Source organism: Microbispora catharanthi, assembly GCF_006334915.2.
In the GTDB taxonomy this organism is placed as follows: Bacteria; Actinomycetota; Actinomycetes; order Streptosporangiales; family Streptosporangiaceae; genus Microbispora; species Microbispora catharanthi.
This window is the reverse complement of sequence record NZ_VDMA02000040.1, coordinates 1-42,377: the sequence shown is the minus strand read 5'-3', so window position 1 is coordinate 42,377 and position 42,377 is coordinate 1. Positions and strand designations below refer to the sequence as shown.

38 protein-coding genes are annotated in these 42,377 nt (G+C 70.4%); 19 read left to right on the top strand and 19 right to left on the bottom strand.

The window, feature by feature from the left end:
• From FH610_RS43160 to FH610_RS41040, 3 genes are all read left to right on the top strand, one after another.
• On the top strand, positions 1 to 266 hold a 266-nt coding region (locus tag FH610_RS43160; RefSeq protein ID WP_205826418.1), incomplete at its 5' end, for a hypothetical protein.
• 172 nt (positions 267 to 438) lie between these two features.
• Entirely contained in the window at positions 439 to 732 is a 294-nt protein-coding gene (locus FH610_RS41045) for a hypothetical protein (RefSeq protein ID WP_139580645.1), read from the top strand.
• A gap of 125 nt (positions 733 to 857) precedes the next feature.
• Positions 858 to 2,561, top strand: a complete 1,704-nt coding sequence (locus FH610_RS41040) for an immunoglobulin-like domain-containing protein (RefSeq protein WP_139580644.1) — start codon at positions 858 to 860, stop codon at positions 2,559 to 2,561.
• Positions 2,562 to 2,642: 81 nt separating this feature from the next.
• Here FH610_RS41040 and FH610_RS41035 read toward each other — a convergent pair whose 3' ends face one another.
• The gene (locus FH610_RS41035) at positions 2,643 to 4,109 is read right to left on the bottom strand and encodes an arabinofuranosidase catalytic domain-containing protein (protein ID WP_139580643.1); all 1,467 of its coding nucleotides are present in this window, start codon (positions 4,107 to 4,109) and stop codon (positions 2,643 to 2,645) included.
• A 718-nt stretch (positions 4,110 to 4,827) separates the two neighbouring features.
• Between FH610_RS41035 and FH610_RS41030 the strand changes: the two genes are divergently transcribed.
• From FH610_RS41030 to FH610_RS41020, 3 genes are all read left to right on the top strand, one after another.
• Positions 4,828 to 5,649, top strand: coding sequence for a pectate lyase (locus tag FH610_RS41030; RefSeq protein ID WP_139580642.1), 822 nt, complete (start codon positions 4,828 to 4,830; stop codon positions 5,647 to 5,649).
• Positions 5,650 to 5,782: 133 nt separating this feature from the next.
• Positions 5,783 to 7,387, top strand: coding sequence for a cellulose binding domain-containing protein (locus FH610_RS41025; protein WP_205826417.1), 1,605 nt, complete (start codon positions 5,783 to 5,785; stop codon positions 7,385 to 7,387).
• Between the two features lie 55 nt (positions 7,388 to 7,442).
• Positions 7,443 to 8,906 carry an arabinofuranosidase catalytic domain-containing protein gene (locus FH610_RS41020; RefSeq protein WP_139580641.1) on the top strand — a complete coding sequence of 488 codons (1,464 nt, stop codon included), beginning with the start codon at positions 7,443 to 7,445 and terminating at the stop codon, positions 8,904 to 8,906.
• Positions 8,907 to 8,985: 79 nt separating this feature from the next.
• Here FH610_RS41020 and FH610_RS41015 read toward each other — a convergent pair whose 3' ends face one another.
• Together FH610_RS41015 and FH610_RS41010 are read right to left on the bottom strand one after the other, a co-directional pair.
• Positions 8,986 to 9,459, bottom strand: coding sequence for a hypothetical protein (locus FH610_RS41015; RefSeq protein WP_139580640.1), 474 nt, complete (start codon positions 9,457 to 9,459; stop codon positions 8,986 to 8,988).
• A 65-nt stretch (positions 9,460 to 9,524) separates the two neighbouring features.
• Complete coding sequence (locus FH610_RS41010) at positions 9,525 to 10,196, bottom strand: M48 family metalloprotease (protein ID WP_139580639.1); 672 nt, start codon at positions 10,194 to 10,196, stop codon at positions 9,525 to 9,527.
• A gap of 145 nt (positions 10,197 to 10,341) precedes the next feature.
• On the opposite strand from FH610_RS41010, the gene FH610_RS41005 reads away from it, so the two are divergent.
• Positions 10,342 to 10,920 carry an NADAR family protein gene (locus FH610_RS41005; protein WP_139580638.1) on the top strand — a complete coding sequence of 193 codons (579 nt, stop codon included), beginning with the start codon at positions 10,342 to 10,344 and terminating at the stop codon, positions 10,918 to 10,920.
• A 56-nt stretch (positions 10,921 to 10,976) separates the two neighbouring features.
• A complete protein-coding gene (locus tag FH610_RS41000; protein WP_139580637.1) occupies positions 10,977 to 11,417 on the top strand; it encodes a GNAT family N-acetyltransferase in 441 nt (146 codons plus the stop codon).
• Positions 11,418 to 11,436: 19 nt separating this feature from the next.
• Here the strand turns inward: FH610_RS41000 and FH610_RS40995 are convergent, their stop codons facing one another.
• The gene (locus FH610_RS40995; RefSeq protein ID WP_139580636.1) at positions 11,437 to 14,181 is read right to left on the bottom strand and encodes a beta-L-arabinofuranosidase domain-containing protein; all 2,745 of its coding nucleotides are present in this window, start codon (positions 14,179 to 14,181) and stop codon (positions 11,437 to 11,439) included.
• Between the two features lie 567 nt (positions 14,182 to 14,748).
• Between FH610_RS40995 and FH610_RS40990 the strand changes: the two genes are divergently transcribed.
• From FH610_RS40990 to FH610_RS40980, 4 genes are all read left to right on the top strand, one after another.
• Positions 14,749 to 16,347: a lectin gene (locus tag FH610_RS40990; RefSeq protein ID WP_139580635.1), complete on the top strand. Its 1,599-nt coding sequence runs from the start codon at positions 14,749 to 14,751 to the stop codon at positions 16,345 to 16,347.
• A 229-nt stretch (positions 16,348 to 16,576) separates the two neighbouring features.
• On the top strand, positions 16,577 to 17,248 hold the full coding sequence (locus tag FH610_RS40985) for a FadR/GntR family transcriptional regulator (RefSeq protein WP_139580634.1): 672 nt from the start codon (positions 16,577 to 16,579) through the stop codon (positions 17,246 to 17,248).
• Positions 17,249 to 17,482: 234 nt separating this feature from the next.
• The gene (locus FH610_RS44945) at positions 17,483 to 18,109 is read left to right on the top strand and encodes a glycoside hydrolase N-terminal domain-containing protein (protein WP_240809501.1); all 627 of its coding nucleotides are present in this window, start codon (positions 17,483 to 17,485) and stop codon (positions 18,107 to 18,109) included.
• Entirely contained in the window at positions 18,043 to 19,092 is a 1,050-nt protein-coding gene (locus FH610_RS40980) for a glycosyl hydrolase family 95 catalytic domain-containing protein (RefSeq protein ID WP_240809500.1), read from the top strand. Before FH610_RS44945 ends, FH610_RS40980 begins: the two co-directional genes overlap by 67 nt.
• 3 nt (positions 19,093 to 19,095) lie before the next feature.
• Here FH610_RS40980 and FH610_RS40975 read toward each other — a convergent pair whose 3' ends face one another.
• Positions 19,096 to 19,296, bottom strand: a complete 201-nt coding sequence (locus FH610_RS40975) for a hypothetical protein (RefSeq protein ID WP_139580633.1) — start codon at positions 19,294 to 19,296, stop codon at positions 19,096 to 19,098.
• A gap of 107 nt (positions 19,297 to 19,403) precedes the next feature.
• Here FH610_RS40975 and FH610_RS40970 point away from each other — a divergent pair, with 107 nt between their 5' ends.
• The 3 genes from FH610_RS40970 to FH610_RS44940 all read left to right on the top strand — a co-directional run bounded on the left by FH610_RS40970 (position 19,404) and on the right by FH610_RS44940 (position 23,803).
• On the top strand, positions 19,404 to 19,706 hold the full coding sequence (locus FH610_RS40970; RefSeq protein ID WP_139580632.1) for a hypothetical protein: 303 nt from the start codon (positions 19,404 to 19,406) through the stop codon (positions 19,704 to 19,706).
• Positions 19,707 to 19,951: 245 nt separating this feature from the next.
• Positions 19,952 to 21,229, top strand: coding sequence for a vanadium-dependent haloperoxidase (locus FH610_RS40965; RefSeq protein ID WP_139580631.1), 1,278 nt, complete (start codon positions 19,952 to 19,954; stop codon positions 21,227 to 21,229).
• A gap of 441 nt (positions 21,230 to 21,670) precedes the next feature.
• Complete coding sequence (locus FH610_RS44940; RefSeq protein ID WP_240809499.1) at positions 21,671 to 23,803, top strand: glycoside hydrolase family 44 protein; 2,133 nt, start codon at positions 21,671 to 21,673, stop codon at positions 23,801 to 23,803.
• Between the two features lie 42 nt (positions 23,804 to 23,845).
• Here FH610_RS44940 and FH610_RS40955 read toward each other — a convergent pair whose 3' ends face one another.
• A complete protein-coding gene (locus FH610_RS40955) occupies positions 23,846 to 24,334 on the bottom strand; it encodes a hypothetical protein (protein ID WP_139580630.1) in 489 nt (162 codons plus the stop codon).
• Between the two features lie 221 nt (positions 24,335 to 24,555).
• Between FH610_RS40955 and FH610_RS40950 the strand changes: the two genes are divergently transcribed.
• Entirely contained in the window at positions 24,556 to 25,896 is a 1,341-nt protein-coding gene (locus tag FH610_RS40950) for a M1 family metallopeptidase (protein WP_139580629.1), read from the top strand.
• A gap of 133 nt (positions 25,897 to 26,029) precedes the next feature.
• Entirely contained in the window at positions 26,030 to 26,551 is a 522-nt protein-coding gene (locus FH610_RS40945) for a YbhB/YbcL family Raf kinase inhibitor-like protein (RefSeq protein ID WP_139580628.1), read from the top strand.
• A gap of 92 nt (positions 26,552 to 26,643) precedes the next feature.
• Here FH610_RS40945 and FH610_RS40940 read toward each other — a convergent pair whose 3' ends face one another.
• Entirely contained in the window at positions 26,644 to 27,033 is a 390-nt protein-coding gene (locus FH610_RS40940) for a VOC family protein (RefSeq protein WP_139580627.1), read from the bottom strand.
• A gap of 136 nt (positions 27,034 to 27,169) precedes the next feature.
• On the opposite strand from FH610_RS40940, the gene FH610_RS40935 reads away from it, so the two are divergent.
• Positions 27,170 to 28,042 carry a sigma-70 family RNA polymerase sigma factor gene (locus FH610_RS40935; RefSeq protein ID WP_139580626.1) on the top strand — a complete coding sequence of 291 codons (873 nt, stop codon included), beginning with the start codon at positions 27,170 to 27,172 and terminating at the stop codon, positions 28,040 to 28,042.
• 100 nt (positions 28,043 to 28,142) lie between these two features.
• Here the strand turns inward: FH610_RS40935 and FH610_RS40930 are convergent, their stop codons facing one another.
• The 5 genes from FH610_RS40930 to FH610_RS40910 are packed head-to-tail and all read right to left on the bottom strand — an operon-like array spanning position 28,143 to position 33,350.
• A complete protein-coding gene (locus tag FH610_RS40930; protein ID WP_139580625.1) occupies positions 28,143 to 29,114 on the bottom strand; it encodes a PDR/VanB family oxidoreductase in 972 nt (323 codons plus the stop codon).
• Between the two features lie 37 nt (positions 29,115 to 29,151).
• The gene (locus FH610_RS40925; RefSeq protein WP_139580624.1) at positions 29,152 to 29,373 is read right to left on the bottom strand and encodes a hypothetical protein; all 222 of its coding nucleotides are present in this window, start codon (positions 29,371 to 29,373) and stop codon (positions 29,152 to 29,154) included.
• Positions 29,370 to 30,446, bottom strand: a complete 1,077-nt coding sequence (locus tag FH610_RS40920) for an aromatic ring-hydroxylating oxygenase subunit alpha (RefSeq protein WP_205826416.1) — start codon at positions 30,444 to 30,446, stop codon at positions 29,370 to 29,372. The genes FH610_RS40925 and FH610_RS40920 overlap by 4 nt, the downstream gene beginning before the upstream one ends.
• 3 nt (positions 30,447 to 30,449) lie before the next feature.
• Complete coding sequence (locus tag FH610_RS40915) at positions 30,450 to 31,985, bottom strand: acyl-CoA synthetase (RefSeq protein ID WP_139580623.1); 1,536 nt, start codon at positions 31,983 to 31,985, stop codon at positions 30,450 to 30,452.
• A gap of 15 nt (positions 31,986 to 32,000) precedes the next feature.
• Complete coding sequence (locus tag FH610_RS40910; protein WP_139580622.1) at positions 32,001 to 33,350, bottom strand: MFS transporter; 1,350 nt, start codon at positions 33,348 to 33,350, stop codon at positions 32,001 to 32,003.
• A 304-nt stretch (positions 33,351 to 33,654) separates the two neighbouring features.
• Here FH610_RS40910 and FH610_RS40905 point away from each other — a divergent pair, with 304 nt between their 5' ends.
• On the top strand, positions 33,655 to 34,314 hold the full coding sequence (locus tag FH610_RS40905; RefSeq protein WP_240809498.1) for a sigma factor-like helix-turn-helix DNA-binding protein: 660 nt from the start codon (positions 33,655 to 33,657) through the stop codon (positions 34,312 to 34,314).
• A gap of 112 nt (positions 34,315 to 34,426) precedes the next feature.
• Here FH610_RS40905 and FH610_RS40900 read toward each other — a convergent pair whose 3' ends face one another.
• The 7 genes from FH610_RS40900 to FH610_RS40870 form a co-directional block, all read right to left on the bottom strand.
• Positions 34,427 to 36,967: a CehA/McbA family metallohydrolase gene (locus tag FH610_RS40900; protein ID WP_139580621.1), complete on the bottom strand. Its 2,541-nt coding sequence runs from the start codon at positions 36,965 to 36,967 to the stop codon at positions 34,427 to 34,429.
• Positions 36,960 to 38,450 (bottom strand): APC family permease, encoded by a 1,491-nt coding sequence (locus FH610_RS40895; RefSeq protein WP_139580620.1) that lies wholly within the window; start codon positions 38,448 to 38,450, stop codon positions 36,960 to 36,962. Before FH610_RS40895 ends, FH610_RS40900 begins: the two co-directional genes overlap by 8 nt.
• A 76-nt stretch (positions 38,451 to 38,526) precedes the next feature.
• Positions 38,527 to 38,907 (bottom strand): cupin domain-containing protein, encoded by a 381-nt coding sequence (locus FH610_RS40890; protein WP_161628212.1) that lies wholly within the window; start codon positions 38,905 to 38,907, stop codon positions 38,527 to 38,529.
• The gene (locus FH610_RS40885) at positions 38,904 to 40,553 is read right to left on the bottom strand and encodes a N,N-dimethylformamidase beta subunit family domain-containing protein (protein ID WP_139580618.1); all 1,650 of its coding nucleotides are present in this window, start codon (positions 40,551 to 40,553) and stop codon (positions 38,904 to 38,906) included. Before FH610_RS40885 ends, FH610_RS40890 begins: the two co-directional genes overlap by 4 nt.
• Positions 40,550 to 41,497 (bottom strand): agmatinase, encoded by a 948-nt coding sequence (gene speB / locus FH610_RS40880; protein WP_139580617.1) that lies wholly within the window; start codon positions 41,495 to 41,497, stop codon positions 40,550 to 40,552. Before speB ends, FH610_RS40885 begins: the two co-directional genes overlap by 4 nt.
• 213 nt (positions 41,498 to 41,710) lie before the next feature.
• On the bottom strand, positions 41,711 to 42,169 hold the full coding sequence (locus FH610_RS40875) for a MaoC family dehydratase (RefSeq protein ID WP_139580616.1): 459 nt from the start codon (positions 42,167 to 42,169) through the stop codon (positions 41,711 to 41,713).
• Positions 42,166 to 42,377: amidohydrolase family protein (locus FH610_RS40870; protein ID WP_152313710.1), on the bottom strand; the 212-nt coding region annotated here is incomplete at its 5' end. The genes FH610_RS40875 and FH610_RS40870, both read right to left, overlap by 4 nt.

Here is a 42,377-nt window from a genome sequence, read left to right as displayed (position 1 = left end):
ACCTGGGCTGGAAGCCGCGCCTGCTGAGCGACTCCTCCACCGGCGCGGTGGCGGCCGGTGAGCCGGTCTCCAGTGTCGTCTCCGACGGCACCGGCGCCCCCGAGGTGGGCCTGAAGGGCCAGGAACTGCTGGTGTCCACCGCCAACTCCGCCGACGAGATCGGCACCTCCAAGGTCAACGCCGACCTCGCCCTGCGCACCCCCGTCGACGTCGCCGCCGGGGAATACCACTCCACCCTCACACTGTCGCTGTTCAACCAGTCCTGACCCCGCAGGCGGGACGCCACCGCCGACTGTGGGCGTCCGGGATCTTGTGCCAGCCTGACACACGTCCCGGACGCCCACGATGAGACAGGAGCAACCGTTGCCGACCAGGAGCCGTCCGCGGGCCCCCCGCACCCCCCGCGCAGCCGTGCGCGCCGTCTTTCAGGCTGCCGGCGTGACCATCGTGGTCGCCATAGTCGCCGCAGTAGCGTTCGCCACCCCGGCCGGCGCCGACACCACCTGGTCGGTCGTCCCGGCCAACGCCAACGGCCCCGACGGCCGCAACGTCATCGACAAGAACGCCGGCAAGCTGCACAAGTCACTCGACGGCGTACGCAAGGCCGAAGGACAGGGCCGACAAGGGCAAGGACAGGGCGACAAGAAGGTCGTCACCGACACCCAGGTCAGGGCCACGCTCCTGCGTGACGCCGACGCGCTGATCGTCCATTATGGCGGCGTTCGCCGGTGAACGCGCGCTACGGCGCATCCTCGAAGGAGGCAGGCAATGGCGATGACAAATCGACGGCGACGGCATTCGGCTGCGTCAACGGCGGCGGCGCTCGCGGCCGTGAGCCTGTGACGGGAGGCGGTCAGATGGCACGCGCCGAGGGCACCGCGACGGCCAGGCGCGCGGAGCAGGCCCTGGCCGGGATCGCGATTCCCGACGCCGACGACGTGCGGGGGAACGTGACCCTGCCGACGACGGTGGCGGCCGCGCCGGGCGCGGTGGTGAAGTGGACCTCGTCGCATCCGGACGTCGTGTCCGACCAGGCGGACGGCGCGATCGCGGCGGGCGTGGTAAGGCGCCCGCCGGCCGGGGCCGACCCGGCCGAGGTGACCCTGACGGCGTGCGTCACCGTCGACGCCACCGAGGCGTGCCGTGAGTTCCTCCTGACGGTGCGGCCCGCGGTGAAGCTCGCCCCGTTCTCACGCTACGGAATGGTGAACTTCGCCAGGTCGAACAGCCAGGCGGGGCAGCAGATCTACATGGCCACGAGCGTCGGCAACGACCCGACTCGCTGGGTGGCGGTCAACAACGGACAGATGGTCCTCCAGTCCACAAAGGGCATGCACGCCGTGCGCGACCCGTCGATCGTCCGGTCGCCGGAGGGAGACAGGTTCTACCTCGTCGCCACGGACCTGAACGTCGACGGCACGGCGTACGGATGGAAGGGCTGGGACTGGGCGCAGAGCGGCGCCAGCCGCTACATCGAGGTCTGGGAGTCGCGTGACCTGCGGACCTGGTCGGAGCAGCGGCACGTCCGGGTGGCCCCGGACGAGGCGGGGATGGCGTTCGCCCCGGAGGCGATCTGGGACGAGGCGATCGGAGCCTACGTCGTCTACTGGACCTCGTCCATGTATCCACCCGGGACGTACTACACGGCCAACCGCAACGACCCGAACGGCCGCTATCCGCTGACCAGGAACCAGACCCTCTACACCACGACGCGCGACTTCGTGACCTTCACGCCGGCGGAGGTGATGAGCGGCAGGCCCGGTCATGGAACGCTCGACGCGGCCATCATCAAGGACGACGAGGACGGGTCCTACCACCGGTTCGTCACCGACCGCATCTCCACCGGCGTCGGGGTCACCACGTACGTCCCCGGCTGCGCGATAGACGACATCTATCAAGAGCGTTCGACGTCGGTGCTCGCGCCGCCCGAGGATTGGGAGCTCGTCAGGGGCTGCATCACCCACGACGCGATGAACACGACCTACGCCGAGGCGCCGATGGCGGTCAAGGCCAACCCCGGCGACGTACGCGGGAAGGGCTACTACCTGTGGGCGGACCAGAAGTGGGCCGACGCACCCGCGGGGGACCACATGGAGGAGCAGCTCAGCCCTTACTGGGGCAAGGACCTCTCGTCGGGCGAGTGGACGCCCATCACCTGGGAGACACCGGACTACAACCTCGCGAACGGGGTCATCCGCCACGGGCACGTCTTCGCGCTGACCCAGGCGGAGCACGCCGCCCTGCGCGGCGCCGACCTGTCGTCGGTCTCGGTGAGGACGCCCCCGGCCACGACCGTCTACGCCGTCGGTGACTCCCTCGACCTGACGGGCCTCACGGTGACCGCCGGCTACACGGACGGTGTGAAGGACGAGGTCCTGGCCGAGGGATACGGCGGATACTCCGTGTCGGGGTACGACCCGGCCATCTCCGGGACGCAGACCGTGACCGTCTCGTACACGGTGGCCGGTGTGACGAGGACCGCCTCGTTCCAGGTCCACGTCGTGAACGTGTCCGGCTCGAAGCCCTCGGCTACCGCGTCATCCTCGAACCGGCCCATCTGACCACGATCAGCCGCGCACCCCGGCCGGTCGTGACCGGCCTGGGTGCGCTGGCGCGTTCCTACACACCGCCCGATTCTCGGATCAGCGGTAGCCGGCGGAGGTGACGTCGGCCTGCACCGCGTTCTCGGTCGCGTCGGACGGGTAACCCGCGACCATGGCTCCCTCGTAGAAGGTGCCCTGGCTCAGGTTGGTGTTGGTGGCGCAGCAGTCGCCGCCGCTGCCCAGGATGATCGCGCCCTGCTTCTTCATCGGGCTGTAGCCGCGGGGAAGCGCGCCGTCCCACAGCGTGGTCATCGCGCCGGTCTGCGCGTTGCCGCCCTTGATGGCGAAGCGCGACGTGCCGTTGTTCTTCAGCATCGCGGTGACGAACTTGCTGGTGAACGCCCGCTGGTTCGGGTTCCACGACGAGCTGCCGCCGGGGTAGAGGCCGTATTCGAGGTCGGCCTGCACCCACGGGCCGGTCCCCGAGCACCCGCCGAACCAGCAACTCGTGCCGAAGTAGATGGCGTCCATCGCGCCGGCCCCGTCGGCCTTCCTGGTCGTCTCGCTGTTGCCGTAGTCGAAGCAGCAGCCGCTGTTGACGTGCGTGCCGCTGGTCACCATGTACATGCCCTCGGGCGCGCTGCCGGTCGGCACGCCGGTCAGGTGACCGTCCCGCCAGTAGCTGTTGCCGGGCTTGATGTAGAGCGAGTAGGCCTTGCTGCCGCCGACCGTCAGCGACTCGGATGTCGCGGTCGCGGGGGTGTCCTTGCCGCCGGCCCCGCCGGGTCCCTGGTAGAGCATGTTGTTGCCGTGCCCGGACTGGTCGTAGATCACGGTGATGACGCAGGTGGTGCCGGCGCAGAAGGAGTCCTGCGCCGCCGCGTTGGCGGTGCCGCCCGCGGTCAGGACGCCGATGTCCCTGGTCGCGTTGTCGGAGGAGCGCCTGACCTGGTACAGGTTGCCGCTGTAGGAGTGGTAGAGCGCCCGCGTCGTGCTGTGCGCGGCCACACAGGGAGTGCCGCCCACGGCGTAGATGTCACACGGCTTGCTCGCTACCGGCGTGGATGACGGGCTGGCCGAAGGACTCGCGGAAGGACTCGCGGAAGGACTCGTGGACGGGCTCGTGGACGGGCTGGGGCTGGGCGAGACGGTGACGCCGCCGGTGCAGGTCACGCCGTTGAGGGCGAAGCTCGTCGGCACCGGGTTGGAGCCGTTGAACGCTCCGTTGAACCCGAAGCCGGTGCTGCCGCCGCTGGGGATGCTGCCGTTGTAGTCCACGTTGGTCACGGTGACCTGGGAGCCCGACTGGGTGTAGGTGCCGTTCCACAGCTGGGTGATGGTCTGCCCGGCGGAGAACGACCAGGTCAGCTTCCAGCCGTTGATCGGGTCCCCGAGGTTGGTGACGTTCACGTTCGCACCGAAGCCACCCGGCCACTGGTTCGTGACCGAGTAGTCCACGCGACATCCTGTGGCCGCGTGCGCGGCGGGCGCGGTCAGCGCACCGGCCGCGCCGGCCACGGCGGCGAGCCCGGTGGCGAGCCAGAGCCGCAGGCGAGGGACCTTCATCCGTACTCCCGGGGTTCGTTTCACGTCTTCATGCGGTCAGCGACAACACAGGTGGCTCGGACTTCTCGTGAGCCGGCAGAGGTGGTGAATTTGTTGTTAGCGTTAACAATTCTTCTGCGGAATCGGTCCTTCTCTGTCGAGGGCATGTGTGATGGTGGTGCGGCGGAGCAAATACGACGCGAGGGAGCCTCGTCAAGGTCCGGGTCTTCTCCGCGCCGGCCCTCGGTCCGTCGGCAGCCTGTCCCACCTGCTCCCATCAGTGCGCGGTCCGGGCGCCTCGCGGGGTTCGGGTGGTGAAACTTTCACAGCTACACCGACGTAACGTTCTGAGCGCCATCGGCCGACTGACGACCATAAAGGCGTTCCGCGATGGAGCTGGGGAATCTTTTCACTGTTCAGGTCGCTCACCAGCGCAGGCCAGCAAGGATGAGGCCCCGCGCCTCAACGAAACAATTTCGAGATTCCCTTGACAGGTTTCTTCGCGGTTTCCAAACTGAGTCCCGAAGCGGCCTCCTGCCGGGGTCGGTGGTGAGCGGCAGGGGTTCCCGGTCGCGACGTCGTGAGTGTCGCGTCCGCAGATGATCGGGCCGCGAATCCGCCAGGTCCGGCTTCCGCTCGCTCTCGTGCATGTCGATGGAGCACCGGCCGGCCTGAGTTCCCGTCAGCCGGCATCACCGCGCGCGGCGGCGTAGTCGCCGTGTCTCCCCCTGGAGTGTGAATGAACAGGTCCGCACGATTGCGCACCGCGTTGTTCGCCGCCTCGGCGGCCGGGATGGTTCTCGCGGCCGGTCCGCCCGGCAGCGCGTCCGCGGGCACCGTTCCCGGTTCGGCCCCGGCGGCCGCACTGCGCCTGGCCGCCTGGCCGTCCCCCACCGGTCAGCAGGCGGTCGGCGCCACGATCAACGTCTCGGGCACGCTCGACGGGGGGATGAAGCGCTACTACGGCACCGGCGCCCTCGGCAGCGGCAGCCAGAGTGAAAGTCAGCCCCCCATGTTCAAACTGGCCGACGGCGCGGTGCTGAAGAACGTTGTCATCGGCGCGCCCGCCGCCGACGGCGTCCACTGCATGGGCACGTGCACCCTGCAGAACGTGTGGTGGGAGGACGTAGGCGAGGACGCGGCCACGTTCAAGGGCACCTCGTCGTCGCAGACGATGACCGTCGACGGCGGCGGCGCCAGGGCGGCCAGCGACAAGGTCTTCCAGCACAACGGCCCCGGCACCATGTACATCAAGAACTTCCAGGTGCAGAACTTCGGCAAGCTCTACCGCTCCTGCGGCAACTGCTCGACCCAGTACAAGCGCAACGTCGTCATCCAGAACGTCACGGCGACCACGCCCGGCAAGGTCCTGGCCGGCATCAACACCAACTACGGCGACACGGCGCGCTTCTCGCAGATCACGATCGTGAACGACCCGAGCAAGAAGGTCGTCGTCTGCGAGAAGTACAGGGGTGTGACCAGTGGCGAGCCGACGAAGATCGGCAGCGGTGCCGACGGCGTCAACTGTGTCTACTCGTCGTCCACCATCACCTACCGGTAGACCCGCTACCCGGAACTCAATTCACGAGGATTCCCGGTCCCCGATTTCCGGGCTCCTGATTCTCGGGACTCCGATTTCGTGGGCCTCTCCTCGTCATTCCCCATGCACCCGTAGCTCATCTCAAGGAGGATTCGTGCGAAAGGTGAGAGTCCTGCTCGCCGCCGGCATTCTCGCAGGCGCCCCGATCGCCCTGCAGAACCCGGCCGGCGCCCTGGAGAACGGCGTGGCCCGCACGCCGCCCATGGGCTGGAACAGCTGGAACACCTTCGGCTGCAACATCTCCGAATCGCTGATCAAGCAGATGGCCGACGCCATCGTCAACTCGGGCCTGCGCGACCTGGGCTACAAGTACGTCGTGGTGGACGACTGCTGGTTCAACCCCACCCGCGACTCCGCGGGCAACCTGCAGGGCAACCCGTCGCGGTTCCCGAGCGGAATGAAGGCGCTCGGCGACTACCTGCACGGCAAGGGGCTGAAGTTCGGCCTCTACGAGGTGCCGGTCGACAAGACCTGCGCGCAGTATTTCAGCAGCTACCCGGGCGCGACCGGAAGCCAGGGGCACGAGGCGCAGGACGCCCGCCAGTTCGCCGCCTGGGGCGTGGACTACCTGAAGTACGACTGGTGCTCGCCCAACGGCACCATCGACGACCAGGTCCGTACGTTCGCGAAGATGCGTGACGCGCTGGCCGCGACCGGACGGCCGATCGTCTACAGCATCAACCCCAACAGCATCCATGCGAAGACGGGGCCGCAGCGCGACTGGGGCGACGTCGCCAACATGTGGCGGACGACCGAGGACATCACCAACAAGTGGGACACCGGTCAGACCAACGGTTACCCGATGGGCATCCAGAACATCGTCAACGTCACCGTCCCACTCGCGTCGTACGCGAGACCGGGAGCGTTCAACGACCCGGACATGATGGAGGTCGGCCGTGGCGGCATGACCGACACCGAGATGCGCAGCCACTTCGCCCTCTGGGCGATGATGGCCTCACCCCTGATCGCCGGAAACGACCTGCGCTCCATGGACTCGGCGACACAGACCATCCTCAAGAACCAGAACCTGATCGCCATCAACCAGGACCCGCTCGGCCTGCAGGCCCGCCAGATCAGCAACGACGGGACCCGGCGCGTGCTGGCCAAGAAGCTCGGCAACGGCGACGTCGCGGTCGCCCTGTTCAACCAGGGCGGCAGCACCACCACGATCAGCACCACCGCGGCCGCGATCGGGCTGTCCGGCGGTTCGTTCATCCTGCGCGACGCGTGGACGAACGCCATCAGCGGCAGCAACGGCACCATCTCGGCCGCCGTGCCGGCGCACGGCACCGTCGTCTACCGGGTCAGCGGCGACACGACCCCCTCCCCGACTCCCACGCCGTCACCATCCTCCACGCCGTCACCGTCCCCCACCCCGTCGCCGAGTGCGCGACCCGGCGGGTGTACGGCGACGTACCGGCTGGTCAACAACTGGGGCGGCGGCTTCCAGAGCGAGGTGACCGTCGGCAACACCGGGTCGGCCACGCTCAACGGCTGGACCGTGACGATGACCCTGGCCGGCGGACAGACCGTCACGAGCCTGTGGAACGGCGTGAACACCGGCACCAGCGGCGCGATCACCGTCAAGAACGCCCCCTACAACGGCACCGTCGCCGCCAACGGGTCGACGACGTTCGGCTTCACCGCCGAGGGTGACGGCTCGATCGCCCCGACCAGCGTGACCTGCACGAGCCCGTGACCGAGCGGAAAGCCGGAGCTCGCGAATCATCCACTCAGAGATTGAGGAAACACCTGTGCGACATGTCAGCTCTTTCCACCGGCGGTTGAGGCTGTCGGCCGCCGCCGTCGCCGCGCTGTTGGCGGCCGGCGTCGGCGTGGCCGGTACGCACACCGCGTCGGCCGCCGCGGCCGGATGCCAGGTCACCTATACGGTCACCAACCAGTGGCCGGGTGGCTTCGGCACGAACGTGAACGTCACCAACCTCGGGGACCCGATCAACGGCTGGAAGCTGACCTGGTCGTTCTCCGCCGGGCAGACCATCACCCAGCTGTGGAACGGCACCTACACCCAGTCGGGCTCCCAGGTCACCGTCACCAACGTGGACTACAACGGCAGCATCCCCAGCGGCGGCAGCACCGGCTTCGGGTTCAACGGAGCGTTCAACGGCTCCAACCCGGTGCCGACGAGCTTCGCCCTCAACGGCGTGACCTGCACCGGCGGCGTCACCTCCCCGTCGCCCGGCACCTCCCCCAGTGCCTCCCCCACCGTCTCGCCTTCCACGTCTCCCTCGCCGCCGTCGTCCAGGCAGCCGTGTGACATCTACGCCGCGGGCGGCACGCCGTGCGTTGCGGCGCACAGCACGACCCGCGCCCTGTACGCGAACTACAACGGCTCGCTCTACCAGGTGCGCCGCTCCTCGGACAACACCACCCGCGACATCGGCGTGCTGAGCACGGGCGGAGCCGCCAACGCCGCCGCGCAGGACTCCTTCTGCTCCGGCACCACCTGCCTCATCACCAAGATCTACGACCAGTCCGGCCGGGGCAACCACCTCACCCAGGCGCCTCCCGGCGGGTTCTCCGGCCCGGCCGCGGGCGGCTACGACAACCTCGCGACCGCCACCAAGGCGCCGACCACGGTCTACGGCCACAAGGCCTACGGCGTCTACGTCGACCCCGGCGTCGGCTACCGCAACAACGCCACCAACGGCGTCGCCAAGGGCGACCAGCCGGAGGGCATGTACGCGGTCTTCGACGGCACCCATTACAACGGCGGCTGCTGCTTCGACTACGGCAACGCCGAGACCAACAGCCGCGACAACGGCAACGGCACAATGGAGGCCATCTACTTCGGCAACATCAAGGTCTGGGGCTACGGCACGGGCAACGGCCCCTGGGTCATGGCCGACCTGGAGAACGGCCTGTTCTCCGGCGTGAACCCCGGTTACAACGCCAACGACCCGAGCGTGAACTACCGATACCTGACCGCCATCATCAAGGGTGAGCCCAACCACTGGGCCATCCGGGCCGGCAACGCCCAGTCCGGCGGCCTGTCGACCTTCTACGACGGCAAGCGGCCCAACGCCTCGGGCTACAACCCGATGAAGAAGGAGGGCGCCATCATCCTCGGCATCGGCGGCGACAACAGCCATGGTTCCGCCGGCACCTTCTACGAGGGCGTGATGACGTCCGGCTACCCGACCGCGGCCACCGAGAACGAGGTGCAGGCGAACATCGTCGCCGCCGGATACAAGTAGACCGGCGACGACCACGACGGATCGGGCCGTCCCCGGGCACAGGCCCCGGGGGCGGCCCGCCGCCGGTTGTGCCATCTCGTCATGACGTCGCCGCGGGCTCAAGGATCTCCGGCAGCCGGTCGCCCCGCTCGATCGCCCGCGCCAGCCGTACGACGTCGACGACGTCGCCGCCCGGCCCGGCGAGCTCCCGGTGGCGCAGCGCGTTGACGTAGGTGTAGCCCTTCAGCCGCAACGTGCGGTGGAGGACCGGGAAGAGGGCGCACACTCCGGCGGACGGGTGCGTGCACGGCCCCTGTCTGTGCTCCCACTCGAGCCGCGCGCCGCGCCCGGCCACCACGATCTCCACCAAGTCGGCGAGCACCGGGTCCGGCCGGCCGGACAGGCGGGCCGTAGCCCGGAGGACGCTGTCGTAGCCCTGTTCGATCAATGCATCCCAGACCGAGAAGGGCATCTCGGCGAAGTTGACGTACCAGTGCACCGTCTTGCCCGCGGTGTAGTGGCTGAGCAGCCGGCGGGCGAACCGCTCTTCGACGACCGGGGCGAGCGCCCCCACGATCGGATCCTCCGCCGGCCGAGGCGGGCCTTCCGGAGTGACGCCGAGTGCGGCGATCCGGTCGATCATGAACCCGTGGCCGGCCGGTCGGCCGCGTACAGCTCACGGTAGCGGGGCATGAGCCGGGCCGGCAGGTCGTCCTCGTACACCTTCCAGCGCCAGCCCTGATAGAAGTCCACGGCGAACAGCCCACAGGAGGGCAGATCCGCGGCGTAGCGGCCGAGGAACCAGCCCAGCGAATGGCTCAGGAGCGCGCCCCGAAGAAGCGCGGTCGCCATGGTTCGCCGATCGGACACCCGGCAGGCGGTCTCGTCGGCCTGGACGAGGAGGGCCCTGACGGCGGCGGCGATCTCCGTCCGGACGGCGTCCTTCTTGATCGGCCCCGATCCATACAGGTCCATGAGCGCACGGACCGGCCATCTCCTGCACGCCTCCAGGAGGGCGAGCTCGAAGGCGATGACCCCGCGCAACTCCGCCCGGTCGAAGCCCATCGCGTACGGCAGGCCGATCCACAGCTCCGTACGCCGCGGCCCCAGCGGGGTGGTGCCCGAGTCCGCGATGGGCACGAAACACACGCGTGACGGGCGCCGGACTCCCAGCGTCCCGGCCACCTCGTCGACCATCGCGTGGAGCTCCGGGTAGTCCGCCCGCCGGGCGAGGTGCCGATGGCGCGCGCGGCGCGGCCAGGCTCCTCCCAAGACCGGTCGCCGCGCCCGGAGCGCTTCCTCGGGGCTCACCGCCGCGGCGTGCCGACGAGCGGTGTGATTCGGCGAAGCCCGGCCTGCCGAGCCGGTTCGGTCAGCTTAGGGCCCGGCGTCCGTGCGAGGCGTCGCGCCGGGCACCGTAACTCGATGGCCGGAACGGGGCCGCCTATGGCACGGTGTGTGCGTGTCCGAGCAGATCTCGCCGCCTCGCAACGTGGACGAGGCGATCGCCGCGGAGCAGGCGGGCCTTAGCCTCCGCTACCTGTACTTCTGGGGCCACCGGCCGGCCCGAGACGGCGGGGTCGGCCCCGGCTGCCTGTCGCAGTGGTGGCCGGCCGCCTTCACGGAGGACGGCCACACCTTCGCCTCCGCGGAGCATTACATGATGGCGCACAAGGCCTGGCTGTTCGGCGACACGCGGACCGCCGAAGCCATCCTCACGGCCGGTCATCCGGGCGAGGCCAAGAAGCTCGGCCGGGCCGTACGCGACTTCGACGAGCGGGTCTGGGCCGCTGACCGGTTCGGCATCGTGGTCCGCGGCAGCATCGCCAAGTTCGGCCAGAACCCCGAGCTGTCGCGCTTCCTGCTCGCGACCGCCGACCGGGTTCTGGTCGAGGCCAGCCCACTCGACCGGATCTGGGGCATCGGCCTGACGGCCGACGACGAACGCGCCGCCTCCCCCTCGACCTGGCAGGGCCTCAACCTGCTCGGCTTCGCCCTGATGGCGGCCCGCGACGCCCTGCGGACCGGCTCGTGAGAGCCGGCGCCCCCGCTGCCCGGCCGAACCGCGCGGGACAGTCCGCTCACGGCACTATGCCGCCGATCCGCCGCGCCGGGACCGGTGACGCCGAAGGCGTCGCCGAGGTGTTCCTCGCCGCCCGAGCCGGGATGACCTATCTGCCCCGCCTGCACTCCGACGAGGCGACCCGGGCGTGGATCGCCGGCGTCATGCTCTCCTCGTCGCAGGTGTGGGTCGCCGAGCCGCGTGGCCGGATCGTGGGATTCGCCGCCCTGCGCGGACAGTGGCTGGACCACCTCTACCTCGCGCCCGCCGTGCAGAACGGCGGCGTCGGGAGCGCGCTGCTCGACCACGCCAAGAAGGCGCGCCCCCTCGGACTCGACCTGCATGTGTTCCAGCAGAACACCGGTGCCCGGCGTTTCTACGAGCGGCACGGCTTCACCCTCGTCGCCGAGGGCGACGGCAGCGGCAACGAGGAGAACCTGCCCGACGCCCACTACCGCTGGCGGCCCTGACCGCCCGCTCACCTCCGGACTAGAGGAACCGCCACAGGTGGTCGTTCGCTCCGTTGTCGTCGGCGAGCACGACCTGGGCGCCCTGGGCGGTGGAGCCGCCGCTGACGCCGAGGACCCGGCCGCCGTTGGCGCACTGGATGCGGAAGCACCCGTTGGATCCGTACCGCAGCCGCCACCGGTGGTCGGCGGTGCCGTTGTCGGCCCACTGGAGCACCCGCGCGCCGGCGGCCGTGCTCGCGTTCTCCACGCCGAGCACCTTGCCGCTGTTGGAGTTGCGCAGGCGCAGATAGCCGCCGGAGTCCACGACGGCGGTCCACAGGTGGTCGGCCGTGCCGGTGTCGCCCCACTGGATCGCCAAGCCGCCGTCGGCCGTGGACATGTCCTGCACACCCAGCACCAGACCGCTGGCCAGGTTCTGAATGCGCCGGGCCCCGTTGGGCACGAACCGCCACTGGTTGTCCGCACTGCCGTTGTCGGAGTCCTGCACCGCCTGGGTTCCGTTGGCGGTCGAGCCGCCCTGGATGGCGAGCAGCTTGCCGCTGTTGACGTTGCGGATCTTGTGGGAGCCGTCGCCGGCGTCGATGATCGTCCAGCGGTGGTCGGCGGTGCCGTTGTCGCTCCACTGCAGGACGCGGGCGTTGTCGGTGGTGGACATGTTCTCCACGCCGAGAACCTTGCCGCTGTTGACGTTGCGCAGCCGTACGGCGGTGCCGTCGACGACCATCTCCCAGTCGTGGTCGGCGGTGCCGCTGTCGTTCCACTGCAGCGCGAGGCCGCCGTCGGCGGTGGACATGTTCTGGATGCCCAGGACGAGGCCGCTGGCGGCGTTGACCAGCCGGTAGGTCGCGGTCCCGCCTCCGCCGCTCTGGCCGTTGGCGCTCCAGTAGACGGTGTAGTTGTACCCGTGGGCGTCGTAGAACGGGCCGAGGTTGACCGACGACCCATTGGCGGTGGCCGTGAACGCCAGCGCCGTGGTGCTGGTCCGGGTGATCGACGCGGTGTTCAGGGCGGGCAGCGCCGACAGCGCCGTGTTGCCGTAGTTTCCGGACAGGACGACCGGGCCGTACGTGATCGCCGCGACGTTGGGGTTGTCGTTGGCGGCCTTCATGACCACGCGCATCGGCAGGCTGACCGTGACGGTGTCGCCGGAGGTCCAGGTGCGGGTGAGGGTCGCGTAGGTGCCGGGGGTGGTGTCCACGTTCTGCTGCTCGCCGTTGACGCTGATCGTCGCCCCGGTGGCCCAGCCGGGGATGCGGACGCGCATCGACCACGACCCACCGGCGTCGCCGGTGACCTGCAGGGTGACGGTGTCGCTCGCCGGATAGGACGTCGTCTGGGTGACCGTGATCCCCCGCTGGGTCCAGCTCAGGACCGACGGCGTGAACAGGTTCACGATCAGAGTGGTGCCGTTGTAGAAGTAGACGGAGTCCATCAGCGCCGTGTTGACCTCCACACCCGTGCCCTGGCAGCACCAGAACGAGTTGTAGTCGGTGCTGTAGGTGCCGCCGCCCCACGCCGGACCCACGCCACGGCGGCCACCCGGCTTGAGGGGCGTGAAGTAGGTGACGTGCCCGTGGCCGTCGGCCGGGTTCTGCGCGCCGATGACGTGGTTGAACAGCGCCTGCTCGTAGAAGTCGAAGTACGCCGCCCGGTTCGGGTCGAGCAGCCACAGCTCGCGGGTCAGCTTGAGCATGTTGTAGCTGTTGCAGTGCTCGCAGGTGTCGTTGGTGAGATACCCGGCGATGGCGTTGGGGGCCCGGAAGTGCTCGGCCTGGCTGTTGCCGCCGATCGCGTAGGTGTGCGCGCCGACGGTGATGTTCCAGGCGTTGGCGGCGATGTCCCGATAGCGGGTGGTGCCGGTCGCCTTGTACTCGCGGGCCGCACCGATCCACTTGGGCACCTGGGTGTTGGCGTGCAGACCGTTGAGCTGGTCCTGGTTGGCCGCGAGGGGGTTGAACACGGCCGCGTGGTCGAACCGCTGAGCCGCGGTCAGCCAGCGGGCGTCGCCGGTCTGCTGGTAGAGGTCGGTCAGCACGGCGTTCATGCCGCCGAACTCGGTGCCCAGCATGGCCTGCATCTGGCTGCCGCTCAGTCTGCCGGTCCGCCAGTCCACCCAGCCGGCCAGCGCCAGCAGCACGTCACGCGCCTGCGTGTTGCCGATGTGCCGCCACACGTCGAGCAGCCCGGCCATCGTCTTGTGCACGCAGTAGTACGGCACGTTGCCGTTGCTCAGCGTGCGGGCCTCGAGGGCGGTGAAGTCGGACTCGGGGAAGCCGGACAGATACCCGGCGTTGAACCCGGCGGCGCCGTTGTTGGCCTGGCACTTGGCCAGCTCCGCCACCATGTGGTTCGCCTTGTCCCGGCAGGTGGTGTCGCCGAGCACGGCGTAGGCCTGCGCCCACGCGGTGAGGAAGTGCCCCTGCACATGGGTGCGGAACGGGAAGCTGGGGGCGTCCCACCCCCCGTTCGCGGCGGCGCCGTTGGTGGACAGCCGGTGGTTGGCCCGGAAGTTGTACAGCAACCGGTCGGCGTCGACGAACCGCAGATACGACAGCGTCCGGTTCTGGTTGTCCAGCCAGCGGCCCCCGGTCAGCCGCACCTGCCCAAGCTCGAAGGCGTACGCCGACACGCCGATGTCGGCCCGGGCCGGCGCGACCGCGGCTCCGGCCGCCCGGGCGCCGGCGACCTCCCCGACGGCGGAGACCACGACGGCGGTCCCGGCGGCCTGGAGCAGCCGGCGTCGGCTGAAGGATGAGGGCGACACGTGGCCTCCTGGACGTCCTTTTGTTAGCGTTAACAATTTGCCTTGCTCGCCATCCGCCGTCGGATGACGTCGAACGAGGCGCGGGGACACCCGCGGAATCGACGGCGCGGCCCCGTCGCGGGAGCGTGCGGTGGGCGGCGGGACCGCCGCCCACCGCCGCTCCGACAGGAGACCACCCGGGCTCAGTGTGGAAACCGTCACGAAAAGTGTCAAGACGAGCCGGAAAGTTTCGTGTGATCACTCGTCGGCAAAACACTCCTGCCTGGGATGATGAGGAATGCCGCCGCGGCAACGTTCCGAGAATGCGCGGCAGTGGCGCTCTGGGCTGAAACTTTCACCGGAGCGCGCGCCCCGGATCGACGACCGCACCCGGTAAGGGCAGGCGGCGCGGCATCCGGCGAAGCACACGCGCCGGAGCCCTCTTGACGGGATCGGCGGGGGTCGTATTTGCTCCGCCGCACACCACAAACCCATCCCACGTGAAGGCCGACCCGGCAGGAAATGTTACCGATAACAGCCCCCGATCCGCTCCCACGGGCGACGGACCGGCCACGGTTAAGGAGTCAGATGCACAGGATCGTTCGATGGACGCTGGCGGCGGCGCTGGCCGCCGGGTCCCTGGTCGCGGCCGGCGGCATGACGTCGCCGGCCGCCGCGCTGGACAACGGGCTCGCCCGTACGCCCCAGATGGGGTGGAACGACTGGAACAGTTTCGGCTGCAACGTCAGCGACAGCCTGATCCGGCAGACCGCGGACATCATGGTCTCCAGCGGCATGGCGGCGGCGGGTTACCAGTACGTCAACATCGACGACTGCTGGTCGACCAAGAGCCGCAACTCCAACGGCGACCTGGTGCCTGACCCGCAGAAGTTCCCCAACGGGATCAAGGCCGTGGCCGACTACGTCCACGCCAAGGGCCTGAAGCTCGGCATCTACTCCTCCGCGGGCCTCACGACCTGCGCGGGCTATCCGGCCAGCCTCGGCAACGAGCGGCGGGACGCGGCCCTGTGGGCGTCGTGGGGCATCGACTACCTCAAGTACGACAACTGCGGCGACCACCAGGGCAAGAACGGGCAGCAGCGGTACACGGCGATGCGCGACGCGCTGGCCGCCACCGGGCGTCCGATCCTGTTCAGCCTGTGCAACTGGGGCCAGGAGAGCGTCTGGACCTGGGGCATGCAGACCGGCAACTCCTGGCGCACCACCGGCGACATCCAGTCGAACTTCGGCTCGGTCATGGGCATCCTGGACCAGCAGGTCGGGCTGGAGGCGTACTCGGGGCCGGGCGGCTGGAACGACCCTGACATGCTCGAGGTCGGCAACGGCTCTATCACCGGGACCGAGGGCAGGGCGCACTTCAGCCTGTGGGCGCTGCTGAACGCGCCGCTCATCGCCGGCAACGACCTGCGCACGATGAGCGCCGACACCCGTACGATCCTGACCAACACCGAGGTCATCGCGGTCAACCAGGACTGGGGCGGCCGGCAGGGCACCAAGATCAGCGACAACGGGAACCTCGAGGTCTGGCGCAAGCCGATGTCGAACGGCTCGGTCGCGGTCGTGCTGCTCAACCGCGGCACCTCGACGGCGACGGTGTCCACCACCACCTCCGCCCTCGGCCTCGGCGCCGCGGCCTCCTACTCCGTACGCGACCTGTGGGCGCACACGACCGGCTCCTCGTCCGGGACGATCAGCGCGTCGGTGCCCGCGCACGGGGCCGCCATGTACGTCGTGAGCGGAGGGGGCCTGGTCACGCCGTCCCCCACGCCCACTCCCACCGGAGGGAGCGCGATCAAGGGTGTGGGGTCGGGCCGCTGCCTGGACGTCACCGGCGTCTCCCAGACCAACGGCGCCCAGGTGCAGCTCTGGGACTGCAACGGCCAGGCCAACCAGCAGTGGACCTCCACCAGCGCCGGTGAACTGCGCGTCTACGGCAACAAGTGCCTCGACGTCAACGGCGGCGCCACGGCCGACGGCACCAGCGTGATCATCTGGGACTGCAACGGCCAGAACAACCAGAAGTGGCGCCTCAACTCCGACGGCACCATCACCGCCGTCGGCGCGAACAAGTGCCTGGACGCCTACAACAACGGCACCGCCAACGGCACCAAGGTCATCATCTGGACCTGCAACGGCCAGACCAACCAGCGCTGGACCCGCGTCTGACCACGCGTACCATCGCCCGGGGCGCCCTCGCCGCGAGGGCGCCCCACCGGGCGCCCTCCTCCGAAGGAGATCGGAGGAGGGCGTCGATGCCGTTCCTCCTCCCCCGATGCCGCGAGGCGGCAGGGCTCAGCGCAGGCAGGTCCGGCGCGGAGGCGACCTCCACTCCTTTACACTGCTAGACATCCGATGTATGCGGCCTCGTTCGCGAGGAGACAGTGGGGGAGGCTCCGTGGCGGTCACGGACGCGGCGATCGACAGGATCAAACAGATGATCACGTCGGGCGTGCTCGCTCCGGGTGACCGGCTGCCGAAGGAGGCCGATCTGGCCGAACGGCTCGGCCTGTCCCGCAACTCCCTTCGGGAGGCCGTCCGCGCCCTCGCTCTCATCAACGTGCTCGACGTACGGCAGGGCGACGGCACCTACGTCACCAGCCTGCAGCCCCACCTGCTCCTGGAGGCGATGTCGTTCGTCGTGGACTTCCACCGCGACGACACCGTGCTGCAGTTCCTGGAGGTGCGGCGCGTCCTGGAGCCCGCCGCCACCGCGATGGCCGCGATGAACATGCCGGACGAGGACGTCAAGGAGCTCCGCGCCATCCTCGACGCGCTGCCCGACGATCCCAGCGTGGAGGAGCTGGTCGCCAACGACCTGCGGTTCCACCAGCACATCGCGGCGGGGGCGGGCAACCCGGTGCTGTGCTCGCTGATCGACAGCCTCTCGGGGCCGACGACGCGGGCCCGGGTGTGGCGCGGCCTCACCCAGGAGGGAGCGCTCGACGACACCCGGGAGCAGCACGTCATGATCTGCGACGCGATCGCGGCCCGGAGGCCCGAGGTGGCCAGGGCATGGGCCACGGTCCACGTGGCGGGCGTCGAGGAGTGGCTCCGCCGCACGCTTTGAACCGGCGCGGCCCGGGACGCGCCTCGGCCTGCGGTCCGACGACGTTGCGCCCGCCGACGACCAGTCGGGCCGGCACCGAGCGCCGCAGACGCCGCTCCGGCTTCACCTTCGCCTTTTCCGTCGTCGCCCCGCCCCATGGGGCAGGCGAAGCCGTGCCCTTCGAGGCCGTCGTAGGCCCTGAGCACCACGTAGGCGGCACCGGTTCGCTCGCTCATGCCACCCCCGGAGGAATGTGTGACTCACTCCCCGTTACGACTCCCGGCCGTCCTCGCGCCGGCCGCGGGTCTCGCCCCGCCCGCGCAGGCCGCCGCGGAACCCGCCGCCCGGCAGGAGGGCGCACCCGACGACCTGACCCTCTGGTACGACAGGCCCGCCACCGACTGGGAGACCCAGGCGCTGCCGATCGGCAACGGCCCGCTGGGCGCCAAGATCTTCGGCGGCGTGGCCACCGAGCAGCTCCAGTTCAACGAGAAGACGCTGTGGACCGGTGGTCCCGGCTCGCCGGGCTACGACTTCGGCAACGGGAAGACCCCGCGGCCGGACGCCATCGCCGAGGTCCAGCGGCAGATCGACCGCGACGGCACGATGGCGCCGGACGCCGTGGCCGCCAAGCTGGGCCGGCCCAAGACGGGCTTCGGCGCCTACCAGACCTTCGGCGACCTGTATCTCGACTTCGCCGGCGCGCCCCTGAACCCCACGGCGTACCGGCGTGAGCTGAGCCTGCGAGACGCCGTGGCCCGGGTGACCTACGCCGCCGACGGCGTCACGACCTGCTGCCCGCCAACCTGCAGGGCGTGTGGAACGACTCCACCAGCCCGCCCTGGTCGGCCGACTACCACGTCAACATCAACCTGCAGATGAACTACTGGCCGGCCGAGCAGACGAACCTGGACGAGACCACCCGTCCGTACGACAGGTACATCTCGGCGATGGTCGCTCCCGGCGCGAAGACCGCCCGGGAGATGTACGGCGCCCGGGGCTGGGTGGTCGGCAACGAGACCAACCCGTTCGGCTTCACCGGCGTGCACGACTGGGCCACCGCGTTCTGGTTCCCCGAGGCGGCGGCCTGGACCACCCAGCAGCTCTACGACAGGTATCGGTTCACCCGCGACGTGGACTACCTGCGGGAGACCGCCTATCCGGTGATCAAGGGCGCCGCCGAGTTCTGGCTCGACTTCCTGCACACCGATCCGCGCGACGGCACGCTGGTCGTGAAGGTCTCGCTCGCCGCCCGCGGCGACGGCGGCACCGGCTGGAGCAAGGCATGGAAGATCAACTTCTGGGCCCGGCTGCTCGACGGCGACCACGCGCTGAAGATGCTCGGCGAGCAGATCAAGACCTCCACCCTCGACAACCTCTGGGGCACCCACCCGCCGTTCCAGATCGACGGCAACCTCGGCGCCACCTCCGGGGTGGCGGAGATGCTGGTGCAGAGCCGGCACGACTACGTGCACGTGCTGCCGGCGCTCCCGCCGGCGTGGAGGAACGGCTCGTTCTCCGGCCTGCGCGCCCGCGGCGAGGTCACCGTGGACGCGACCTGGAAGAACGGCGCCGCCGACACGATCACCGTGCACCCGGGCTCGACCGGACCGATCAGGGTGAAGTCCGGCTTCATCGCCGGCCGCTACCGCGTCCACGACGAGAAGGGCCACGAGGTCGGCCCGCACCGCGACGGCGACACGCTGACGTGGAACGCCACGGCCGGCAAGGCGTACATCATCCAGAACGAGGCCGCGATCGACGTCACCGCGCCCGCCGCGACGGCGCCGGACGCCTCCTTCCCCGTCGATGTCGCCGTGACCGCCATCCGCAGGCGAGGCGAGCGGTGCCCGCGTCCGATGTGACGCTTACCCTGCCCAAGGGTGGACGGCGACTCCGGCCACGGTCCACCTGCCGGCGTCCGCGCCGGGCCGGACGCGGACCGCGACGTTCACGGTCACCAGCGGGCCCGCCGACGGCACCAGAAGCGCGCGGATCACCGCCACGGCGACCGGGGACGGCTGGACCGGCGGCGCCTCGGCCACCGTGGCGCCGAACCCCTGCGCCACTCCCTCGCCGGACCGGCCGCTGGTGGCCTGGGACCCCTCCTCCGGCGACTTCGATTCGCCCTGCCTTTCTCATCACGATCGTGGTTGGCGCCGCCCTTATCGGGGGCGTGGCGGCGCAGAACCTGCCCATCGGAAAGGTCTCGTTGATCGCCGCTGAGGGGTATGCCCAGCTCGTTGCCGACGGCAGTGGCGGCTCGTTCACCCCGGACGGCGGGCAGGCGACGCTGCTTCCAGCCGAGGTGCCGTGGACGGGTCGCGACGGCATGCTTCACATCGGTGGTCGCCCCGAATGCCTTTGGGGCGAAGGAGAGACCAGGAACATCGGTGCCCGGGTCGAGGCGGGTTATCGCTGGATGGAGCTACCGAATGGGGGCGGATATCCGCTGGTCGCCTGGCTTCGATGCCTATAGAACCATCGGTAAACGGGGAAAAATCCGCGACACCTGCGAGCCATAGGGGCCGCACTGGTCATCCCCGAAGTCCGGTGGCGCATCCTACCCAGCATGATCAGGGCATAAATAGCTCGCAAGTTTCCGAAGCTCATTCCGGTTGGGTAGATATCTATTTTTCGGCGCATTGGTTGCTGTAACGTTTTTCGGCGGCGTAGTAGTTTGCGTTCATGTTCAGCCCATTTGCTACATGCCGGTCAGCGGCTATGCGAGCCGCAGTCGTCTGGGCGGCCGTCGCCGGGGTCATCGCCGCCGGGTCGCCGACCGTACTCGGCTCGTCCCCCGCATACGCGGAAGATTCGGGCTCCTCCGCCAACTCCGTCATCGTCTGGGACCGTAATGCTCAGACCGCGATTTGGGACATTGCCGGTCAGCAGCCGCAGGTCCAGGCTCGCAGCTTCGCGATGGTGCACGGAGCGGTCTACGACGCGGTGAACGCGATCGCCGGTGCTCCCTACCAGCCGTACCTGGTCGCACCGGCCGCCGATGGCACCGAATCGACGGACGCGGCCGTCGCGACCGCGGGTTACCGGGTGCTGCAAGCGCTGTTTCCCGACCAGCAGGCGAGGTTGAAAACCCAGTACGACGAGTCGCTGGGCGCGATTCCCGACGGCGCCGCGAAACAGCGTGGAATCACCGTGGGCACGCAGGCGGCCGATGCGATGATCGGGGCGCGACGGGACGACGGGGCGTTCGGCGACCAGACCTGGCCCGTGGGCACCCGCCCTGGTCAGTGGCGGCCGACGCCGCCCACGTTCGCCTCGGACGGGGCATGGGTCGGTCACCTCAAGCCGTTCCTCATCCCCAGCGCGTCCGTCTTCCGTACGTCCGGCCCGCCGACGCTCACCAGCCGCCGGTACGCCCGGGACTTCAACGAGGTCAAGGCGGTCGGCTCGGCGGCCAGCACGGTCAGGACTGCCGACCAGACGCAGGCCGCCATCTGGTGGCACGACCGGCATCTGGCCGAATGGGAGATCAAGCGTCAGCTCGCGACGCGGCAGCGACTGAACACCCTTCAGACGGCGCGAATGTTCGCGATGGTCGACCTGGCCGAAGCCGATGCCACGATCGCCTGTTACAACGAGAAGGCGGCATGGAACTTCTGGCGGCCGGTCACCGCGATCCGGCTGGCCGACACGGACGGCAACCCGCAGACGTCCGCCGATCCCGAATGGACGCCGTTGCTTGTCACGCCACCGCACCCCGACTACACGTCCGGGCACACCTGTTTCACCGCGGCGAGCATGTCGGCGTTGAGGCACTTCTTCGGCCGGGACGACATCCCCTTCAGCGGTTACAGCGCCGACTCTGGCACCACCAGGTATTTCCGCGGTTTCTCCCAGGCGCTCGCCGAGGTCATCGAGGCCCGCATCTGGGGCGGCATCCACACTCGCACGGCAGACGTGCAGGGCGCGAAGATCGGCGCGCAGGTCACCGCCTACATGGTCGCGCACTACTTCATGCCGGGGCCGAGAAGCCGGTAGAGCTCGCGACCCCGCCATCGCCTCGATCCGTGACAGACAGTCTCCTGATATGCGGCTTGTCAGTCTCAGGCGTCCCAGAAGGGACTCGGGGACTCAGGAGAAGCAGACCCCCGGGAGAAGCCCGCGGTACGCAGGAAGTCGCTCGACCTCCGCAGTGGGCGGCGGCGCCTCGTCTGAGTCTTCCAGCCCAGGAACGGGTCCCTCGGTTGTGCGATGCGGCACGCCGTGGGGGCCCGGCCGGGGTCCGGTGTCCTCGTGAAACTTCCATCCGCGGGTGAGGGGGTGTGGCTGCTCAACGCGTGCCCGCGGTGCTCCGGCGGATCGCGTTCTTGTTCCCCGCCCAGGTCTTGGCCAGCGTGATGGCCTGGCCGCGCGACGGGTGCTCCCGTCGCATCCGGCGGCCCCGGAACCCCAGACCCCCAGGGACTCGAGAGGAGACCCGTGCGAACGCGAACGCTCCCGATCGCCCTCACCGCGGCGATCGCCCTGTCGATCGGCGCGGCAGGCCAGGTGCCCGCCCTCGCGGCCGCCGACGGCCCCGCGCTGACGGTCGACACCACCACCGGGCGGCACGCCATCAGTCCGTACATCTACGGCATGAACTTCGCCGACGAGGCGCTGGCCAAGGAACTGCGTCTCCCGGTGCGCCGGTGGGGCGGCAACGCGACGACCCGGTACAACTACCTGTACGACACCAGCAACCGCGCCTCCGACTGGTACTTCGAGAATATCGCCGAGGACAACCCGGACCCGTCGAAACTGCCGGACGGCTCCACCACCGACCGGTTCGTCGAGCAGGACCGGCGCACCGGCACCGACACCATCCTCACCGTCCCGCTGATCGGCTGGGTCCCCAAGGGCCGCGACGCCTCCTGCGGGTTCTCCGTCGCCGAATACGGCCCGCAGCAGCAGACCGACCAGTGGCGTCCCGACTGCGGCAACGGCGTGAAGCCCGACGGCACGAAGATCACCGGCAACGACCCCCACGACACGAGCGTCGAGGCCGGCGCGGCGTACGTGAAGGACTGGATCGGCCACCTCACCGGCAGGTACGGCACGGCCTCGGGTGGCGGCGTGAAGTTCTACAACCTCGACAACGAGCCCGACATCTGGCACAGCACGCACCGGGACGTCCACCCCGAGGGCGCGAGCTCGGTCGAGCTGCGCGACAAGGCCTACCTCATCGGCGCCGCCGTGAAGGCCGCAGACCCCGGCGCGAAGACGCTCGGCCCGGTCGGCTGGGGCTGGTCCTCCTGGGACTACTCCGGCCTCGACCAGGAGACCTGCGGCCGCACCAACTGCTGGTCGAACCCTCCGGACAAGGAGGTACGCGGCGGCCTTCCGTTCACGACGTGGTACCTCCGGCAGATGAAGAACTACGAGGACGAGCACGGCCTGCGCGTCCTCGACTACTTCGACGAGCACTTCTACCCGCAGGCGTCCGGCGTCGCCTTCGGCTCCGGGGGCGACCCGGCCACCGACGCCCTGCGGCTGCGCTCCACCCGGGCGCTGTGGGATCCGTCGTACACGGACGAGAGCTGGATCAACACGCAGGTCCGGCTGATCCCCCGGATGAAGGACCTGGTTGCCGCCGAGTATCCCGGCACCAAGACCGCGATCACCGAGTACAACTGGGGTGCCCTCGACCACATCAACGGGGCCCTGGCCCAGGCCGACATCCTCGGCATCTTCGGCCGCGAGGGCCTCGACCTCGCCACCCTGTGGGGGCCGCCGACGGCCTCCCAGCCCGGCGCGTACGCCTTCCGGATGTACCTGAACTACGACGGCGAGGGCGGCCGGTTCGGCGAGACGGCGGTCGGCGCGACCAGCGCCGACCAGGGCAAGCTGGCGGTGTACGCCGCCGAGCGGGCCTCCGACCACGCGCTCACGCTCGTCGTGGTGAACAAGACCGGCGACGACCTGACCAGCGAGGTCGCCGTCAAGGGACGCGACGGCGGCGCGACCGCGCAGGTCTACCGGTATGGCGCGGCCGACACCTCGGGCATCAGGCGCGACGCCGACGTGCAGGTCGGGGCCGGCGGCTTCACCGGCACGTTCCCGGCCGACTCGATCAGCACCGTCGTGATCCCCGCCGGCGCCGGCCCGTCGCCCTCCCCCTCGCCTTCCCCGAGCCCCTCGCCCTCTGCCTCGCCGTCCCCGAGCCCCTCTCCCAGCCCGTCGCCGTCCCCGAGCCCCAGCCCGTCCCCGTCGCCAAGTCCCTCTCCCAGTTCCTCGCCGACGCCGGCCGCCGCCTGCACGGTGACGTACACGGTCACCAACCAGTGGCCCGGCGGCTTCCAGGCCGGGGTCCGGATCGTCAACCGGGGGGCCACGGCCGTGAAGGGCTGGCGGCTCGGCTGGACGTACGGCGACGGGCAGACCGTGACCCAGCTGTGGGACGGCTCCTACACCCAGAGCGGGTCGAAGGTGACGGTGACCAACGCCGGCTACAACGCCACGATCGCGGCGAACGGCGGCAGCGTGACCTTCGGTTTCCTCGGCCGCTGGGACAACGGCGCCAACCCCGCGCCCAAGCAGTTCACGCTCAACGGCTCGCCCTGCGCGACGAGCTGACCCGCCGATCTCGGTGCCGGCCTTCCCCGGCCGGCACCGGGATCAGTCGACCATCGCGCCCTTGTCGCGTCCGCACGCGCTGAAGTCGTCGTGCCGGCCGCAGGCCTTCACGAGGGTGAAATCACGCCAGACGGCCATCGGAGAGGAGACCGCCTGGCCGTCGCGGCCCACCGGGAAGGGGCCACACCGATGCCACGGGCCGCCACCCGGCGGCCAGACGTCGAGCCAGACCTCGTCACCCGGACGGGTGCGGCCGGTGAGAGTCGCCCAGTAGTGCCACTCCCCGCGCGCCCCCGCGTCGCCGCGCCACAGCGTGACGTCCACCTCGTTGCCCCACTTCCCGCTCGTCAGCGAGTACACCGGCCTGGCGTTCTTGACGGTGTGCGGGTTCGGCCACGACCAGCCGCGGCAGTCGATCGGCCGATCACCGCCGGGACCGGCGGAGGCCGCGCAGGACGAAGAAGGGAGGGCCAGGAGCACGGTCGCGGCGACGATCACCGTGGTGGTCCTGCCATGCCTGGTCCGAACCACCCTGGCCCTCCCGGAGTGCGGCTGCCACCCGGACGAGTATCGATGACAGTGCGTTTTCGCGCAATCGCGTTCCGTGAACAAGCGACCAACGCCAGTCGGCGGCAAATCTTGCCGCTAAAAGCACTAGAACGGCCAAAAAGCAATCGTTGACCGCCATTTGACAAAAAGTTACATTACGTCGGCAGATCGGGGGTCCGGGCGCTCGAAAGGAGACCCTCCTCATGGTGCGACGATTCCTGATCACCACGGCGGCGGCCGTGCTCGTCCTCGTCTGGGGCGTCCCACCGGCCGCTCACGCCGTGGACGGGACCAGGACGCCGGGGTCGCCCTCCTACACGGTCACCCTGACCAGCAACGCCTCGGGCAGCACGTGGACGGGGCATGAGAGCGTCACCTTCGCCAACCCGTCGGCGGACCCCCTGACGGAGGTCTACCTGCGCCTGTGGGACAACTATCACGGGACGTGCCCGTCCACGCCGGTCACCGTGACCAACGTGACCGGGGGCACGCCGTCCCCGCTGTCGGTCTCCTGCACCGCACTGACGATCACCCTGCCCGCCCCGCTCACCCAGAACCAGAGCGCCACGATCGGCTTCGACCTCAGCATCGTCGTGCCCAGCGGCGCCGACCGGTTCGGGCGCGACGGGTCCTACAACTTCATCGGCAACGCGCTGCCGGTCCTGGCGGTTCGCGACGCGAGCGGCTGGCACCTCGATCCGTACAGCAACAACGGCGAGTCCTTCTACGCGCTGATCAGCGACTACTCGGTGACGCTCGACCACCCGACGTCGCTTCTGGTGCCGGCGACCGGCACCTCCGTCGACACGGCGGGAACGTCCGGCCGCACGATCACCAAGGCGACCGCGAAGAACGTGCGCGAGTTCGCCTGGGCGGCCGGGCCGTTCGTGAAGACCACGAGCACCACCACGACGGGCGTCGTCGTGAACGTCTACCGGGTGAGCTCGATCAGCTCCGGCAGCGCGAGCTCGATGATGACCACCGCGAAGAACGCGCTCGTCGCCCACGCGGGCCGGTTCGGCGCCTACCCGTACGGCGAGGCGGACGTGGTGCTGGACAACAACTTCTGGTTCGGCGGCATGGAGTATCCGGGCTTCGTGCTCGACGTGGTCAGCTCCACCGCGCTCGCCCACGAACTGGCCCACCAGTGGTGGTACGGCATCGTCGGCGACGACGAGTACAGCAGCCCGTGGCTCGACGAGTCGTTCACCGACTACGCCACCGACCTCTACAACGGCATCTCGGGCACCAACTGCTGGAACAGCGTCTCCTGGCAGTCGTCGGCCGAGAAGATCAGCAACTCGATGGCCTACTGGGACGCCCATTCGAGCAGGTACGGCACCGTCGTCTACACCTACGGCAAGTGCGCGCTGCACGACCTGCGGCGCGTGATCGGCACGACGGCGATGCAGAACCTGCTGAAGAACTACGCCGCCGCCCACTGGTACGGGATCTCGACCACCGCGGACTTCAAGGCCGCCGCACAGGCCGCCACCTCCGTCGACCTGTCGTCGTTCTGGACCACCCACCGCATCGACGGCTGAGTGCGCCGAGCCGTCCCGCTCCCGGCGTGGCCGGGGGCGGGACGGCTCGCATCGCTCCCTCCCTGCGGCCCGGCGTCGCACACGCCGCACGCGAAGACGGCGCCGACGTGCTCCGGCCGCCTATCCTGGCCGAATGAAGATCGGCAAGCTGGTCGGCGGCGTCCTCCTGACGGTCGTCCTCCCGGGGTGCTCGGCCGAGGGCGCCCCGCCCACGGACACTCTGAAGGTGAGCACCCCGGCCTTCGCCGAGGGCGCCGAGATCCCCGGGAGATACGTGTGCGCCCGGCAGGGAGGCCAGGACGTCTCGCCCCCGCTGGCCTGGAGCGGCGTTCCCGAGTCCGCTCGCGAGCTGGCGATCGTGGTGGACGACCCGGACGCCCCCGGTGGGACGTACATCCACTGGATCGTGACCGGCATCCCCGTCACCGAGACGAGCGCGCCCGAGGGCCACGCCCCGGGGAAGGTCCTGCCGGGCAGCGACGGCAAGGCCGCCTACGCCGGCCCCTGCCCGCCGAGCGGGGTCCACCACTACCACTTCATCGTGTACGCGCTGCGCGGCCCGATCACGCCGGGCGGCGACGCGACAGCGGTGCACCGGCGAATCAAGGATGCGACGATCGCCTCGGGCGAGACCGTCGGCACCCGGAGTGGCTGACAGGCGAGATGTGGGATCGTCGCGAGGAGCCCGGGCCGGTCTCCGGCCTCGCCGGGGTGGCGCGGCCGGGGACCCCGCGTGAGTTCTACAGGTCAGGAGGCGTAGGTGGTGACTTTCCACAGATAGCCGTCCGGGTCGCTGAAGTAGCCGAAGTACCCGCCCCACTGGGCGGGAGCCGCCTCCTTGACCACGCTGCCGCCGCCGGCCACCGCGTTGCTCAACATCTCATCCACCGCTTGCCTGGAGTCGGGGTTGAAGTGGAATGAGGCACCGCGAAATCCGGATCCCTCCGCGGAGACTCCGGCGTCCTGTGCCGCCGCCTCCCATTCGTAGAGAGCCAGCTGCGGGGATCCCTCGCCCAAGCTGAACGAGACGAAATGGCGGGTGTCCTTGTCGATCTCGCAGCCCAGGCCTTCATAGAACTTCTTGGCTCGGGCCAGGTCCTCGACGCCGAGCATGATGGCGTTCACCTGCAGTGACACAGTTCTCTCCTGATGGTTTCGGGGGTATTCGCCGGCTGAACCGGCAGGTCGGACATCCGGACCGGGCCCGGATGTCACATCGGCGTGATTTCGCCGGTCATTTGGTATGACAGGCCGCGACGGAGGAATGTGACACATGGTCGAGCAGGACTGGCTGAGCGAGCGGTTCGCCGAGCACCAGGGCCGATTGCAAGCGGTGGCCTACCGGATGCTCGGCTCGCCCAGCGAAGCCGAGGATGCGGTGCAGGAGGCCTGGCTGCGGGCCGGCCGCGCCGACACCGGCCAGGTGGAGAATCCGGCCGGGTGGCTGACCACCGTCGTCGCCCGGGTCTGCCTCAACATGCTCGAGGCACGCCGGACCCGGCCTGAGGAGTCGGCCGGGACGCTGCCGCCCGAGCCGGCCGCGCCGCACGCGGGCCTCCACCCGACGAGCCAGGCCGGCCCCGAGGACGAGGCGCTGCTGGCCGATTCCGTCGGTGTCGCGCTGATGGTGGTGCTGGACACGCTGACTCCCGCCGAGCGGCTCGCGTTCGTCCTGCACGACGTCTTCGCTGTGTCGTTCGACGAGATCGGGGCCATCATCGACCGCTCCCCGGCGGCGGCCAGGCAACTCGCCAGCCGGGCCCGGCGCCGGGTGCGAGGAGCGGCCGGGGCATCCGATGCCGCGCGATCCGCGAAGCGGGAAATCGTCGCCGCCTTCCTCGCCGCCTCCCGGAGCGGGGATTTCGCCGCCCTGCTCGAGCTGCTCGATCCGGACGCCGTGGCCGGCGAGGTCCGCGGCGCCCACGCGGTGGCGGCTTTCTTCGCCGGACGAGCTCAGGCCGCCCGGCTCGCTCTGGTCGACGGCGTTCCGGCGGCCGTCTGGTCGCACCGCGGCCGGCCCAAGGCCGTCTTCACGTTCGCCGTCAGCGACGGGAAGATCACCCGCATCGCCGTCGACGCCGCCCCGGACCAGCTCCACGACCTCGACATCGTCTTCCTCGGCGCCGACGACAAGGAGCGGCGGTGACCGCCGTGTAGACGCCGTCACAGCCCCGTTCGAGGTCGGCGAGTCTGTCCACCTTCTCGGAGCCGGTCGCGCCGGCAGGCGACCTCCGCCTCGGAGCGGGTCAGAGTTCGAGGACGAGGCGGTCGGACCGGGCCCGGGACACGCAGATAAACATGACGTCCCCGGCCTCGCGCTCCTCCTCGGTGAGCAGGTCGTCGCGGTGGTCGGGGACGCCGCCGAGCACCGCCGTCTCGCAGGTGCCGCAGGTGCCCTCGCGGCAGGACGACAGCACCGCGACCCCCGCCTCCTCGACCACCTCGAGGATCGAGCGGCCCTCCGGCACGGTCAGCGTCGTGCCGGTCAGGGCCAGCTCCACCTCGAAGGCGCCGTCCGCCGTGCCCTCCGCCGTGCCCGCGCCGTTCCGGGCCGCGGGCACGAAGCGTTCGACCCGCAGCGCTCCCTTCGGCCAGGAGGCGCATCGCTCCTGCGCCGCCGCCAGCAGCGGCTCGGGTCCGCAGCAGTAGACGAGGGTGTCCGCACGCGGGACGCCGAGCAGCGCGTCGAGGTCGAGCAGGCCTGTCTCGTCCTGCGGGCACAGCTCCACCCGGCCCGGGTGCTGCCGCACGAGCCGATCGGCGAACGCCATCGAGGTCCGGGTGCGCCCGCCGTACACCAGCCGCCAGTCGCACCCGCGCCGCGCCGCCTCCTCGACCATGGGCAGGATCGGGGTGATGCCGATGCCGCCGGCGACGAACAGGTAGCGCGGCGACTCGGCGAGGCCGAAGCGGTTGCGGGGACCGCGCACCCGGATCGTGTCGCCCTCGGCGAGCCGGTCGTGCACGTACGCCGAGCCGCCCCGCCCGCCGGGCTCGCGCAGCACCGCCACCTGGAAGACCGAGGGATCGCCGGGGTCGCCGCACAGCGAGTACTGCCTGACCAGTCCCGGGCCGAGCAGCAGGTCGACGTGTGCGCCCGGCGTCCAGACGGGCAGCGGGCCGCCGTCGGGACGGACGAGACGCAGGAGGACGACGCCCTCGGCGACGGGCGCCTTGCCCGCCACCTTCACGTCGAGCTCCGGTTCCGTGACGGGCATGGTCGCCGTGGCTTCCTTTCTGGGAGGATGTCGCGTCTCAGACGAGCGCGGCGGCCGGGGCCGGGGAGTCCTGCGCCGCCGCGGGCCGGGGCCGGTGGCCCTCCGGGTGGCCGAGCAGCCAGTCCCACAAGGCCACCGGGTCCTCGAACTCACGCTCCGCGCCGCAGAAGCAGGAGGCGTGCAGCCGGTCCGTCCCCGGCAGCCAGCGAATGCGGTAGACGGTGCGGCCGGCCCGCGCACCGGAGTCCCGCGCGTTCATCGAACGGCGGTCTGCGAGGGCACGGAGTCGGCCGGCACGGGGCCGGCCATCCGGGCGAGCAGGCGGCGGGCGGCCAGCCCGCCGGTGTCGATGTTCACCGACAGCTCCTGGTATCGGTCCGGCTCCGCGGCGAGGACCTGCTCCAGCGTGTTGAGCGCGGCCACGTCCTGCAGGACGACGGTGCGGTTGCTGTCCCGCAGGAAGTCGGAGACCTTCTCGTCGTCGAGGGCGAAGTCGCGCGCCACCGCCCAGAAGTCGTAGGTGGCGTTCTCCGTCGACGGGGTGATCGCGTACACGACCTCGACGTGGAAGGCGTGCGGGTCCGTGCCGTCGGCGGCGGGCGGGGGCGACCCGACCGGGGCGACGCGGCTGTGCAGCAGATACAGGCACGGCGGGTGATACTCGATGTCCTGCCAGCGGGTGATCCGGCCCTTGATGCCGGTCGACTCGGCGTAGAACGGCGGGCAGGCCGCGTCGTCCATGTGGCGGCTGACGTAGACGACGCCCGCGTCCTCGTCGACCTCCGTCGTGATCGGGGTCTCGGCCACCTCCGGGGTGCCGATGTACCCGCCGTGCAGGTACGTCTCGTGGGACAGGTCGAGGAGGTTGTCCACGAGCAGGCCGTACCGCGCGTTCAGCGGCTCCATCCCGCACACCGTGGCGTAGTCGGGCGAGACCAGCCAGGGAGCGCGCGGGGGCAGCGTGTCGCCCGGCTCGCGGTCGCCGATCCACACCCAGACGAACGAGTCCTGCTCCACCACGGGGTAGGTGCGCAGCCGCGCGGTGCGCGGGATGCGCTGCTGCGCGGGCACGGCGACGCAGACGCCGTCCGGGCCGTAGGTGAAGCCGTGGTAGCCGCAGACCACGCGGTCGCCGACCAGATGGCTGGGCGATTCCGACAGGGGGAACCTGCGGTGCACGCAGCGGTCGGCCATCGCCACGGCCCGCCCGTCCTCGGTGCGGTAGAGCAGGATCGGCTCGTTCAGGATGGTGCGGCCGAGCTGACGCCGGCCCACCTCGTGGCCGTAGGCGGCCACGTACCACTGGTTGCGCGCGAATTCGGTGACGATCACGAGTCACTCCTCGGGGCCGGCGGGCAGGGGCCGCCGGCGCAGGTCGGGTTTGCGGATCTTGCCGGAACCGGTCTTCGGCAGCGCGTCGACGACGTCGACATAGACCGGGATCTTGTACTTCGCGAGCCGGGGGCGGAGGAAGTCGCGCACCTCGCCGGGGGTGACGGCCACGCCGGGGCGCGGCACGACGAAGGCCCGGCCGACCTCGCCCCACGTGTCGTCGGGCACCCCGACCACGGCGGCCTCCACCACGGCCGGGTGCTCGAAGAGCACACCCTCGACCTCCGCCGGGTAGACGTTCTCCCCGCCGGAGATGTACATGTCCTTCACCCGGTCGACGATGTGGAGGTGGCCCTCGTCGTCCAGGGTGGCGATGTCGCCGGAGTGGAACCAGCCGCCCTCGGTCAGCGCGGCGGCGGTCGCCTCCGGATCGCGCCAGTAGCCGGGGGTGACGTTAGGCCCCTGCACGAGCACCTCGCCCGGCTCGCCCGGCGCCACGGGGGTGAGGTCGGGCCGGACCACGCGCACGTTGGCGAAGAACACCGGCACCCCGGCGGAGCCCACCTTGCGCACGCTCTCGCCCGCCTCCAGGAAGGTCGCGCCCGGCGCGGTCTCGGTCATCCCGTAGCCCTGGCAGAAGACCAGGCCCCGTTCCTGGTAGGCGCGGATCAACGCGACGGGGATGGCCGCGCCCCCGGACATGAGGGTGCGCAGCGAGGACAGGTCGGCGCCGGGCCACCGGGGCGACCGCGCCAACGCGGCGAACATCGCGGTGACCCCGAACATCCAGGTGACCCGGTGCCTCTCGATGAGGTCGTAACACCGGTCGACATCCCATGACGGCATGATGACCGAGATGCCGCCTTTGAGGAAGGTCGGCAGCAGGGTCTGGTTCAGGGCCGCCACGTGGAACAGCGGCGCGCTGATGAGCGTGACCTCGGTGCTCGTCACGTCCACGCCGATCATGATGTGGAAGCAGTTCCACACCAGGTTGGCGTGGCTGAGCATGGCGCCCTTGGGCCGTCCGGTGGTGCCGGAGGTGTAGAGGATGAGGGCGATGTCGTCGAGCGCCACCGGGATGTCGATCGGCGTGGGGTCGCCCTGCGACAGCCACGTCTCGTAGTGCCGCTCCCCCTCCGCCGGTGACTCGAGCGCCACGACCGTGCGCAGACCGGGTAAGCCGGGAAGATCGCGGACCACCGCGCCGCATTCCGGGGCGTAGACGAGGACGGACGCGCCCGAGTGCTCGAGCATGTACGCGATCTCGGGCGCGGCCAGCCGGAAGTTCAGCGGGACGAAGATCCCGCCCAGCACGTGGGTGGCGAACATCGTCTCGGCGAAGGCGACGTGGTTGGGACCGAGGTAGGCGACCCGGTCCCCCGCCCGCACCCCCGCGTCACGCAGCCGCGACGCGAGCCTTGTCGTCCGCTCGTGGACCTCCGCGTAGCTGAGCGGCCGGTCCGCGTAGACGAACGCGGTGCGGTCCGGGCTCATCTGGGCCCTGCGGGCCGGCCAGCCTCCCAGTCCGGCGTTGCGCATGGATGGCACTCCTCGTCAGGCGGAGGACGGTTTCGCCGTGTCGGCGACGCGACCGGACGCGGGCGCGGCGGAAGTGACCGAGGTCAGGTCCTGGCGGCTGGTCTCGCGTAGCGCCAGGACGCAGACCACGGTCAGCAGGCAGCAGGCCGCGATGATCACCGAGATCGTCGTCGTCCCGCCGCCGGTCGACGCGTCGAGCTGGGCGAACAGCAGCGGCGCGAGACCTGCCCCGAGCCCGGCGATCTGGTAGCCGAGCGAGGCTCCCGTGTAGCGGCTCCCGGTGGCGAACAGTTCGGTGTACAACGCCGCGAGCGGGCCGTACATCAGCGGGTGGATGAGCGACTGGCCGAGCACGAGCGCGAGGGCGAGCACGGCCGTGCTTCCGGAGTCCACCATCGGGAAGAGCGCGAAGCCGTACGCCGCCATGAGCACCGCGCCCACGAGCACCACCGGCCGGCGCCCGACCCGGTCGGACAGCGCCGACCAGCCGACGATGCCGAGGACGGCCAGCGCGGACGAGAGCGTGAGCGCGTTCAGCACCGCCTGCCTGGCGAAGCCGGCGCGCACGCCGTACGCGATGAGGTAGGTGGTGAGGGTGCCCTGGGCCACGAAGGCGGACAGTCCGACGCCGACCCCGAGCAGGAGGGCCTTCGGGTGGTCGCGGAACACGTCCAGCAGCGGCAACCTCGATGCGCGTTTCCTGGCGGCCTCGAACACCGGGGTCTCCTCGACCCGCAGCCGGACGAACAGACCGACCGCCAGCAGCACGATGCTGATCAGGAACGGCACCCGCCAGCCCCAGCTCAGGAACGCCCGCTCGTCCATGACGGCGGCCGTGCCGCTGAGCACCGCCGTGGACAGCACCATGCCGAAGGGGGCTCCGGCGTTGGTGAAGCTCGCCCACAGGCCGCGCCTGCGGGTCGCGTGCTCGGCGGACATCAGCACCGCGCCGCCCCATTCGCCGCCGACGGCGACACCCTGCAGGACCCGGAGCACGACGAGTGCGATGGGCGCGAGGCTGCCGATCTGCGCGTAGGTGGGGAGCAGGCCGATGAGGAAGCTGGCGACACCCATCAGGGTCATGGTCAGGACGAGCATGCGCTTGCGTCCCAGCCGGTCGCCGTAGTGACCGAAGATCACGCCGCCGAGCGGCCTCGCCAGGTAGCCCGTGGCGAACGTGCCGAAACTGGCGACCGTCGCGGTGACCGAGTCGAGGGAGGAGAAGAAGACCTTGTTGAAGACCACTGCCGACGCCGTGGCGTACAGCAGGAAGTCGTAGTACTCGATGACGCTGCCCAGGAAGCTGGAGGTCACCGCGCGGCGGAGCTGAATCGGGCTGGGGGGTGCGACTGAAAGGTTCGGCATGACCGAGCTCCTCGTCCGGGAGCGAGTTGAGACTCTCGCCTTCTCGTCCGGAGGTTAGGCAGATTTCTAACGGAGGTCAAGACTTTGCCCAATATGCATGGCGGGCAGCCCGGTCCGGGCGCACGCATGCCCGGCCCTCGGCCTCCATTCCGACCTACCCTGTCCGGCCGCGCACCCACCGGCCGCAGGCATGCTGTGCCACGCGTGCCGGAGAGACGCAGGTCACGTCCGGTGGCTGTTATATCCGTGCCGGGTTGCGTGTCTAGGGGGTGAAACAGCACGCGAGCAGGGCGCGGGACACGTCATGGCGTATTTCGGCCCCTGGCTGCCCGAGCCGCTGCTCACCGCGCCGGACGCGGCCGAGGACGTCGAGCTCGCCGAGAGTCTGTCGATGGCGCTCATGCTCGTCCTCGAGACGCTGTCGCCGACCGAGCGCGCCGTCTTCGTGCTTCGCGAGGCCTTCGACGTCGGCTACGACGAGATCGCGGCCGCCGTCGGCAAGAGCCCCGCGGCCGTCCGCCAGATCGCCTACCGCGCCCGGCGGCATGTCGACGCCCGCCGCCCCCGCGAGGCCGTCTCCTCCGGTGAGACCCGGGCGGCCCTGGAGGCGTTCCGGCGCGCGCTCGAAGCCGGCGACCTGCAGGGCCCGCTTGACGTGCTCGCTCCCGAGGTCGTCTTGGTGAGCGACGGCGGCGGCGTCAAGCAGGCCGCACCGCGGCCCGTCGTCAGCGCCGGCAAGGTGGCCCGCTTCATCGTCGGCGGCAGCGGCAAGGCCGACGTCACGCTCAACGCTCAGCCCACGATGGTCAACGGCGGCCCGGCGCTCATCCTCCGGGTGGACGGCGAGATCGACGGCGTCATAGCGATCCGGGTCGAGGACGCCCGTATCACCGGCCTCTACTACGTCCGCAACCCACAGAAGCTGACCCGGATCGGATTCGAGACCCCGCTCACCCTGCGGTGAACACCGGTGGCCGAACAGCCGTGGCCGACCTCTGGCTTGGACCAGGACGGCTGCCGCCCACCCGTGGAGCGAACCGGGCGGCAGCCGTACGGGATCGCGCGGGCGGCGCCGATCAGGTGGCGGCCCGGCGCTCCCGCAGCAGTTCGCGGGCCTGCAGGAACGGCGCCCGCAGGAAGGCCAGATGATCCTCCTGCCCGTGCCGATGGCAGACCTGGCCGGGCCACAGACGCCGGCTGCGCTCGTCGATGTAGGCGAGGGAGCCGTCAACGAGGTTCAGCATGTGGTCGACCGTGGCCGCGTCGAACCGGGCGTACTCCTCGCCCGTGCGCAGGTAGACCGGAGACGTGTGCGCCATGATCGGCCTGGCCCACACGTCGTGGTGGCGGGCGACGCCGGCGCCCGGGCCGTAGCAACGCGCGGCGATCCAGCTGTCCTCGGTCACGGGCACGTCCGCGGTCAGTTCGAGCGTGCGGCCGGGAGTGCCGATCCGGCGCTCGGCGACGACGTGGCCGTTGACCACGATCTCGAGCCGGTCGACGTCGAAGATCGACTGAACGCGTGCCTCGACGCGGACGGTGCCGCTCGCGGGCACGCGGGCGTCCTCGCCCGGCCGGCGGCCGTCCACGCCGAGCCACAGGAGCGGCCCGCTGGTGACGAAGGTCGCGCCCTCCCGGACGGCCCGGCACCAGGCCCAGTAGTCGAACTCCTCGTCCGCCGGCACGTGCGCGTACGTGCGGATGAGGCCGATCGGCACCTCGCTGCTCATCTTGTCCGTGCCGCCCACCAGGGTGATCCGGTAGCCGGCGTCGAGGTAGCGGTAGTACTCCTGGATGTTGTAGGGGTCGTAGGCGATCATCTCGACGGCGTCGAGCCTGCCGGTGGCGAGCAGGGCCGCGGCCTCGCCGTTGGGCACGGGGAAGTGCGCCAGCACGACGGTGCCGCCCTGCTCATGGCATTCGTCGGCCCAGTGGGACAGCGTGGTCTCCAGGCCGCCGCCGAGTTCCGACTCCTCGGCGCCGCCGGTGCACCACGGCATGATCGGGCGGCGCAGGCCGAGCAGGTTGATGTGGCCGAGCATGCCGCTGCGGTTCTCCTGACCGGCGAACACGTGCGTGTGCCCGTCGTGGGAGGTGTGCGGGTGCCCGGTGAACTCCTCGGTGTTGGTGAACAGGTGCCCCCACTGGCTGAGCAGCAGGTTGGCGACCCGGACGTCCTCGCCGCGGGCCTCCAGCTCCGCGCCGAGTGTCGAGACGAAGTGCACATGGGTGTCGCCGCTGTACCAGCCGTCGGCGGCCAGGTCCGTCACCCTGGCCAGCGTCAGCTCGAGCTCGGTCTGGCCCGGCCTGATGGTGACGGTGGTGTGCAGCGGCTCGTACTCGAACCCGCGAGCCGCCTCGACCGTGACCTCGCCCAGCGGCAGCCAGCCCTCGCAGGTGCCGTCGATGTAGGAGTAGGTCGTGGTGCCGAGGCGGACGTCGCCGCCGATGTCGAGGTTCCAGGTGTTGCCGTCGGAGTTGATGTGCCCGTGATGCCCGTGCGGAGGGTAGGGCACCCCGTCGGCGGAACGGAAGTGGATGCGGCACGGGATCGGCTCACCGGTCGCCGCGTCCCTGACCGTGGTGCGCACCCAGGCCCGCCCGGCGTCGGGGACGCGCCAGGTGACCCCGGCGTCGCTGTGCCGCCCGGCGGTGAGCAGTTCCCCCCATCCGCAGGCGCTGATCACCGCCTCCCCGCGGGTGAGCGTCAGCCGCGCCGACGGGGTGGCGGCGACGCGTACGTAGCCCTGGTGATGCTCCTCCACCGGTGTCCCCCAGGCCGGCGTGCCCCCCGCGGCCGCCTCGCCGGAGCCGACCGTGCGGTAGACGTAGGTCGCCGATCCCCTGTCGACGGTCACCGCCAGGTCCTCCGAGATCGGCCCCACCGGCGGGTCGAGGTCGAGCAGGACGTCGCGCCACACCGTACGCCCGAAGGGGTCCTCGTCGAGCTCGCTGGTGGTCAGCGCGCCGACGAGGATGGCCGGGCCCGCCGAGTGGATCTCCAGGGCGCGGACCGTCGCGCCCGGGCGGGGGTTGCGGCAGGGCCACAGGTAGAACCGGTAGGGCAGGACGTACGGCGACCGGGCCTGCGGGTCGTCGATGTCGACGAACCGGGCCCCGGCGGCGTCGAAACGCCCGTTGGTGCGCGGCATGAGCCGGTGCTGGGCGTCGGGGACGGCCAGGAACGGGGTCTGCCCCCAGTCGAGCGGAATGGCGCGGTCGCTCCACAGCCGGGGCGTGGGCCCGATCTCCAGGCGCTGGCGCACCGGCAGCCGCTCGGTGGTCCCGTCGTCGTAGACGAGCGTGTAGTGCCCGCAGAGCTGGCCGGCCATCTGCCCGTCGAACAGGTCCGGGGACTCCAGGGCATGAGCGACCACCATCCACGTGAACGCGCGGTCCACCGGCACGGTGACGGCCGCCGGGCCGGGCCCGCCCACGCGCAGCAGCGCCGCGCCCGCGTTCCCTTCGTCGCCGAACAGGAACGGCAGGCCGTAGAGCGTACGCGGCCCGAGCGGATAGGAGTCGCCGTCGTCGAGGACCGAGCGGGGCGCGTTGAGCACCCCGGCCAGGTCGAGCGGGCTGTAGCCCCGGCAACTGAAGGTGTCGTGATCAGGCATTTCCGATGGCGGGCTCTCTCCGCCCCGCGGGCGGTTCGTCGACGGACGTCTGGGCCAGTCCGGCGTAGAGCCGGGGTGCGCGGGCCCGCAGGTACAGGGCCCTGGTCACGCCGGCGACGACGGCGGCCACGCCGAGACCGACGATCAGGATGTTGGTGGTGGTGCCGGCGCCGGTCAGCAGCGGCAGGTTGCTCAGGACGAGGAAGAGCACCACGGCCAGGGCGGCGAAGCTGAGCCCGGGGGCGATCGTGGTCCGGAAGATCCCCGCCTCGGGCGCCTGCCGGCGCAGGAAGCGGATGATCGCCAGGGAGCAGAACGCCCACAGGCAGATGATCCCGAGGAACCCGAGCGCGCTGCCCCACAGCAGCAGCCCCAGGTAGGGGTCGATCCCGAAGACCGCGAACACGACGACGGCCGCGGCCGCGAGCACGGTCTGCACGAGACCGGCCGTCAAGGGGGCCTTGGTCCGCGGGTGGGTGCGGCCGAGCGCGCGGGGCAGCAGACCCTCGCGGCCCATCGCGTAGAAGTAGCGGTTGGCCGCGTTGTGCAGCGCGAGCAGCGCGGCGAACGCGCTGGTCAGCAGCAGGATGTGCATCACCTCGGTGATCGGGGCGGGCACGTACCTGTCGAAGACGGCGACGACGAGGTTGACCGGGTCGGCCTCGGCCGCAGGCCCGATCTTGTCGACGCCGTAGGCCATCACGATGACCCAGGTGATGAAGGCGTAGAAGACGGCGATGAACCCGACGGCGATGTAGGTCGCCCGGCGGACCGTACGGATGCCGCCCCGCGCCTCCTCGCTGAAGATCGCGGTGGCCTCGAAGCCCATGAACGCCCCGGCGACCAGGGCGAACATCGCCCCGTTGCCCGGGTCGAAGACCCTGCTGGGCGCGAACGACTCGGCGGACCAGTCACCGGAGCCGCCCTTCGCCAGGACGTAGGCCGCCAGCACGACGAGCACGACCGTCTCCAGCACCAGCAGGGTCCCGAGGATCCGGGCGCTGGTGTGGATCCCCCGGTATCCGAGCCACCCCACGAAGATCAGGCCGACGATCGCGAACACCCACCACGGCACGTCCCGGTGGAAGTAGTTCTTGAACGTCTCGTTGGCGTACACGCCGAGCGCGCCGTACGTGCTGATCTGCAGGGCGTTGTAGGCGACGACGGCGAGCATCGCCGCGCCCGAGCCCGCCGGCTTGCCCAGGCCGCGCGAGATGGTGGCGTAGAACGCTCCCGCGTTGCGGACGTAGCGGCTCATGGTCATGAAACCGACGGCGAACAGCGCCATGACCACCCCGGCGACCAGGTAGCCGCCGGGGACGGCGGCGCCGCCCTTGAGGAAGTGCAGGGGGGCGACCGCGACGATGAGCGTCAGCGGGGCCAGCGCGGCCAGGACCGTGAAGACGAGATCCTTGGTCCCCATGGCGTTGCTGGCCAGGGAGTCGGGCGCGCTCGCGGAGCTCCCGGGGGGATGACCTGGCATGGTGTGTGTGCTCCTTACTGCGGGTCGGCTCGGGGCTGGAGGCAGGTGGGGCCCGAAGGCGGGAAAGGGGAGCAGCTCAGCGGCTGACCGCGACGAAGACCTTCTCGCTCGGCTCCAGGGTGATCCAGTCGCCGCGGAAGCCCTGCGGGATGTGGAACGACTCCCCCGGGCCGAACTCCTTGCGCCGCCCGGACTCGTCCTCCACGGCGACGCGGCCCTTGAGGACGAAGCAGATCTCGTCATAGGGCCAGGAGTCGAACCGCACGGCACCGGGCTCGCCTCTCCAGAAACCGCCGGTGAACGCGCTCGCGCCGCCGCCGAAGACGCGGAACTCCGCCTCCGTCCACTCGGCGGACAGCAGATGGTAGTCGCTCAGCGGGGGCACGAAGCGCTCGCCGTTCTCCGCCGTGATCGCCCGGACGGCGTCGATGCCCGCCGGGGTCCGCCGGTCGTTCACGACGCCACCCCCTGGTGTTCGAAGGGACCGCGCAGGCCGAAGCGGCGCAGGACGTTGTGGGTGATGCGCTCGACGAAGGGGTCGCCGAGGCTGAGCACGTGGGACCACTCGGTGGTGCCGCCGTTGAAGACCTCGCCGTCGCCGCGGGTGAACGCCGCGATCATCCCGGCGCCCCGCATCTCGCCCTCGTGCACGTAGCCGGGCAGGTCGTCGCCGAGGTCCGCGTTGTAGTTGTAGACCTCTTCCTCCGGCCCGCCGATCGGCACCCGGCCGCCGAAGCGGTCCTCCTCCCCGCGTACGGCCGGGGCGAGAGCCAGGATCTCCAGCGTCTCCGGGGCGCCGTCCTCGAACGTGGGGTACGGCAGGCCGCGCCGGAAGGTGTACTCGACCGAGTCGAGCTCGAAGGCCGCCAGGAAGTACGGCGGCCCGCCGAGCAGGTCGCCGTAGTAGAGGTCGGTCCCCTCGAACGCCCAGTGGTGCGGCCGGTAGACCGTGAAGCCTCCCGACGAGCGGGGAGTGGCGACGCCGTAGCGGTTGTAGATCCCGCCGAGGCCGTTGAGCCCGATGGTGGTGGCGCCCGGCCGTCCGACCGACTTCGCCTCCCACACCGTGGTGGCCAGGTGCGGCGTCTCGGCCGCCTCGGGGTCGAGCGACGGCAGGCGGTAGCAGTACTGCGTGGCCCCGTCGTCGCTGAGCCGCACCTGCCACTGGTAGTTGCCGCCGAACCTGGCCAGGTTGCCGCCGGCGTCCACGAACGCGTCGACCGTGTCGCGCATGCGCCACGACCAGTACTCGTCGTGCCCGGCGACGACGGCGCAGGAGTAGCCGTCCAGCGCGTGGGGGTCGAAGTGCAGGTCGTGCTGGGTCAGGTAGTCGATCTCGTAGCCGTTGCGCTCGGCCCACACCACGAAGTGCCGCTCGTAGGTCGCCCAGAACGCGTCGGCGTGGTGGCGGCTGTATCCGAACAGGCGCGCCCACTCGTACGAGGGGTAGCGGGGAGCGCCGTTGATCGGCAGCGTGCCGGGGTTGGCCTCCCGGGGCGCGCCCGCCGGCTTGCGGATCATGCCCCGGGCGATCGGGCGCTGCGTCGAGGCCAGCGGCGATCCGTTGTCGGAACGCGGGTCGTCGCCGAGGCCGCGGTAGTGGTTCGCGCCGCCCCAGTCGTTGTAGGCCAGCATCGTGCCCGTGGTCAGCACGAGCGCGGCGGGGGAACGTCGCCCGGCCGGCGCCTTGACCACGAAGAAGTGCTCGCGCTCCCACAGTTCGCCCGACGGCGTGACCGCGCGCACGGTGACGATGTAGAAACCGCTCCGCCAGTCGTCCGGAATCTCCAGCTCCAGCCCCACCGGCCAGCCGCAGCCGACCGCGTGGGCGTCGGCCGGCGCCTCGAACCGGCCCGCCGACAGCCCGTCGCGCGACCAGACGACGCGCGGCTCCAGCCCGTCGCGGACCACCTCCAGGTCGAAGGACGGGACGCTCGCGCTGAGATGGAAGCGGACGGTCTCCCCCGGGAAGTACGAGAACCGGTCGGTGTAGCACCACACCTCGGCCGCGCCGGGCGTGCCGAAGGCACGCTCGGAGGGCCAGCCCTTCGGGGACCAGGCGAAGGCGGCGGGGAGCCCCTTCGTCGCGTTCGTGTCGCTCACTTCTCCTCCTTGAGTGCGAGCAGGCCGATCAGGTCGTAGGCCACGTGGGAGGCCGCGACGGAGGTGATCTCGGCGTGGTCGTAGGCGGGCGCGACCTCCACGACGTCGGCGCCGACCAGATCGGCGCCGACGAGGCCGCGCAGGATCTCCAGCAGTTCCCGGCTCGTCAGCCCGCCGGCCTCGGGAGTGCCGGTGCCGGGCGCGTGCGCCGGGTCGAGCACGTCGATGTCGATCGAGAGATAGAGCGGGCGGCCCCCGATCCGCTGCCGCAGCGCGTCGGCCACCTCGTCCACGCCCCGGCGCATCACGTCGGCGCTGGTCACGATGCCGAAACCCAGCCGGCGGTCGTCGTCGAGGTCCTTCTTGCCGTACAGCGGGCCGCGGGTGCCGACATGGCACACCGCCTCGGTGTCGAGGATGCCCTCCTCGACCGCCCGGCGAAACGGCGTGCCATGGGTGTACTCGGCCCCGAAGTAGGTGTCCCAGGTGTCGAGATGCGCGTCGAAGTGCAGCAGCGCGACCGGGCCGTGCCTCCGGGCGGCCGCCCGCAGCAGCGGCAGCGCGATCGTGTGGTCGCCGCCGATCGTGACCAGCCGGGTGCCGCCCTCCATCAGCCCGGAGGCGGCCTCCTCGACGGTCTCGACCGCCTCGCGGATGTCGAACGGGTTGCACGCGATGTCGCCCGCGTCCGCCACCTGCATCTCGGCGAACGGCGAGACGTCCAGGCCCGGGTGGTACGGCCGGAGCAGGCGGCTGGCCTCGCGGACGGCCGAGGGGCCGAACCGGGCGCCGGGGCGGTAGGAGACCCCGCTGTCGAACGGCACGCCCACCACCGCCACATCGGCGTGCTCGACCTCGTCCAGCCGCGGCAGCCGCGCGAAGGTGGCCGGTCCGGCGAATCGCGGAACCCGTGAGGAATCGACGGGCCCCCGGGGCACGCTCATGCCTGATCCTTTCTCTCCGCCGCGAAGCCCCAGGTCAGGGGCCTATGGATCGGCAAGTCTGCACGCAATCGGACTAAACCGGCAATTGGTGCAACAACGGAGAGTCAGGGGCAGGTTTGTGGATGAGAACAAACGCGGACGACCCGGCGACCGGGGCGGTCGCCGGGTCGTACGGTGGAAACGGCCCTCAGCCGCCGGGCGTCAGCTGGGATGTCAGGCGTAGTGCCGGTAGATCACACACGCCACGCAGGCGGGCTTGGCGGAGCCGTCGGTCTCGACGGTGAAGTCGAGCAGCATCTGGACGCCGTCGCCGGGGACGTCCTCGACGGAGACGACGGCGGCGGCGAGGCGGATCTTGCCGCCGACCTTCACCGGGCTGGGGAAGCGGACCTTCTCCAGGCCGTAGTTGATGCTCATCTTCACACCCCGGACCTCCAGCAGCTCGTTGAAGAGCGGGATGACCAGGGACAGCGTCAGGTAGCCGTGGGCGATCGGGCCGCCGAACGGCCCGTCCGCGGCCCGCACGGGATCGACGTGGATCCATTGGTGGTCGTCGGTGGCGTCGGCGAAGGTGTTCACCCGCTCCTGGGTGATCTCCAGCCAGCCGCTGTGGCCGAGATCCCTGCCGGCCAGCGCCTTGATCTCGTCGAGCCCGTTCACCGTGATGGTCATGTGCCTGCCGTCCCTTCCGCGGAGCCGTCCTGCGCGCCTTCTCCGGTGCCGAGCCCGAGCAGGCGTACGGCGTTGTCCTTAAGGATCTTCGGGCGGACCTCGGGCTTGATCTCGAGCTTGTCGAAGTCGGCCAGCCAGCGGTCCGGCGTGATCACCGGATAGTCGGAGCCGAAGAGCACCTTGTCCTTCAGCAGCGTGTTGGCGTACC

Excerpts from the sequence above, each read along its gene's own strand:
- FH610_RS41030 (WP_139580642.1), top strand. The coding sequence starts at position 4,828 with ATGAACAGGTCCGCACGATTGCGCACCGCGTTGTTCGCCGCCTCGGCG.
- FH610_RS40930 (WP_139580625.1), bottom strand. The coding sequence starts at position 29,114 with ATGCCCGTCACGGAACCGGAGCTCGACGTGAAGGTGGCGGGCAAGGCG.
- speB (WP_139580617.1), bottom strand. The coding sequence starts at position 41,497 with ATGAGCGTGCCCCGGGGGCCCGTCGATTCCTCACGGGTTCCGCGATTC.
- FH610_RS40895 (WP_139580620.1), bottom strand. The coding sequence starts at position 38,450 with ATGCCAGGTCATCCCCCCGGGAGCTCCGCGAGCGCGCCCGACTCCCTG.
- FH610_RS40905 (WP_240809498.1), top strand. The coding sequence starts at position 33,655 with ATGGCGTATTTCGGCCCCTGGCTGCCCGAGCCGCTGCTCACCGCGCCG.
- FH610_RS40875 (WP_139580616.1), bottom strand. The coding sequence starts at position 42,169 with ATGACCATCACGGTGAACGGGCTCGACGAGATCAAGGCGCTGGCCGGC.
- FH610_RS40925 (WP_139580624.1), bottom strand. The coding sequence starts at position 29,373 with ATGAACGCGCGGGACTCCGGTGCGCGGGCCGGCCGCACCGTCTACCGC.
- FH610_RS40900 (WP_139580621.1), bottom strand. The coding sequence starts at position 36,967 with ATGCCTGATCACGACACCTTCAGTTGCCGGGGCTACAGCCCGCTCGAC.
- FH610_RS40990 (WP_139580635.1), top strand. The coding sequence starts at position 14,749 with ATGCACAGGATCGTTCGATGGACGCTGGCGGCGGCGCTGGCCGCCGGG.
- FH610_RS41040 (WP_139580644.1), top strand. The coding sequence starts at position 858 with ATGGCACGCGCCGAGGGCACCGCGACGGCCAGGCGCGCGGAGCAGGCC.
- FH610_RS40910 (WP_139580622.1), bottom strand. The coding sequence starts at position 33,350 with ATGCCGAACCTTTCAGTCGCACCCCCCAGCCCGATTCAGCTCCGCCGC.
- FH610_RS41000 (WP_139580637.1), top strand. The coding sequence starts at position 10,977 with ATGCCGCCGATCCGCCGCGCCGGGACCGGTGACGCCGAAGGCGTCGCC.
- FH610_RS40935 (WP_139580626.1), top strand. The coding sequence starts at position 27,170 with ATGGTCGAGCAGGACTGGCTGAGCGAGCGGTTCGCCGAGCACCAGGGC.
- FH610_RS40950 (WP_139580629.1), top strand. The coding sequence starts at position 24,556 with ATGGTGCGACGATTCCTGATCACCACGGCGGCGGCCGTGCTCGTCCTC.
- FH610_RS40965 (WP_139580631.1), top strand. The coding sequence starts at position 19,952 with ATGCGAGCCGCAGTCGTCTGGGCGGCCGTCGCCGGGGTCATCGCCGCC.
- FH610_RS41035 (WP_139580643.1), bottom strand. The coding sequence starts at position 4,109 with ATGAAGGTCCCTCGCCTGCGGCTCTGGCTCGCCACCGGGCTCGCCGCC.
- FH610_RS40915 (WP_139580623.1), bottom strand. The coding sequence starts at position 31,985 with ATGCGCAACGCCGGACTGGGAGGCTGGCCGGCCCGCAGGGCCCAGATG.
- FH610_RS40945 (WP_139580628.1), top strand. The coding sequence starts at position 26,030 with ATGAAGATCGGCAAGCTGGTCGGCGGCGTCCTCCTGACGGTCGTCCTC.